This window comes from Vibrio sp. J502 (genome assembly GCF_025397955.1).
In the GTDB taxonomy this organism is placed as follows: domain Bacteria; phylum Pseudomonadota; class Gammaproteobacteria; order Enterobacterales; family Vibrionaceae; genus Vibrio; species Vibrio anguillarum.
In genome coordinates, this window is the sequence record NZ_CP104554.1 from 2,133,844 (window position 1) to 2,191,514 (window position 57,671).

At 44.4% G+C, this 57,671-nt stretch carries 45 protein-coding genes and 2 tRNA genes (2 of these 47 only partly in view); 16 read left to right on the forward strand and 31 right to left on the reverse strand.

The genetic code is table 11. The features are described 5' to 3' along the window. The 3 genes from lysS to brnQ all read right to left on the reverse strand — a co-directional run. Positions 1 to 1,223: the 5' portion of a lysine--tRNA ligase gene (gene lysS, locus N5E84_RS09840; RefSeq protein ID WP_013857598.1), read on the reverse strand. Its footprint begins 310 nt before the window's first position; 1,223 of the gene's 1,533 nt are visible here — the first part of the coding sequence; the start codon lies at positions 1,221 to 1,223; its stop codon lies beyond the left edge, outside the window. 33 nt (positions 1,224 to 1,256) lie between these two features. Further along, positions 1,257 to 2,355, reverse strand: a protein-coding gene (gene prfB, locus N5E84_RS09845; protein ID WP_103261215.1) for a peptide chain release factor 2 whose coding sequence is annotated in 2 segments (ribosomal slippage) — positions 1,257 to 2,279 and positions 2,281 to 2,355 — 1,098 coding nt in all. Because the reading frame shifts where the segments join, the coding sequence is not laid out codon by codon here. 169 nt (positions 2,356 to 2,524) lie between these two features. Further along, on the reverse strand, positions 2,525 to 3,838 hold the full coding sequence (brnQ, locus tag N5E84_RS09850) for a branched-chain amino acid transport system II carrier protein (protein ID WP_019282738.1): 1,314 nt from the start codon (positions 3,836 to 3,838) through the stop codon (positions 2,525 to 2,527). Positions 3,839 to 4,146: 308 nt separating this feature from the next. Here brnQ and N5E84_RS09855 point away from each other — a divergent pair, with 308 nt between their 5' ends. Further along, complete coding sequence (locus tag N5E84_RS09855) at positions 4,147 to 4,869, forward strand: tRNA1(Val) (adenine(37)-N6)-methyltransferase (protein WP_019282739.1); 723 nt, start codon at positions 4,147 to 4,149, stop codon at positions 4,867 to 4,869. A gap of 92 nt (positions 4,870 to 4,961) precedes the next feature. After that, positions 4,962 to 6,197 carry an ATP-dependent RNA helicase SrmB gene (gene srmB / locus N5E84_RS09860; RefSeq protein ID WP_013857603.1) on the forward strand — a complete coding sequence of 412 codons (1,236 nt, stop codon included), beginning with the start codon at positions 4,962 to 4,964 and terminating at the stop codon, positions 6,195 to 6,197. Between the two features lie 101 nt (positions 6,198 to 6,298). Here the strand turns inward: srmB and prfC are convergent, their stop codons facing one another. Next, positions 6,299 to 7,888 carry a peptide chain release factor 3 gene (gene prfC, locus N5E84_RS09865; protein WP_029388332.1) on the reverse strand — a complete coding sequence of 530 codons (1,590 nt, stop codon included), beginning with the start codon at positions 7,886 to 7,888 and terminating at the stop codon, positions 6,299 to 6,301. Between the two features lie 222 nt (positions 7,889 to 8,110). Between prfC and N5E84_RS09870 the strand changes: the two genes are divergently transcribed. Continuing rightward, positions 8,111 to 10,162 carry a putative bifunctional diguanylate cyclase/phosphodiesterase gene (locus N5E84_RS09870; RefSeq protein WP_013857605.1) on the forward strand — a complete coding sequence of 684 codons (2,052 nt, stop codon included), beginning with the start codon at positions 8,111 to 8,113 and terminating at the stop codon, positions 10,160 to 10,162. 62 nt (positions 10,163 to 10,224) lie between these two features. Here the strand turns inward: N5E84_RS09870 and rimI are convergent, their stop codons facing one another. The 4 genes from rimI to N5E84_RS09890 form a co-directional block, all read right to left on the reverse strand. Beyond that, positions 10,225 to 10,671: a ribosomal protein S18-alanine N-acetyltransferase gene (rimI, locus tag N5E84_RS09875; protein ID WP_019282740.1), complete on the reverse strand. Its 447-nt coding sequence runs from the start codon at positions 10,669 to 10,671 to the stop codon at positions 10,225 to 10,227. A 4-nt stretch (positions 10,672 to 10,675) separates the two neighbouring features. Beyond that, complete coding sequence (locus N5E84_RS09880; protein WP_019282741.1) at positions 10,676 to 11,080, reverse strand: DNA polymerase III subunit psi; 405 nt, start codon at positions 11,078 to 11,080, stop codon at positions 10,676 to 10,678. 261 nt (positions 11,081 to 11,341) lie between these two features. Next, on the reverse strand, positions 11,342 to 11,845 hold the full coding sequence (locus N5E84_RS09885; RefSeq protein WP_019282742.1) for a GNAT family N-acetyltransferase: 504 nt from the start codon (positions 11,843 to 11,845) through the stop codon (positions 11,342 to 11,344). After that, complete coding sequence (locus N5E84_RS09890) at positions 11,829 to 12,356, reverse strand: SCP2 domain-containing protein (protein WP_017048811.1); 528 nt, start codon at positions 12,354 to 12,356, stop codon at positions 11,829 to 11,831. Before N5E84_RS09890 ends, N5E84_RS09885 begins: the two co-directional genes overlap by 17 nt. Positions 12,357 to 12,552: 196 nt before the next feature. Here N5E84_RS09890 and N5E84_RS09895 point away from each other — a divergent pair, with 196 nt between their 5' ends. From N5E84_RS09895 to N5E84_RS09905, 3 genes are all read left to right on the forward strand, one after another. After that, entirely contained in the window at positions 12,553 to 14,601 is a 2,049-nt protein-coding gene (locus tag N5E84_RS09895) for a bifunctional diguanylate cyclase/phosphodiesterase (RefSeq protein WP_026028085.1), read from the forward strand. 101 nt (positions 14,602 to 14,702) lie between these two features. Beyond that, positions 14,703 to 15,716, forward strand: a complete 1,014-nt coding sequence (locus tag N5E84_RS09900; protein ID WP_010318915.1) for a peptidase U32 family protein — start codon at positions 14,703 to 14,705, stop codon at positions 15,714 to 15,716. Between the two features lie 16 nt (positions 15,717 to 15,732). Then, positions 15,733 to 16,611 carry a U32 family peptidase gene (locus N5E84_RS09905; protein WP_029388333.1) on the forward strand — a complete coding sequence of 293 codons (879 nt, stop codon included), beginning with the start codon at positions 15,733 to 15,735 and terminating at the stop codon, positions 16,609 to 16,611. A gap of 37 nt (positions 16,612 to 16,648) precedes the next feature. On the opposite strand, the gene N5E84_RS09910 is transcribed toward N5E84_RS09905, so the two are convergent. The 17 genes from N5E84_RS09910 to rlmE form a co-directional block, all read right to left on the reverse strand. Further along, positions 16,649 to 17,989: an MATE family efflux transporter gene (locus tag N5E84_RS09910; RefSeq protein WP_069211893.1), complete on the reverse strand. Its 1,341-nt coding sequence runs from the start codon at positions 17,987 to 17,989 to the stop codon at positions 16,649 to 16,651. 40 nt (positions 17,990 to 18,029) lie between these two features. Beyond that, positions 18,030 to 18,440, reverse strand: coding sequence for a MarR family winged helix-turn-helix transcriptional regulator (locus N5E84_RS09915; protein ID WP_010318918.1), 411 nt, complete (start codon positions 18,438 to 18,440; stop codon positions 18,030 to 18,032). 119 nt (positions 18,441 to 18,559) lie between these two features. Further along, on the reverse strand, positions 18,560 to 19,480 hold the full coding sequence (nlpI, locus tag N5E84_RS09920; protein ID WP_029388335.1) for a lipoprotein NlpI: 921 nt from the start codon (positions 19,478 to 19,480) through the stop codon (positions 18,560 to 18,562). Positions 19,481 to 19,632: 152 nt separating this feature from the next. Then, complete coding sequence (gene pnp / locus N5E84_RS09925) at positions 19,633 to 21,759, reverse strand: polyribonucleotide nucleotidyltransferase (protein ID WP_019282746.1); 2,127 nt, start codon at positions 21,757 to 21,759, stop codon at positions 19,633 to 19,635. A 316-nt stretch (positions 21,760 to 22,075) separates the two neighbouring features. Further along, positions 22,076 to 22,345 (reverse strand): 30S ribosomal protein S15, encoded by a 270-nt coding sequence (gene rpsO / locus N5E84_RS09930; protein WP_010318921.1) that lies wholly within the window; start codon positions 22,343 to 22,345, stop codon positions 22,076 to 22,078. Positions 22,346 to 22,454: 109 nt separating this feature from the next. Further along, positions 22,455 to 23,405 carry a tRNA pseudouridine(55) synthase TruB gene (truB, locus tag N5E84_RS09935; RefSeq protein ID WP_019282747.1) on the reverse strand — a complete coding sequence of 317 codons (951 nt, stop codon included), beginning with the start codon at positions 23,403 to 23,405 and terminating at the stop codon, positions 22,455 to 22,457. Further along, positions 23,406 to 23,822 (reverse strand): 30S ribosome-binding factor RbfA, encoded by a 417-nt coding sequence (gene rbfA, locus N5E84_RS09940; RefSeq protein WP_026028089.1) that lies wholly within the window; start codon positions 23,820 to 23,822, stop codon positions 23,406 to 23,408. A gap of 105 nt (positions 23,823 to 23,927) precedes the next feature. Continuing rightward, complete coding sequence (gene infB / locus N5E84_RS09945; protein WP_017043248.1) at positions 23,928 to 26,642, reverse strand: translation initiation factor IF-2; 2,715 nt, start codon at positions 26,640 to 26,642, stop codon at positions 23,928 to 23,930. A 24-nt stretch (positions 26,643 to 26,666) separates the two neighbouring features. Continuing rightward, positions 26,667 to 28,154, reverse strand: coding sequence for a transcription termination factor NusA (gene nusA / locus N5E84_RS09950; protein WP_013857618.1), 1,488 nt, complete (start codon positions 28,152 to 28,154; stop codon positions 26,667 to 26,669). A gap of 36 nt (positions 28,155 to 28,190) precedes the next feature. Continuing rightward, positions 28,191 to 28,646, reverse strand: a complete 456-nt coding sequence (gene rimP, locus N5E84_RS09955) for a ribosome maturation factor RimP (RefSeq protein ID WP_013857619.1) — start codon at positions 28,644 to 28,646, stop codon at positions 28,191 to 28,193. 210 nt (positions 28,647 to 28,856) lie between these two features. After that, positions 28,857 to 28,933, reverse strand: a tRNA-Met gene (locus N5E84_RS09960). Between the two features lie 54 nt (positions 28,934 to 28,987). Beyond that, positions 28,988 to 29,071 (reverse strand) — tRNA-Leu (locus N5E84_RS09965). Between the two features lie 26 nt (positions 29,072 to 29,097). Then, positions 29,098 to 29,433: a preprotein translocase subunit SecG gene (gene secG / locus N5E84_RS09970; RefSeq protein ID WP_010318534.1), complete on the reverse strand. Its 336-nt coding sequence runs from the start codon at positions 29,431 to 29,433 to the stop codon at positions 29,098 to 29,100. 263 nt (positions 29,434 to 29,696) lie between these two features. Further along, positions 29,697 to 31,037, reverse strand: a complete 1,341-nt coding sequence (glmM, locus tag N5E84_RS09975) for a phosphoglucosamine mutase (protein ID WP_019283237.1) — start codon at positions 31,035 to 31,037, stop codon at positions 29,697 to 29,699. 22 nt (positions 31,038 to 31,059) lie between these two features. Further along, the gene (folP, locus tag N5E84_RS09980) at positions 31,060 to 31,890 is read right to left on the reverse strand and encodes a dihydropteroate synthase (RefSeq protein WP_019283238.1); all 831 of its coding nucleotides are present in this window, start codon (positions 31,888 to 31,890) and stop codon (positions 31,060 to 31,062) included. 58 nt (positions 31,891 to 31,948) lie between these two features. Beyond that, on the reverse strand, positions 31,949 to 33,898 hold the full coding sequence (gene ftsH / locus N5E84_RS09985) for an ATP-dependent zinc metalloprotease FtsH (RefSeq protein WP_017049783.1): 1,950 nt from the start codon (positions 33,896 to 33,898) through the stop codon (positions 31,949 to 31,951). A gap of 98 nt (positions 33,899 to 33,996) precedes the next feature. Then, the gene (gene rlmE, locus N5E84_RS09990; RefSeq protein ID WP_010318530.1) at positions 33,997 to 34,626 is read right to left on the reverse strand and encodes a 23S rRNA (uridine(2552)-2'-O)-methyltransferase RlmE; all 630 of its coding nucleotides are present in this window, start codon (positions 34,624 to 34,626) and stop codon (positions 33,997 to 33,999) included. Between the two features lie 119 nt (positions 34,627 to 34,745). On the opposite strand from rlmE, the gene yhbY reads away from it, so the two are divergent. After that, positions 34,746 to 35,042, forward strand: coding sequence for a ribosome assembly RNA-binding protein YhbY (yhbY, locus tag N5E84_RS09995; protein WP_010318529.1), 297 nt, complete (start codon positions 34,746 to 34,748; stop codon positions 35,040 to 35,042). A gap of 88 nt (positions 35,043 to 35,130) precedes the next feature. Here yhbY and greA read toward each other — a convergent pair whose 3' ends face one another. Continuing rightward, positions 35,131 to 35,604, reverse strand: coding sequence for a transcription elongation factor GreA (gene greA / locus N5E84_RS10000; protein WP_013857625.1), 474 nt, complete (start codon positions 35,602 to 35,604; stop codon positions 35,131 to 35,133). Positions 35,605 to 36,170: 566 nt separating this feature from the next. Between greA and ompU the strand changes: the two genes are divergently transcribed. Together ompU and dacB are read left to right on the forward strand one after the other, a co-directional pair. Then, positions 36,171 to 37,142, forward strand: a complete 972-nt coding sequence (gene ompU / locus N5E84_RS10005; protein WP_069211894.1) for a porin OmpU — start codon at positions 36,171 to 36,173, stop codon at positions 37,140 to 37,142. Positions 37,143 to 37,241: 99 nt separating this feature from the next. Next, entirely contained in the window at positions 37,242 to 38,684 is a 1,443-nt protein-coding gene (gene dacB / locus N5E84_RS10010; RefSeq protein ID WP_019283240.1) for a serine-type D-Ala-D-Ala carboxypeptidase, read from the forward strand. Here the strand turns inward: dacB and N5E84_RS10015 are convergent. Beyond that, entirely contained in the window at positions 38,663 to 39,508 is an 846-nt protein-coding gene (locus N5E84_RS10015; protein WP_029388439.1) for a magnesium transporter, read from the reverse strand. The genes dacB and N5E84_RS10015 overlap by 22 nt on opposite strands. A gap of 481 nt (positions 39,509 to 39,989) precedes the next feature. Further along, positions 39,990 to 41,177, reverse strand: a complete 1,188-nt coding sequence (gene tyrS / locus N5E84_RS10020) for a tyrosine--tRNA ligase (RefSeq protein WP_019283242.1) — start codon at positions 41,175 to 41,177, stop codon at positions 39,990 to 39,992. Positions 41,178 to 41,306: 129 nt separating this feature from the next. Here tyrS and N5E84_RS10025 point away from each other — a divergent pair, with 129 nt between their 5' ends. Next, on the forward strand, positions 41,307 to 42,599 hold the full coding sequence (locus tag N5E84_RS10025; protein WP_017048386.1) for a peptidoglycan DD-metalloendopeptidase family protein: 1,293 nt from the start codon (positions 41,307 to 41,309) through the stop codon (positions 42,597 to 42,599). 51 nt (positions 42,600 to 42,650) lie between these two features. Here N5E84_RS10025 and N5E84_RS10030 read toward each other — a convergent pair whose 3' ends face one another. The 3 genes from N5E84_RS10030 to erpA all read right to left on the reverse strand — a co-directional run bounded on the left by N5E84_RS10030 (position 42,651) and on the right by erpA (position 47,332). Further along, positions 42,651 to 45,749, reverse strand: a complete 3,099-nt coding sequence (locus tag N5E84_RS10030) for an efflux RND transporter permease subunit (protein ID WP_019283243.1) — start codon at positions 45,747 to 45,749, stop codon at positions 42,651 to 42,653. 8 nt (positions 45,750 to 45,757) lie between these two features. Next, entirely contained in the window at positions 45,758 to 46,864 is a 1,107-nt protein-coding gene (locus N5E84_RS10035) for an efflux RND transporter periplasmic adaptor subunit (protein ID WP_017045854.1), read from the reverse strand. A 126-nt stretch (positions 46,865 to 46,990) separates the two neighbouring features. Further along, positions 46,991 to 47,332, reverse strand: a complete 342-nt coding sequence (erpA, locus tag N5E84_RS10040; RefSeq protein ID WP_026027518.1) for an iron-sulfur cluster insertion protein ErpA — start codon at positions 47,330 to 47,332, stop codon at positions 46,991 to 46,993. A 322-nt stretch (positions 47,333 to 47,654) separates the two neighbouring features. Here erpA and hemL point away from each other — a divergent pair, with 322 nt between their 5' ends. From hemL to N5E84_RS10070, 6 genes are all read left to right on the forward strand, one after another. Next, positions 47,655 to 48,950, forward strand: a complete 1,296-nt coding sequence (gene hemL / locus N5E84_RS10045; RefSeq protein WP_029388440.1) for a glutamate-1-semialdehyde 2,1-aminomutase — start codon at positions 47,655 to 47,657, stop codon at positions 48,948 to 48,950. A 277-nt stretch (positions 48,951 to 49,227) separates the two neighbouring features. Beyond that, entirely contained in the window at positions 49,228 to 50,313 is a 1,086-nt protein-coding gene (locus N5E84_RS10050) for an AI-2E family transporter (protein WP_017045856.1), read from the forward strand. Positions 50,314 to 50,396: 83 nt separating this feature from the next. Then, on the forward strand, positions 50,397 to 51,440 hold the full coding sequence (gene rsmC / locus N5E84_RS10055) for a 16S rRNA (guanine(1207)-N(2))-methyltransferase RsmC (RefSeq protein WP_019283245.1): 1,044 nt from the start codon (positions 50,397 to 50,399) through the stop codon (positions 51,438 to 51,440). 199 nt (positions 51,441 to 51,639) lie between these two features. Next, positions 51,640 to 55,032 carry a response regulator gene (locus N5E84_RS10060; RefSeq protein ID WP_029388441.1) on the forward strand — a complete coding sequence of 1,131 codons (3,393 nt, stop codon included), beginning with the start codon at positions 51,640 to 51,642 and terminating at the stop codon, positions 55,030 to 55,032. Positions 55,033 to 55,776: 744 nt separating this feature from the next. Next, on the forward strand, positions 55,777 to 57,447 hold the full coding sequence (locus tag N5E84_RS10065; protein ID WP_069212218.1) for an ABC transporter substrate-binding protein: 1,671 nt from the start codon (positions 55,777 to 55,779) through the stop codon (positions 57,445 to 57,447). Positions 57,448 to 57,613: 166 nt separating this feature from the next. Next, positions 57,614 to 57,671, forward strand: the start of a protein-coding gene (locus N5E84_RS10070; protein ID WP_013857640.1) for an ABC transporter permease. It continues 929 nt past the right edge of the window; only the first 58 of its 987 coding nucleotides appear in the window; the start codon lies at positions 57,614 to 57,616; the stop codon falls past the right edge of the window.

The following is a 57,671-nucleotide window of genomic DNA, read 5'->3' on the forward strand; positions in this document are numbered from 1 at the left end:
CGACGCGCCAATGGTGAAATATCCGCAGGGTATCCAGTGATGAAGGTCGGTTGCATCAACTTAGGTTCGGCCGTTTCACCGAAGATCTCTTCAAGCAGTTGGCCGCAAGTCCAGAAAGGTTCAACGTCTACATGAACCGATTTCGCGATAGATACCATGAGCTCACGGTTTTGCAGATCCTGTTCAGTTAACGCTTGGATTTGAGCGTGCTCTGGGTTGTAGTGTTTGATGGCTTCAAACATACTCATGCGAGCATATTGACCACCAAATTCTACCGTTTCATCACCATAAGGCATTGAAGTCGAACCTAAAACTTCCTGTGCCACAGTGCTTAATAACTCCTCGGTAAAGTCCATCAGATCATTGTAATCTGCGTACGCCATATAGAATTCCATCATAGTAAATTCAGGGTTATGGCGAGGAGAAAGACCTTCGTTACGGAAGTTACGGTTGATTTCAAACACGCGATCAAAGCCACCCACAACTAGACGCTTAAGGTAAAGCTCAGGTGCGATACGCAAGTACATTGGCATGTCGAGCGCATTGTGATGAGTGATGAATGGACGCGCACTAGCACCGCCAGGGATCACATGCATCATTGGCGTTTCTACTTCCATGAACTGTTTTGAGATCATGAAGTTACGAATTGCAGTCATTACTTTAGAGCGAACAATGAACGCATTACGTGAACTTTCATTAACAATCAAATCCACATAACGTTGGCGGTAGCGCATCTCTTGGTCAGTCAAACCGTGGAACTTCTCTGGTAATGGACGAAGTGCCTTTGTCAGCAATTCGTACTCTTCCATATTAACGTAGAGATCGCCTTTGCCAGATTTGTGCAACGCACCTTTCACGCCGATGATGTCACCAATGTCTAGACCTTGGTATTTTTCCTTCAGCTCAGTTTGAACCTCTTTTGAAGCATAAGCTTGAATACGACCAGAGGTTTCTTGAATAACAAGGAAAGGGCCACGTTTCGCCATGATACGCCCCGCAATCGCCACAACATGGTTTAAGGCTTCTAACTCTTCTTTGCTCTTTTCACCGAATTGCTGTTGAAGATCGCCCGCAAGGCTGTCACGACGAAAGTCATTTGGGTGGCCATTCGCTTTACAGCTCTTACGGATGTGATCCAGCTTGCTGCGACGCTCTGCGATGAGTTTGTTCTCTTCTTGCGCTATTTGCTCTTGATTCATTTCGTTTTGAACAGCATCAGTCATTTTACATGTACCTTATATGTCGGTAAAAAAGCATTAAAGGCCTGATTTCAGGCTTGCTTCAATAAATTTGTCTAAATCACCATCTAATACCGCTTGGGTATTACGGTTTTCAACGCCAGTGCGTAAGTCTTTGATTCGGGAGTCATCCAATACATAAGATCGGATTTGGCTTCCCCAGCCAATGTCAGATTTCGCATCTTCATTGGCTTGCTTTTCTGCGTTCTGCTTTTGTAACTCAAGTTCAAACAGTTTTGCACGCAATTGTTTCATCGCTTGGTCTTTGTTTTTATGCTGCGAACGATCGTTTTGGCATTGAACAACGGTATTGGTTGAAATGTGCGTAATACGCACCGCCGATTCGGTGGTGTTAACGTGCTGACCACCCGCTCCCGAAGCGCGATAAACATCGATACGAAGATCGGCTGGGTTGATGTCGATAGCAATATTTTCATCAATCTCAGGATAGATAAACGCAGAGGCAAAAGAGGTATGCCGGCGGCCACTCGAATCAAATGGCGATTTACGAACCAAGCGGTGTACGCCAGTTTCGGTGCGTAACCAACCATAAGCGTAATCACCGATAATGCGCACTGTTGCGCCTTTGAGACCAGCAACATCACCTTCAGACACTTCAATCACTTCAGTCTTAAAGCCTTTCGCTTCTGCCCAACGTAAATACATGCGTAGCAGGATTGATGTCCAGTCTTGAGCCTCGGTGCCGCCCGAACCAGACTGCAGATCAATATAGCAATCTGAAGAATCGTGATCGCCAGAGAACATACGGCGAAACTCAAGCTGTTCAAGCTTAGTTTCCAGTTCATCCAGTTCAGGGCCAATTTCATCGAAGGTTTCTTGGTCTTCGGCTTCAATAGCCAGTTCCAGTAGCCCTTCCACATCATCCACACCTTGATCTAACTGATCAATGGTATCGACAATGGCTTCGAGCGAAGCGCGTTCTTTACCTAGCGCTTGTGCACGCTCAGGTTCGTTCCAGACATTAGGTTGCTCGAGTTCGGCATTCACTTCTTCTAAACGCTCTTTCTTAGCGTCGTAGTCAAAGATACCCCCTCAGGATATTTGTGCGCTCTGACACATCCTGAAGACGGTTTTTAATAGGATTGATTTCAAACATGTTTGCTCAACATTTATGAGTAGAATTTAACCGAAGAATTCTACTTAAAAATGTGATGAAGATACAGGAAAAATTAGTTTGAACTCTTGAAACAAAAGCTGGCACGCACTAAAAAAAGAGGCTGAACAATCATGCTCAGCCTCTTCGATACTAACGGATAAAAACTCGATTATGCCGCGTTTTTAGCCACACTTTGCTGTACGTTAGTAGCGATAAAAAACATGCAAATCATCGCCGCAAGTGTTGGGAGTAACCACCCCATACCGACTTCAAACAGTGGCAGCATATTAAACGCAGACACATCCACGCCAGCCACTTTTGCCGCATCGATCAACGCAAAAAGAAACGCAATCAACAATACCACACGGTATGCCACTGCTGGATTTGGTAGTTTCCCACGTAAAAAGGTCAACATAATCAGGGCAATCGCAACCGGATACAGTGCAAATAAAACAGGGATAGAAAGAGCGATCAATTGTGATAAACCAACGTTTGCCACGATAGCACAAGCAACACCAATAATGATCACCCAAGATTTATAAGAAATTGGAGTCAATGTGCAAAAGTAGTCTGAGCATGCTGAAATCAAACCAATCGCTGTGGTTAGGCAAGCCAGCAAGACTATGGTGGAGAGAACAATCTGTCCATAAGGGCCAAATAGCGCTTGTACATATTGGCTAAGCACCACGCCACCATTTTCTGCGCCAAAAGCAACTACAGAGCTTGTCGCGCCAAGATAAAATAGTGAAATATAAACAAAAGCCAAACCAGCCGCCGCAATGCACGCCGCGCTGATTAAATACTTTGTGGTTGCCGCACGCTCAGTAATGCCTTTGCTGCGCAGTGCATCAACAATTAACATCCCAAACATCAGAGCACCAAACGTATCCATGGTGTTGTAACCTTCAAGGAAACCTTTCGTCAACGGCTGAGTCAAGTATTCACCTTGTGCAGCGACCATCTCACCTTGCGGATTAAGAAAAACAGCCACAGCGAGGACAAGCAAACCAATAAATAACGCTGGTGTTAACACTTTACCGATGACATCGATGAGTTTGCCTTGAGACCAGGCAAAAAACATCGCAACAACAAAAAAGAGAATAGAAAAGAGCGTCAAGTGCGATTGTTGGGCATCAATGAAAAACGGTTTCACTGCCATTTCATACGCCACAAGGCCAGTGCGAGGTGCTGCAAAAGCAGGGCCGATGATGATAAAAATCATCACCGCTATCATTGTCGCTGCCTGTTTGGGTAAATCTTTAGTTAGATGATCCCAAGAGCCACCAGCAACGGCAATAGCAATGATGGTCATTAGAGGTAGACCAACCGCAGTAATTAAGAAGCCAGTCATAGCGGGCAGCAAATGCTCTCCAGCAAGTTGGCCAGCGATTGGCGGAAAGATGATGTTACCAGCACCCAAGAAAAACGCGAAAAGCATAAAGCCGACCGCGATAATATCTGTTAGTTTTAACGTCTGCTTCACAGATAACCCTTAATTATTATTTAATAAATGTTGTGTATGCATTGTTGATGCAGTTTAAACCGCATCTAAATCTAAAAATTAAGGGCGAATAATGACGAAACACTCAAGACTTCGCAAGGGCAAAGCAAAAAACGCTACATTAATTTATAATATTGGTGAAAAACCAGTTTAAAACTCTAAATGTTAAAAAATAGAAAGAATGATGTGTTGATCATTTTCTCATACACTCTCATAACAGATAGAAGAATAATCCGAACAAATAGATAACAATAGTGGTTATCACTTAATTAGAGCCATGTTTTGAAATAATGATGAAAAGTCACACGCCCAAAAATAAGCGTTTCAAATTTAAACAATTTTCCATTGACGGTGGACAAGCGGGAATGCCTGTCAGCACCGATGGGGTTCTATTAGGCGCGTGGGCTTTCACGCACCATCCCAAAACCATTCTCGATATTGGCACAGGTACCGGGTTATTGGCATTAATGTGTGCGCAACGTTTTAGCGATGCACAAATTACGGCCATCGATATCGATGCCTTTGCTTTTGAAGCAGCCCAATACAACAGTGATACCTCTTTATGGGGACAGCGTATCCGCGTTATACAAGATGATATTTTACACACATCCTTCACCACTTCCTTTGATGCAATTATTTGTAACCCACCCTATTTCAACAGTGGTGAACTGTCTCATGATCCCAAGCGAGCTACTGCTAGGCACACCAATCAACTTGCTCATCACGCTTTATTAGTCAGAGCAAAAAGTCTCCTCAACGATGAGGGGCAAGCTTGTTTTATTTTACCCGTGTATGAAGGGGAACAATTTATCGAGCAAGCACTCACGCTCGGTTGGCAGCTTAAACGGCGCTGCACAGTACAACCCATAGCACACAAACCCGCTCATCGGCTATTGATTGAACTAAGTTTAGCCTCGGCTGCTGTGATTGATTCATCTTTGGTCATTCACTCATCAAGTGGTTATAGCAAAGCCTTTATTGCCCTAACTCAAGATTTTTATCTCAAGATGTAGAAATAACATGTGATCCTAATCACCAATCCCCCTATAATGTTCGACCTTAATTTTATAGCCAAATAAGCCTAACGGCTTGTGGAGTACTCACTGTGATCAAAACCTTTGCTGACCTCGATCTTGACCCTTGCATCATTGCGGCCATTGAAGATATGGGCTTTGAACGTCCCACCCAAGTTCAAGCTGAAGCGATCCCACAAGCCCTAGATGGTCGAGATATTCTTGCCTCTGCGCCAACGGGAACCGGTAAAACCGCTGCATTTGTTTTACCCGCGCTACAATATCTTTTAGATTTTCCGCGCAAGCGAGCCGGCCCTGCACGCGTCTTGATTCTGACCCCAACTCGTGAACTGGCGATGCAAGTGGCGGATCAAGCTCGTGAACTGGCGAAGAATACTCGCCTCAATATCGTCACCATCACCGGCGGCGTACAATATCAAGAGCACGCCGACATCTTAGCCAAAACGCAAGATATTGTAGTGGCAACGCCTGGTCGCTTGATGGAATACATTGAAGGCGAGCGTTTTGATTGTCGTGCGATTGAATGGCTTATTTTGGATGAAGCTGACCGCATGCTGGACATGGGCTTTGGCCCAATCGTCGATCGTCTCGCGGCGGAATGTCGCTGGCGTAAACAGACTTTGCTCTTCTCTGCAACGCTGGAAGGTCATGGTGTGGAAGGTTTTACCGCCGATCTCTTAAAAGAACCAGCAACAATCAATGCCGATCCTTCTCGTCGTGAACGCAAAAAAATCACTCAATGGTATCACCGCGCCGATACCATGGTGCACAAAGTTGAGCTATTGAAGAAAATCCTCACTGAGCAAGCCGAACGTTCTATCGTGTTTATCAAAACTCGTGAGCGCTTAGCTGATTTGCGTACCGAGCTAGAAAAAGCGCAAATTCCTTGTGCTTGGATTCAAGGCGAAATGCCACAAGATCGTCGCAATAACGCCATTACGCGATTCCGTGAAGGCGCAGTCAACGTACTACTGGCAACCGACGTGGCCGCACGCGGTATTGACTTACCTGACGTAAGTCACGTGATCAACTTTGATATGCCACGCTCAGCGGATGTGTACTTACACCGCATAGGTCGTACGGCTCGTGCTGGTAAAAAAGGCAATGCGATCTCTTTGGTTGAAGCCCATGATCAAGTGATGATGGACCGCGTCGCGCGTTATGTCGACGAGGAGATAAAAGAGCGCTTCATTAAAGATATGCGCCCGCAGCACAAAAAGCCGGTATTCAAAAAGAAAAAGAAAACCGATGACAAAAAAGTCAAAGTGGTTTCGAAGAAGAAGAAAGCGAACAAAAAGAAAAAATAGTGTTCCAATACCACCTATAAAAAAATGCCGATACTGAAATATCGGCATTTTTTATCTTTAACGTTTGAAGAGAGTATCACTCTCTTCAAACTCACCAAGGTTTAATGTTCGCGTGTCGCACGGAACTCCACTTCAGGAAAACGCTCTTTGGCCAGATTCAAATTGACCATAGTCGGCGCGATGTAAGTCAGGTTATCCCCACCATCCAGTGCGATGTTACTTTGGTTTTTGCGCTTAAACTCTTCGAATTTTTTATCATCTCCGCACTCAATCCAACGTGCTGTTGCAACGTTAACACCTTCGTAAATTGCCTCGACGTTGTATTCAGATTTTAAACGAGACACCACCACATCAAACTGCAGCACACCCACTGCACCCACAATCAAATCGTTATTTTGTAGTGGGCGGAAGACTTGAACCGCTCCCTCTTCCGACAACTGCACTAAACCTTTAAGCAGTTGCTTCTGCTTCAGTGGATCGCGCAAGCGAATACGACGGAACAGCTCAGGAGCAAAGTTAGGAATACCTGAGAATTTCAACGATTCACCTTGAGTAAAGGTATCACCAATCTGAATTGTTCCATGGTTATGCAAACCGATAATATCGCCAGCATAAGCATTTTCAGCACGAGAGCGATCGCCCGCCATAAAGGTAACCGCATCAGAAATACTCACTTGCTTACCAATACGCACGTGGTTCATTTTCATGCCTTGGGTATAAGTACCCGACACAATACGCATAAACGCAATACGATCGCGGTGTTTAGGATCCATGTTCGCTTGGATTTTAAACACAAAGCCTGAGAATTTCTCTTCCGTGGCTTCAACAATACGCTCATTAGCTTGACGTGGCATCGGCGCCGGAGCCCACTCAGTTAAACCATGCAGCATATGGTCCACACCAAAGTTACCTAATGCCGTTCCGAAGAAAACAGGGGTCAACTCACCTTTTAAAAACAGCTCTTGATCAAATTCATGAGAAGCACCCAATACCAATTCAAGCTCATCACGCAGCTGAGCGGCAAGGTCATCACCCACGGCCTTATCCAGATCAGGGTTATTGAGGCCCTTAACAATGCGCTCTTCTTGAATAGTGTGACCTTGGCCGGTCGCGTACAGAATCGTCTCATCACGGTGAATGTGGTACACGCCTTTAAACTCTTTACCACAACCCACAGGCCATGAAATCGGAGCGCAGGCAATCTTCAGCTCATTCTCCACTTCATCAAGCAATTCCATTGGGTCGCGGATTTCACGGTCCAATTTGTTCATGAAGGTTACAATCGGTGTATCACGTAAGCGAGTCACTTCCATCAGCTTACGAGTACGATCTTCAACACCTTTTGCTGCATCAATCACCATTAAGCACGAGTCAACCGCCGTCAATGTGCGGTAAGTATCTTCCGAGAAGTCTTCGTGCCCTGGAGTATCGAGCAAGTTAACCAAACAATGATTGTAAGGAAATTGCATCACAGAGGTCGTGACCGAAATACCACGCTCTTTTTCCATTTCCATCCAATCTGATTTAGCATGCTGGTTAGAGCCGCGCCCTTTTACCGTTCCCGCTTTTTGAATGGCATTCCCGAATAGCAGAACTTTTTCAGTAATGGTGGTTTTACCCGCATCCGGGTGCGAAATAATAGCGAAGGTTCTACGTTTAGAAACTTCACTCAAAAAAGGAGTATTTGACATGAAACAGGTCTTCTCAATATGCTGATATAAGGGAGAGCCGAAGCGCTTACGCTGATCAGCAGTTCGATTCAAATTTGCGCGGTATTCTCCCCTATATTTGATCTAGGAGCAACTTTCGTCGCTATACAAATCAACAAGAGAATGACGACCTTTCTATTTGTAATTAAATTATCAATAAATATGAGCTATAACTAAAAAGGGCGAAGAGAATAAGCGAGTATTATGCTGATAACCAAACAAAGAAATTCTCTGGCATTTAAACAAGCCAAAACAGTGTTCCTAGTCTCGGTGATCCTTGGGATAGGCTTTAGTTTGTATCATACTTTGCTCGACCTACACCATGAGCAAGCTCGCATTGAAGATCACTACCGTTTTAAACTGCTGCAAAATTATTCAAATGCCAGCCAGGCTGCTTATCACCTCAACAACTTATTAGCCAATCAAGTCGTCTCTAGCCTAATGGTTGACAATGCCATTTATCACGTTGAAATTATTGATGATTTTGGCGATACACTGGCAAAAAAAAGCAGAGAAATTCCAGCGCAGACGGCTTTTATTCGGCTCTTATCGAATTATCTGACACCTGAAATACCCATCTTTAAAACTGACTTGCATCAACCCAATTCGAGTGTGGTGGTAGGTAGCTTAAGTTTTTCCGTCAACGGCTCTTCCATTGCCAAAGAATTTATTGCAAAAACCACACGAGTATTGCTGTTTGATCTCTTTCGAAATGTGTTGCTGACTTCGATCCTTTTAGTCTTTTTTTACTACAAGCTGTCAAAACCCATCACCACGTTAATTTCGTGGGTTCGCTCATTGCAAAACAATCAACGTCCAACACAGCCGCCATTACAACAGCAAAAAAATGAGCTCAGTGAGTTAGCCGGTACTTTCTATACTTTATGGAAAGAGCGAGAGCTCGCGGATGCTAAACTTAACCAATTAGCCTACTACGACACGTTAACTGGCCTTGCTAATCGCAGCTTGCTGCTGCAACTGCTCACTGATGCCATTGATAACAGTATTCGCACCCACACTTCTGGTGTGTTGTTTTACCTTGATCTCGACCGTTTCAAAACGATCAATGATTCACTTGGACACACAACGGGGGATCATTTAATCAAAGCTATCGCCATGCGTATGGATGGCTGGCTTAAACACGATTACACCGCCGCACGCATCGGTGGCGATGAGTTTGCGGTGTTGATTCCTCATCTCTCTCGCCAACAAGCTGAGAAGGTAGCTCAGCAGCTTCTGGCTCTGATTTCCAACCCTTACTCGATTGATGACCACCAGCTTTATTGCACTGTGAGTATTGGTATCTCGATTTTTCCGTCAGTGGGCAAAACCAATATCGATGTCCTTAGACAAGCCGATACAGCGCTTTACCGCGCAAAAGCGAATGGACGCAATAAATACATGTTTTATGAGCCAGAAATGCAGGCTCAAGTCGAATCGTTTCTGGAAATTGAAAAAGGCCTCCATGAAGCCCTCAATACCCAACAGTTAGAACTCTATTACCAACCTCAAGTCGATGAGCGGCACAATATTGTCGGTGTGGAAGCCTTGATCCGCTGGAACCACCCAACCAAAGGTGTATTGCCACCGGGTGTGTTTATGACCATAGCAGAAGAAACGGGGCAAATTATTCCGATTGGAAACTGGATATTAGAGCAAGCGTGCTATCAATACGCCGCTTGGAAGCGCCAAGGAGTATTACCGCCCCATTTTCGCCGTTTAGCCATCAACATCAGTCCGTTGCAGTTTTCTCAAGATTCTTTTGTTGAACACATTAACCATGCAATGCAACAAGCAGGTATTACTGGTGAACATCTTGAATTGGAGATTACTGAAGGGCTATTACTGGAAAATGTAGAAAGTGCGATTCAAAAAATGGTGCAACTTAAAAAAAGTAAGCTGAGCATCTCGATTGATGATTTTGGCACTGGTTATTCATCACTGCGTTACCTCAAACTTTTATCGGTGGATGTGCTCAAAATCGATCGTTCTTTTGTCACTCAATTGCATCTAGATGAGAGTGACCAAGCAATTGTGGATACGATTATTATGATTGCGAAACGTTTAAATTTGGAGGTAATAGCCGAAGGTGTGGAAGAGTGCCAAGAACTCGAAACTCTCAAACAATTGGGTTGTGATCAGTTCCAAGGTTACTTATTTGATAAGCCGTTAACCGCTAAGGAAGTCGTCAAGCGTTTTGCAAGCCCATGCTATCAACTCAATGAACATCAAAAAGATAAGGCGCACCAGAAATAGTTCCGAGACGCCTGACCATGAAAAAACCTGAGTTTGCAAACGATCCGCTGATGGAAAATAAGCTACAAAAAATAGTAGCTCATGATGATCGCATCTTCTGATCCTTTCGGAGTGGGATAGTAGTTCACTCGACGATCGAGCTCATTAAAACCCAGCGATTCGTACAAGCTATAAGCACGGATGTTACTTTCGCGAACTTCAAGCCACGCACTTTCAGCTTGCGCTTTTTCACAGTAAGTTAAGAAAAACTCCATCAACAATTTTCCGTAACCCTTACCTTGCTGCTGCGGATCGACAGCGATATTCAACAAGGTCACCTCTCCAACAATATTCTGTGCATAGAAATAACCGACAACTTTGCCATCAACCAACATAGCATGGTGGCATGCACCACGACTCGCCAAGTCGCGTACGAGTGATTCAGCCCAAGGATAACTGTGAGCTTGCTGCTCAATGGACCAAATAGCATCAAGATGAGGAAGTGATAAAGGCACAACATCAATATTCATAGTTTTATGACTCATAAGAACAAATTTGCTGCCACAACGCCCGGCGCAGCTCGGTATTGCCATCTATCTCAACTAGCGGCGGTGACGTTAACACTTTCTGAGCCAACGGGCTTTCTTTCTTTTCACAGCCTGAAAACCACACCCATTCAATGCTGGAGCCTGTTAGTTGGCTAAGAGAGTGAGGCTCAAGATGACACGCCTGACTGATTTCGAGCCCCATACTCTTCAATACTCTTGAAAACAGCAATAGAGCACCTTGTTGCGGGTATTGGGGGGAAACGAGTAATAAACGGCACGTGCTCGGTAGCGTCACCGGATCGGGTTGATAGCCAGCCAGCCGCTGTGGATGGATAAGCTCCCAACGCTGGATGCCCATTTCTTGTAAATATTGATTTTCGTGATGTGACATCTGTTTATGACCTCATTGAACATCGCAATCCTAACAAATCAGCGCCAAGACAGAAACCGTTAATCATCCAATGACCCAAGAGCTATGCCCAAACAACTTGAAGTTGCAGGTAGGTGGCAAGTGAATTCATCCCCATGAGCCTAGATAAACGATGTGATTGAGGTGAGCGAACGTAGCCAATACCACGGTAGCTTCAAATGAGAAGAGCATAAAAGTAAACAGGGAGCACTGGGCTCCCTGTTTTGAATAGAAATACGGTGATTAAAGTTCGTTGAACTCTGGGCAATACTCAATTAAACCCGCTCGCCCGCTCAATTCGCCGTCGACTAATGCAACGATCTGAAACGCGCCAACTGGAACATCCCAACGACAACAAAAATAAAATTTCGCCGCCTCTTTAAAGCCAAAGCGTTGATAATAATCCGGGTCACCCAAAACCACACAAGCTGGATAATCGAACTCAGCCAAACAGATTAACCCCTCTTTTACCAACGAGGCGGCGACACCTTGATTTCGCCACTCTTTTTTCACGGCTAACGGTGCAAGCCCTTGCCAATTTAAGTCTTCACCATTGAGTAATACTGGGCTAAACATCACATGACCAACGACTTCGCCGTCATCATCACAGGCCACTAAAGAGAGCGTCAAATGGCTGTTTTCCCTTAATGTCATAACCAAATTAGCTTCAGCATCTGTCTCAAAGGCTGATTTTAATAAGCGGTCAATCGCTAAGATATCCGCTGGCGCTTCAGTTCGAATAAGCATTCATTACCTCATTTTGTGTCACTGGCGATTGTACGCCCTTATGCACAAAATCTGCTAGCTGATTTATTAACATCTGGAACGGTTTTGGTAAAAGCTCTAGGTCAACACTGTCCATCAGGTTCTTCACCTCTAACCCCAGTTCGGTATCCCCTTCAATGGAGAGTCGACGTTGAAAGAACAGCGTATCAGGATCTTCTTTTCGACCAGCAATCAACACCATATCATTTAGGTTACCGCTAAAGCTGACATCTTCCACTTCCGTCTCATCAGACACAACAAGTTGTTCCGCTTGATAGCTGATATACCAATTCAAATTCAAATCGCGAATTGAAACCTTTAACCATTTCCCATCAAGAAATTCAAAGTCACCTTCTTGCAAAGCCTCATGAAATATAGTTTTCAACCCTTCTAGCAAGGCTTTTTTTTGTACAACTTGCGGTAAGAAGTGGACTGGGGATCGCAAAATTGAAGCGGCGTTTTGAACTAGTTGAGTACGAATCTTGTGAATCACGAGCGTTATCCGTTACTTTGTAATGCAATAGTACCTAATCATAATGGATGTGGGGGTGCAAATTCCTGTGATGCATCAAAAAACGTACATTGTTTGAGAACCTTTTCTAGCTTAGTAATCAAAGTTATAGTTAATGTGTTACTTACGTTGTAACATCCTCATGAATATAAGTGCTCTGGAGAGTGGTAGTAGCTTGATGCCTTCGCAACATTTACAACATTGGTTTGCAAAAATCACGTCGAACAGTCCGTTCTTTTTTGCCATCTTGAACGACCAACATAACTATGTGATGGTCAATGAACGTTATTGTGATATTGCAGGGCTGAGCACAACCGAATTGGTTGGAATGAATGACTCACAAATTCTGGGTGAGCATTTCTACCGCCATCTCAAACCTTATTATGAACGGGCATTTCAAGGAGAAACGCTTGAGACCGAACTGACTCTTCACGAGATCGATTTAGAAACGAGTTTGCATTTCTCTTTATCACCTATCATGGGTGATAAAAAAGTCGAAAATATTGTGTTTCACGCCATCGACACCTCCGAAAAACAGATCCTCATTCGCTCATTAGAAGAGTCGGAAAATAAGTTTTCAACCTTGACTAGCTTGCTTCCCGATGGATTGTTGCTGGTCGATGACGACTGCATTATCTCTGCTAACCCCGCATCGGCTCGTTTACTCGGTTTTGAAAATACCTCAGAGCTTCTTGGTGAAGAGTTATCGCGCTTGTTTGTCGATGAAAAAAGTAAAACCGTATTCAGCTCTCCACTCAGTTTATTACTCGCAGGAGCACCATTGGTCTGCCTCACTGGGCCAAAGTGTGGCTTTGAACGTAAAGTTCAACTGCACGCTGGAGCCACCGTCGTGCTGGGCAACAGCTCACAGCTGATTTTGATTCAAGATGCAGAAGATACACCTAAGCAGTTGTCTTCGACTATGCATGCCGATATCCACATTGACTCGCTGACTAACTTGTATAACCGTTTTGGTTTCACTAAACGTTTAGAACAGTTCATTCAAAATGAAACACCCCTTGTGATGCTCTATTTAGACATTGATAACTTCAAAAACATCAATGACTCTTTAGGACATCATATTGGCGATAAAGTCATTAAAGAGGTCTCAGCACGGCTGAAACGTTTACTACCGCAACAAGCGATTGTGGGCCACCTTGGCGGCGATGAATTTGGACTAATACTGCCTGATCCTGAAAATAGTCGCGCCGCTGAAATGTTGGCTGAACGCATCATTTCTTTGATTAACCAACCGTTTGATCTGCACCATTTCAGTAAACGCTTAGCCTGCTCCATAGGTAGTGTCGCCTACCCTGGTGACGGTAGCGATGCACGCGTATTGTTGCAAAACGCCGATACGGCGATGTATGAAGCCAAAGATCGTGGTAGAAACCGTCTGATTAAGTTCAACGATCAAATGAACAAAGAAGCGCGCATGCGCTTATGGCTTGAAATTGAACTACAAAAAGCGCTGCAACAAAATGGCCTTGAAGTGTGGTATCAACCGAAAGTAAATGCTCGCGACTTCAGCATCAATGGTGCGGAAGCTTTGGTGCGCTGGAAACACCCTGTGGAAGGGTATATCAACCCTGGCGCTTTTATCCCTGTCGCGGAAAAAGCTGGGCTGATTGAACATTTAGGCCGAGTGGTGATGCGTGATGTCTTCTCGACCGTAAAACGCTGGAAGCTGCAAGGTATTTTACCAGGTCGCGTGGCGATCAATTTATCGCCCGAACAGTTTTGTAACCCGAAGTTGATTGATTATATGGAAAAACTGCTTCGCACCACGGAGCTTGATCCAAACTGCATCACATTTGAACTGACCGAAAGTGCCGTCATGAGCGACAGCGAACACACCTTGCAAATGTTGAACGCGATCAAAAAACTGGGCTTTTCTCTGTCCATTGACGACTTTGGTACGGGGTATTCCTCGCTCTCTTACCTCGCTCGCTTCCCGATTGATGAACTTAAAATTGACCGCGCTTTTATAACGGATATCGATACGCTTCCTAAACAAATCACCGTCATTGAAAACATCATCAATTTAGGAAAATCACTCAACTTAACGGTCGTTGCCGAAGGTGTGGAAACTCAACAACAAGCCACACTGCTCTCTAATCTCAACTGTAACTCAATTCAAGGCTTTCATTTTTATCGGCCACAACCGAGGCAGGAAGTAGAAGAGTTATTCGTTCAAAATCGTCGTCATCGTTCTACTCCCAAATAAGTAAATCTCGTTTATTCGCCCCAAACCTGCCTTACATCAAATTTGCTATTCATAATGCTTCATAAAATACCACTACTTTCCCTTAGATATCGTACGGATCAATGGAACTTTTATGTCCTGCAGGTAACCTGCCTGCTCTAAAAACAGCGATCGATTGTGGTGCAGATGCGGTTTATATCGGCTTCAAAGATGATACCAATGCTCGCCACTTTGCTGGCCTTAATTTCGCAGGTAAGAAGTTAGATAAAGCGGTGCAATATGTTCATGATCACCATAAAAAAATTCATGTCGCGTTAAATACCTTCGCCCACCCTAATGGCTTCGAGCGTTGGACTCACGCCGTCGATAATGCCGCCAGTTTAGGCGTGGATGCGTTGATCATCGCCGATATCGCGGTATTGGATTATGCCGCTAACCGATATCCAGATCTGGAACTGCATCTTTCTGTACAAGCCTCCGCCACCAACGTCGCCGCTATCGAGTTTTATAAACAAAATTTCAATATAAAACGGGTGGTGTTACCGCGAGTGCTATCAATCCATCAAGTCAAACAGCTCTCACGTAATATGATGAGTGACGTCGAGCTTGAAGTATTTGCCTTTGGCAGCTTATGTATTATGTCTGAAGGGCGCTGTTATCTCTCTTCCTATATGACGGGAGAATCACCCAATACTGTCGGAGCCTGTTCGCCCGCGAAGTATGTCCGCTGGCAAGAAACGGACTCAGGTTTGGAATCTCGCTTAAACGAAATTTTGATTGATAAATACGCAGCCGGAGAAAATGCAGGCTACCCAACCTTGTGCAAAGGTCGTTTTGAAGCGCAGATCGATGGGCAACCTAAACGCTACCACGCACTGGAAGAACCAACCAGTTTAAATACGTTATCACTATTACCAGAACTGTTTGCAGCCAACGTTGCTTCCGTCAAAATTGAAGGTCGCCAACGTAGCCCTGCATATGTGGAGCAAGTGACTAAAACCTGGCGAGCGGCGATTGATCGCTACCAAGCAAATCCACAAGCCTACCAAGTAGAAACGGCTTGGAATACCGCCTTAGCCAACGTTTCTGAAGGCACGCAAACGACACTCGGCGCGTACCATCGCCAATGGCAATAAGAGAATGGAGAAGAGAATGAAATATGCGTTGGGTCCTTTACTCTATTTCTGGCCCAAACAAGAGGTAGAAAATTTTTATCAACAGGCAATCAATAGCCCTGCGGATGTGATCTATTTGGGTGAATCGGTCTGCTCCAAGCGACGTGAGATAAAACCACAACACTGGTTTGAGATCGCCAAAGCGCTTTCACAAGCGGGTAAACAGGTTGTGATCTCAACCATGGCGCTACTGGAAGCGCCGAGCGAAATCAATGTGATGAAAAAGTATATTGAGAATGGCGATTTTGCGATTGAAGCCAACGACGTTTCGGCGATTCAACTCGCCAGTGAAAAACGCCTTCCTTTTGTGGTTGGGCCCGCTGTGAATGCTTACAACGCGCGCACACTGCAACTGTTCCTAAAACAAGGGATGATCCGTTGGTGCATGCCTGTTGAACTCTCCCGTGATTGGCTAATCAATGTATTGCAACAATGTGATGAGCTTGGTATCAAAAACCAGTTTGAAGTAGAAGTTTTTAGCCACGGATACCTGCCACTGGCTTACTCCGCACGCTGCTTTACCGCACGGGCCGAAAACCGTGCGAAGGATGAATGTGAGACTTGCTGTATCAAGTATCCAACCGGAATTCAGGTTCACAGCCAAGAAGGCCAAGCGGTATTTAACCTCAACGGTATCCAAACCCAGTCGGGCTATTGCTATAACCTTGCTAATGATTTACCAAGTATGGCGGGATTGGTCGATGTCGTTCGTTTAAGCCCACTTGGTTTTGAGACATTCGAACATCTGTCGCAGTTCAAGGCCAATGAAAAAGGAGAGCATCCCTCCCCTTTAACCAATCACCAGTGTAACGGCTATTGGCACCAATTACCGGGCCTAGCGATTCAACAAAGCTGAGCGTAGCCTCCCCCTAGAGACAAGGGGGAGGCTCTTGTTAAGCGAACACGGTTTGCTTGGCGTTATCACAAGGTAGTGCACGCAAATCTCGCCACAACATCAAACCCACTACCAAACTTAACGCAATATTGGAAATGGGGAAGGCAATCCACACACCAGTCACACCATATAACTTAGGTAACAAATACAAGAACGGTAGTTGGATCGCCATATTACCAATGGTGACAAACATCGCCTTACTGCCACGATTGGTCGCTTGATAAAAGGCGGCGGCGATAACTAAAAATCCATCCAAAAAAAGCGCAAACATATGCAGTTTTAAGCCCAGCACCGCGCTTGCCATCAATTGCGGGTCAGTTGAATTAAAGATCGCCACAACCTGAGTGGAAAACAAGTTAAGCAGTACCACAAAACCCAGCCCGCCAAGCACGGCGATGATCATTGCGATTTTAAGTAATTTTCTGATATTGCTATAGTTTCTGGCCCCGTAATTGAAGCTAGCTAACGGCTGCATACCATTCGCGATGCCCTCTGCCGTTAAATAATAAACCGTGACGATATAGCCTAATATCGCGTATGCCCCAACAAGTGCCGCGCTGCCATAGTGAGCAAATAGGCTGTTGTGCACCGCCACCATCATCGAACCGTAGGCATACATAAAAAAGCTTGAAGTACCAATCGCAACAATCTTAGGTAACAACGACCATTGCACCCTCATCACCGAGAGTGACAGCTGCAACTTGGCTCGCGTCGAAAAGAAATAGCCTATGCCTAATACAGTCACACTTAATTGTGCGAGTGCCGTTGCTATGGCGGCACCAGTAAGTTCCCAATGTAAAACGGCAATAAACAGATAATCAAAGAGAATATTGATTATCGCACCACTCACCATCAGCAATGTGGCTAAATTAGGGCTGTCGTCGTTTCGTAACAAGAAAGGCATCGCAATAGAGCCAAGCGTAAAGACACAAGCGATCACTAATACTTGCAAATATTGCAAGCCAAGTTCGTAGACTCGTCCTTCAACGCCTTGCCACGCAATGAAATCATCCGCAAGAAACCATAGAATTGTCGCCACCACGGGAGCTAGCATCACAAGCAACAATAGGCCAGTAGCAAGCACTTGCTTGGCTGCCGCCATGTTCCCTTCACCTTGCTTGATCGAAGCAAGAGCACCAGTTCCAACGCCCACCAACATGCCAAGCCCTAAAATAAAGCCAATAATAGGCCACGCAACGTTAATGCCCGCCAATCCCTCAGCACCAACATAATGACCAATAAAAATACCATCCACCACTTGATACAAGCCATTGACTAACATAGCTGCCACGGTCGGAATGGTATAGCGCCAAAATTGGCGGTAAATTGAATTTTTCATAACAGACACCATAGTTAGCAAAGCTAACTATATAAGTAAATTAAAGTAATACTTTGGATAACAACATATTAAAACACAGTGCTTCTTCTTCCGAGAGATGCTTAGTCACTTGCTCTGCGACAACAGCGTACACTTTCGCTTCATCCGCTAAATGCTCACGCGCAGTATCGGTGAGAGAAACTCGGTAAGAACGCGCATCATCTTGGCATTGTGCCGTCTGAACTAACCCTTTATTTTTAAGCCTTTTAACCATATTTGATACCGATGGTTTACTCACTTCCATCTCATTGGCTAAATCAGTTAAGCGCAGTGGCAAAGAAGAGCTTTGAATCACTTTAAGGTAATCATATTCATTAAAGCTCAATTGTGAAATGGGATCAGCTTTGCTATACCGACGCCAGATTTTTGCACTAAAACGCTCTAATTTTTCTAAGTTAGCTTCTAGTTTCACTGTTTTTCAAATTAAAATGGTTATCAAGGCTAACTATTTTATGGATCTTTAGCTCGTTAAGCAACAAAAAAGCCGCTGAAAAAGTCAGCGGCTTTAAGGAAAAGGATATAATAAGGTACTTATTGCTGAGACTCTGGCTGCTCAGCTTTCGCCTTAGCTAAATAGTCAGCTCTTACTTGCTGGAAAATTTTCCCCAATTCAAGATAAGCGTATCGATGCTCAACATATTCGTAGACGTTAAATGACAACGCAAGCTTGTACAAGGCGATCGCGTGCGCGTAATTTCCCTCTTGTTGGTAACGCTTAGCGAGATAAAAATAGACCTCAGTTAAACGCTGTGCTTGTATCGCATTACCGCTGCCTTCTTCTAAGATCATCTTAAAAGCTTGCTCTTCCGATATCTCTTTAAGCGTTAACGCAACCAAGAGCCATCCCCATTGATCATCTCGAACTTTATAGCGATTGAGGAGATCCACACGTGCCTGCAAAGGCTCGCTTTCACTTTGAATAATATATAGCCACAATGCACGAAAGGGATCGCTAGGGTCATGTTGATAATGTGCGCGAATCTCTTCCAGCGCAAGTTCTGTACGGTCGCCGTAATAAAGTGCGATGGCTCTGTTACGCTCAGCGTAAAAATTCTCAGGTTCAAGTTCTAATGTCGAATCAAACGCCTCATAAGCGGCATCAAACTCTGCGACTTGCGTGTAATACACGCCTAATAAATTAAAGATATCAGGCTGCGCCGGGTTAAGCGCGAGTGACTGCTCAAAATCTAAACGTGCTAAAGTGCGTAGCCCAACACTGTCGTAGTTGTTACCACGCTCATAAAACATTTTAGCCCGCACATCATCAGGTAGATCAGTACGTTGTAGCAGTTGCGTCAAACGCGCTATCTGAACTTGTTGCTGTAATGAAGACTGCAATGGCACTGCCATCGGAGGGTATACCCAGTGACTTTGATTGCCATGTTGAGTTGACGCGCAGCCCGACATTATCAGTATCAAAGCACTCAATACGGCCGTTGGAAACCATTTCACAAATAAAACTCCTGTGTACCCCAAAGCCCAAGATAAGTGGGTGTATCGCATTAATCTAGGCATGAAAAAGGGAGCGAATAACGCTCCCTTTATATCATGCTTTATGTTGAAAAGGCGACTAAAGCGCCGTGCTTCTCAAGCTTAAAGTGGCCTTATTCAGCCGTTGGTGCTGCAACAACTTCTTCAGCTGGTTTCTCTACCGCTTCTTTCATGCTTAGACGAACACGGCCTTGGCGGTCGATTTCAAGTACTTTAACTTGAACTTCTTGGCCTTCTTTCAAGTAATCAGACACTTTCTCGATGCGTTGATCCGCGATTTGAGAAATGTGTACCAGACCATCTTTACCAGGAAGAATGTTAACGAACGCGCCAAAATCAGCCAGACGAGCGACCTTACCAGTATAGATAGCGCCGACTTCAACTTCAGCCGTGATCTCTTCAATGCGACGAATCGCTTCTTTAGCTTGAGCGCTATCGGTTGCCGCAATCTTGATTGTACCGTCATCTTCGATTTCGATGGTTGTGCCCGTCTCTTCAGTTAGAGCACGGATCACAGCACCACCTTTACCGATCACGTCTTTGATTTTCTCAGAGCTGATCTTCATGGTGTAAATGCGCGGTGCAAATTCAGAAATCTCAGCACGAGCACCAGAGATCGCTTGATCCATCACAGAAAGGATATGCTTACGTGCACCTTGTGCTTGGTTTAGCGCAATTTGCATGATCTCTTTGGTGATACCTTCGATCTTAATGTCCATTTGCAGTGCAGTGATACCTTGGTTAGTACCCGCTACTTTAAAGTCCATGTCACCTAGGTGATCTTCATCACCAAGAATGTCAGAAAGAACAACGAAATCATCGCCTTCTTTAACAAGACCCATTGCAATACCTGCAACTGAAGACTTGATTGGTACACCTGCATCCATCAGAGCAAGAGAAGTACCACATACCGAAGCCATTGAAGATGAACCGTTAGATTCTGTGATTTCTGATACTACACGAACTGTGTATGGGAACTCTTCCACTGAAGGCATAACGGCAGCGATACCACGCTTAGCCAGTTTACCGTGGCCGATTTCACGACGCTTAGGAGAGCCTACAAAACCAGTTTCACCCACACAGTATGGAGGGAAGTTGTAGTGTAGTAGGAAGTTATCTTTACGCTCACCTGTTAGCTCATCGATGATTTGAGCATCACGCTGAGTACCAAGAGTAGCGGTTACGATTGCCTGAGTTTCACCACGAGTAAATAGTGCAGAACCGTGAGTACGAGGAAGAATACCAGTACGTACGTCTAGCGCACGAACCATGTCTTTTTCACGACCGTCAATACGTGGGTTGCCAGCAATAATGCTACGACGTACAACCGTCTTCTCTAGATCGTGGAAGATAGTGTGGATTTCTTTCGCATTTGCTTCAGGATCTTCAGCAAGAATTACTTTGTTTACTTCAGTAGCAATTTCATGAATACGGTCGTAACGAGCCATTTTTTCAGTGATTTTGTAAGCTTCAACAAGCTTAGCTTCTGCTAGTTCAGCGATCTTGCTGTTAAGTACTGTGTTCTCTTGAGGAGCAACCCAATCCCAAGCTGGAGTGGCAACTTCAGCAGCAAATTCATTGATCGCTTTAATCACAGCTTGTTGTTGGTCGTGGCCGTAAACAACCGCTGCTAGCATTTCTTCTTCAGTTAGGTTATCCGCTTCTGACTCAACCATCAGTACCGCGTTGTCTGTACCTGCAACCACAAGATCAAGACGAGATACAGCAAGCTCGGTCATGCTTGGGTTAAGCACTAATTGACCATCAATGTGACCCACGCGCGCCGCGCCAATAGGACCATTGAATGGAATACCAGAGATAGCAAGTGCTGCTGAAGTACCAATCATAGTTACGATGTCAGGTTGAACGTCTGGGTTTACAGACATCACTGTCGCGATGACTTGAACTTCATTTTTAAATGCATTAGGGAAAAGAGGACGAATTGGGCGGTCAATCAGACGCGCAGTCAAAGTTTCGCCTTCTGATGGACGACCTTCACGCTTGAAGAAGCCACCTGGAATTTTACCCGCTGCGTAAGTACGCTCTTGGTAGTTAACAGTAAGAGGGAAGAAGTCTTGACCTTCTACTGCTTCTTTTTTACCAACAACAGAAACGAATACCGCGGTATCGTTCATAGTGACCATAACAGCCGATGTAGCTTGGCGTGCGATAACGCCGGTTTCTAGAGTGACGGTATGATTACCGTATTGGAATGATTTCACTACTGGTTTATCAAACATTGTTTATCCTTGCTCTAGAGTTGCCTCTAGATTGAATGAAATAACACTCAAGACATTACGAATCGCGACTAGTAAAAATAGGCTCTATATCACGGGAAACAAAGCGTTGGGCTTGCCGCTCCCACTGGTATCTGAACGCTACTTTTAATAGCCGCGACCTGCTGGCCGACTTCGGTGACTGTAATGCTATGAGTATGAAGCGTTAAAGTACATACAACACACTTTAACGGCGGGTAGTATAGCGACTTAGGAGAGATTGTGCCAAATTTAGATAACAAAAAAGGGGCTAAAAGCCCCTTTTCTGAACAAACTGATCTTAGCGACGTAGCTCAAGACGTTTGATTAGGTCTTGGTAACGACCTAAATCTTTACCTTTTAGGTAGTCTAGAAGCTTACGACGGCTTGAAACCATGCGTAGTAGACCACGACGGCTGTGGTGATCGCCTTTGTGAGTTTTGAAGTGACCTTGTAGGTGGTTGATAGAAGCAGTTAGTAGTGCTACTTGTACTTCTGGTGAACCAGTGTCGCCTTCGCCACGTGCGTATTCAGCAACGATTGCCGCTTTAGTTTCTGCATTCAGAGACATAATGCTCTCCTAATAAGAGTAAGTTTAAAGGTGTAGCAGCCAATCTCTGATTCAGCCGCTACGCGAAGCCGGGATTATAGGGAAATCCCCAACGTTAAGCAATAGCTATTTAAAGCGACTCTTCGTCTCTAAAAACGACCAATCGCTTAGGCGCAACACGACCATCTTGGTCAATTTCACCCACACCGATAAAGAGTTTCTCTTCACCCATGGTCATGCGCACTGTGCCATCAAGTGGCACACCCAACACTTGCACTGGTTGGCCATGTTGTACCATGTCTGCCAACTCAGGAATAAGGTTAACTTCCGGCAAATCTTGCACCGCACTGTCCATTGGCATTAATAACGAGTCCAACACATTTTTCGGTGCGACATCATCACGCAGCGCCTGTTGCAGCAATGCATCAAGTTGCTCTAAAGTCACCATCTTCTCATATGGGTACTTCGCGACCGCAGTACGACGCAGCATGGTCACATGTGCGCCACAACCAAGCATTTCACCTAAGTCATCCACGATAGTGCGGATATACGTGCCTTTCGAACAGTGCACATCCATTTCAACTTCATCACCTTCGAAACGAATCAATTCAATATCATAGACAGTGATTTTTCGAGATTCGCGCGGAATATCAATGCCTTCACGAGCGTATTCATATAGAGGACGGCCTTGATATTTCAGTGCAGAAAACATTGACGGAATTTGGTCGGTTTCACCACGAAAACGCTCGATGCACTCTCGCAGGGTATTTAATTGCACATTGACAGGGCGTGTTTCCACTACCTCTCCGTCTGAATCAGAGGTATCGGTTCGCTCACCCAGTTTTGCAATGACTCGATAACGCTTATCTGAATCAAGTAAAAACTGAGAGAATTTTGTCGCTTCACCAAGGCAAATAGGCAACATTCCTGTTGCCAAAGGATCGAGCGCGCCAGTGTGTCCGGCTTTTTCTGCAAAATAAATACGTTTTACTTTTTGTAAGGCATCATTCGAGGAGATACCCGTTGGCTTATCCAGTAAAATTACCCCGTTGATTGGGCGACCTTTACGACGACGAGCCATCTATTCATTCCCTTCTTCTGCAGACGCTTCATCTTCACGCCCTGCATCTTTCTGTCTGCGCTTATCATTGCTGACCACTTCAGTCACCAAGTTGGACATGCGCATACCTTCAACCAAAGTATTGTCATAAGTGAAGCGAATTTCTGGTGTCAAACGTAAGCGAATACGTTTGCCAAGCATCATGCGGATATGAACTTCATGCTCTTTTAACGCAGCTAAGCAGCTTTCTGGGGTCTGCTCACCAACGCATAGAAACGTCACAAACACTTTTGCATAAGCAAGGTCACGTGACACTTCGACTTCTGAAATAGTCACCATACCTAAGCGTGAGTCACGGACTTCACGTTGTATGATCATGGCGAGTTCTTTTTGCAGCTGTTGGGATACGCGCTGCGTGCGGCTAAATTCTTTTGACATATCTTTTCTCACATATAGAAAGAATGGGGGGATGGTTCAACCCAGCCCCCCATGGTGTATTCAACAACCGATTACTGTCTATTTCAATACAGCAACGTCAGTCAATTAATCCAGTGTACGTTTAATTTCCACTGTTTCGAAGACTTCGATTTGGTCACCAACGCGAACATCATTGTAGTTCTTAACGCCGATACCACATTCGTAGCCATTCTTCACTTCTTGCACGTCATCTTTAAAGCGACGTAGCGATTCAAGCTCACCTTCGTAGATAACCACGTTATCACGTAGAACACGGATAGGGCTATTACGTTTGATAACGCCTTCAGTCACCATACAACCAGCAACTGCACCTAGTTTAGGTGATTTAAATACTTCACGAACCTGAGCAAGACCAATGATCTCTTGCTTAAACTCTGGTGCTAGCATGCCGCTCATGGCCGCTTTTACTTCATCAATCAATTGGTAAATGATTGAGTAGTAACGTAGGTCTAAGTTTTCAGATTCGATAGTACGACGAGCTGATGCATCAGCTCGAACGTTAAAGCCAAGTACGATAGCGTTAGAAGCTGCTGCAAGTACTGCGTCAGTTTCTGTGATACCACCCACACCAGAACCCACAATGTTCACTTTCACTTCATCAGTTGAAAGGTTACGCAGTGAATCAGCAATGGCTTCAACCGAACCTTGAACGTCTGCTTTTAGTACCACGTTCAGTTCAGCCACTTCACCCGCTGTCATGTTAGAGAACATGTTTTCGAGCTTAGATTTCTGCTGACGTGCAAGCTTCACATCACGGAATTTACCTTGACGATAATTTGCTACTTCACGTGCTTTACGCTCATCACGTACCACTGTTGCTTCATCACCGGCAGCTGGAACACCAGACAAACCTAGAATTTCAACAGGAATTGATGGGCCCGCTTCCGTAACTTCGTTACCAGTTTCGTCGCGCATCGCACGAACACGGCCATATTCTTGACCACACAGTACGATGTCGCCTTTGCGTAGTGTTCCTGATTGAACAAGAACGGTTGCTACAGGGCCACGGCCTTTATCAAGACGAGATTCAACCACCACACCAGACGCCATACCATCTTTAACAGCATGAAGCTCAAGAACTTCAGCTTGAAGTAGGATAGCTTCTAGTAGGCCATCAATATTAGTTCCCTGTTTCGCAGAGATGTGAACAAACATGTTCTCACCGCCCCACTCTTCAGGAATGATGTTGTGTTGAGCAAGCTCATTTTTCACGCCATCTGGGTTCGCACCATCTTTATCGATTTTGTTCACTGCAACGATAAGTGGCACATTCGCCGCTTTCGCATGTTGAATCGCTTCAACCGTTTGTGGCATCACGCCATCATCTGCTGCAACAACCAATACAACGATATCTGTCGCTTGAGCACCACGAGCACGCATTGAAGTAAACGCAGCGTGTCCAGGAGTATCAAGGAAGGTGATCATACCGTTTGGTGTTTCAACGTGGTAAGCACCAATGTGCTGAGTAATACCACCGGCCTCGCCTGATGCAACGTGTGTGCGACGGATGTAATCAAGTGTTGATGTCTTACCGTGGTCAACGTGGCCCATGATAGTCACAACTGGCGCACGAGGCACTGCTTCAAACTTGTTATCACGGTCAGAAAGGATCGCTTCTTCCAGTTCATTCTCTTTGCGGATGAGAACTTTATGACCCATTTCTTCAGCGACTAATTGCGCGGTTTCTTGGTCGATCACTTGGTTGATGGTTGCCATAGCGCCCATCTTCATCATCACTTTGATAACTTCAGTTGCTTTCACTGACATTTTGTTTGCCAGTTCAGAAAGAACAATCGTTTCACCGATCACAACATCTTGCTTAGCGACAACCGCTGTTTTATCAAAACCATGTTGCATCGATGCAGGTTTAGCCATACGACCTTTACGAGCTTTGCCTCGGCGCGTACCGCGCTCTTGCTTATCATCCTGAGATGAGATTTTGCTCTTATTAGCTTTCGTAGATTTACGGCTAGCACCTTCTTCACGGCGATCTGCTTCATCTTCGGCTTCACGTGCATACGTTGAAGTCGTAACATGGTAATCTGTATTTTCTTCCATACTACCCTTTTTCTCTTCTTCAGCAGACCAACGCTCTTTATTCTTCTCAGCCAATTCACGTGCTATTTCTAGCTGGCGCTGACTTTCCTCTTCAGCTTTACGTAATGCTTCGGCTTCTTGACGACGTTTAAGCTCTTCGGCTTCTTTTCGCGCTGCTTCTTGCTTCATTTTATTTTCAGCAGAAAGTTCTGGTTTCACTGCAGAACGTTTTGCTTTCTCATCCGCGTTAGCTGTTGCATTCGTTTGTGCTTCAACCTTCGCTTTCTCTTGTGCCTCACGCTTCGCTTTTTCTTCGGCTTCACGCTTTGCTTTTTCTTCGGCTTCGCGCTCTGCTTTTGCTTGTGCTTCACGCGCTGCTAATTCTTGTGCTTCACGTTGTGCGGCTTCTTCCGCTTCACGTGTTGCTTCATCGTCTACTGCACTGCGCTTAACGTAGGTACGTTTTTTACGCACTTCAACTTGAACATTCTTACTTTTGCCGCCGCCGGCATTGACGCTCAATGTGCTGCGTGTTTTTCGCTGCAACGTCAAACGAGTCGGCTCTGAGTCACCAGTGGTATCACCGTGCTCTTTTCTAAGATGTGACAGTAGCTTATGCTTTTCATCATCAGAAACGTTATCAGAACTCGTTTTGTTCATGCCTGCATCAGCAAGTTGTTCTAACAAGCGGTCAACTGGCGTACCAATTTCTTCACTCAGTGCTTTAACTGTAAGTTGTGTCATGCCGCTCTCTCCCCTTGCTGAGAATTATTCTTCTTCGCTAAACCAACAAATATTGCGCGCTGCCATGATCAATTGACCTGCACGCTCTTCTGTTAGACCTTCAATATTTTCGAGGTCATCAATACCTTGGTCAGCAAGATCTTCTAATGTGACTATGCCTTTCGCTGCGAGTTTAAAGGCCATTTCACGCTCTAAACCTTCTAGTGCGAGCAGATCTTCTGCTGGCTCTAGCCCTTCAAAAGACTCTTCTTGTGCTAGCGCAATCGTGGTCAACGCATTCTTCGCGCGAGTACGCAATGCTTCGATGATATCTTCATCTAGGCCGTCAACTTCAAGTAGCTCAGCAACTGGCACATAAGCCACTTCTTCAAGCGTTGAGAAGCCTTCTTCAACCAATAACTCAGCGAAGTCTTGCTCGATATCGAGGTACTTCATGAAGTTTTCAATAGAAGCCATCGATTCTTCTTGATGTTTTTTCTGTAGATCAGCAACCGTCATAACATTCAATTCCCAACCAGTCAGTTGAGAAGCGAGACGTACGTTTTGACCATTACGACCGATTGCTTGCGCTAGGTTATCCGCTTCAACAGCAATATCAATTGAGTGCGTATCTTCATCCATGATGATCGATGCAACATCTGCTGGTGCCATTGCATTGATAACAAATTGAGCTGGGTTATCATCCCAAAGAACGATATCAATGCGCTCACCGCCGAGCTCACTCGATACGGCTTGAACACGTGCTCCACGCATACCGACACACGCGCCCACAGGGTCAATGCGTTTGTCATTGGTTTTGACTGCAATTTTCGCACGCGAACCCGGATCACGAGCCGCGGCTTTCAATTCAATCAGCTCTTCACCAATTTCTGGCACTTCTACACGGAATAGCTCAGCGAGCATTTCTGGTTTTGAACGAGTAATGAAGAGTTGGAATCCGCGCGCTTCAGGGCGTACAGCATATAGCAGACCACGAACTCGGTCACCTGGACGAAAGTTTTCACGCGGTAGCTGGTCATCACGTAAAATAACCGCTTCAGCGTTATTACCTAAATCCAGAATAACCGAATCACGGTTTACTTTCTTAACAACGCCAGTAACCAACTCACCTTCGTTATCAATAAACTGTTCGACGATTTGCGCACGTTCAGCTTCACGCACTTTTTGTACGATAACTTGTTTTGCTGTTTGTGTTGTAATACGGTCAAAGGTCACTGATTCAATTTGATCTTCAATATATTGACCAAGTTCAGCTGTTTCGTCGTCGTATTTAGCTGCATCGTATGAAATTTCTTTTGTTGGATGTTCAACATTTTCAACGATTAACCAACGGCGAAAAGTTTCAAACTCACCCGTTTTACGGTCGATAGCAACACGTACATCGACTTCAATTTCATGTTTCTTCTTTGTTGATGTGGCAAGCGCAGTTTCAAGCGCCTCAAAAATACGCTCACGAGGTACGGCCTTCTCGTTCGAAACCGCCTCAACTACCGCTAAAATTTCTTTACTCATTTAATCTAGCCTCTTAAGCTCTTTTCTCTAGGAGAACTAAAATTTAGGGATCAGGTTAGCTTTAGAAATATTGCTTAGCGCAAATAGTTCTTCTTTCCCATCAACGCTAATTGCAACGGTTTCGCCATCAATAGAATGGATAATTCCTTTCCATTTGCGACGGTTGCCGACACCCATTTTCAAAACGATGCTGACTTCGTGACCAATAAACTGTTCATAATGCGCTGCTTTAAAAAGTGGTCTCTCTAAACCTGGTGAAGAAACTTCTAGGTTGTAAGCCACAGAAATTGGATCTTCAACATCGAGCACAGCACTCACTTGATGGCTCACTTCTGCGCAATCATCAACGTTAATACCGTTTTCATGATCAATATAGATGCGTAATGTTGAGTGCTCTCCGGCACGAATAAATTCTAATCCAACTAACTCATAACCTGATGCCGCTACTGGAGCGTCAAGCATTTCAGTAAGTTGTCTTTCTAAACCAGTCATTTAAACCACTCCAGAAACAAAAAAAGGGCACAGAGCCCAATTTAAATTCCAAGCAACTATCTGAAAATCTCATACTTGAGAAACTCAGATAACAAAAAACCCCGATTAGTCGGGGTTTTTTGTTGCTGGACCCTGATGATTGAGAATCTAAATTCTCAATTGCAGTGAGGTTGACACTGCACAAACTTGCATCCAAAACCCAAAAAGAATTGGTTGCGGGGGCCGGATTTGAACCGACGACCTTCGGGTTATGAGCCCGACGAGCTACCAAGCTGCTCCACCCCGCGTCCGACTTGCGAGCATTATACGCTCTATCAAGTGATTTACAAGTTTGTAAATAATGGTGCCGAGAGAGGGACTCGAACCCTCACACCTAAGGCGCTAGCACCTCATGCTAGTGTGTCTACCAATTTCACCATCTCGGCAATTATTTGTACTTATCTAAGATAAGTTATTGCGGGATTTCGTCACCAGATTTTACTGGAACGTCACTCGCTGTATCCGTAGTTTGCTCAATCACTTGACCTTTAGTTGGGTCAATCCATTGTGATTCAGTTTTATGCGTAGACAAATTGCCCAATGCCAAACTAAGAATGAAGAATACGGTTGCAAAAATTGCAGTCATTCGGGTTAGGAAATTTCCTGAGCCACTAGCACCAAACACAGTGTTTGACGCGCCAGCACCGAAAGAGGCTCCCATATCTGCGCCTTTACCTTGTTGAATTAACACTAGGCCAATGATACCAAGCGCTGCCAACAGGTAAATCACAAGTAGAACTGTAAACATTACTTCCACCTATGTTCCAAATAGTTGAGCCAGCGCCGTTCTTATCAACTGACTTGAACAAGGCTAGCGACCTCCTCAACGAAGGCGGACGCAATACTAACGAATGCATCCCATGCTGACAAGGAGTATTTTATAAAAAAATGGAGTTTATGCTTCAAGCGGTTAAAAAAAGGGCAACAAAACCCTATGTGTATAGCTAACCATAAGATTTCAAGCCGAATTACGGTCATGAAATCCTAGGTTAACTCATATTATTTTTCTGGTTAGCAATTATCTTTAACCGCTTGAGCTATCTTTAATGCTGAATTTTTTACTAGCTCAGCATCTTCCCCTTCCACCATCACGCGCAATAAAGGTTCAGTACCTGATTTACGCAAGAGCACTCGACCTTGGTTACCAAGTTCCGCTTCTACGGCAGCTACAGCCGATTTTACCGCTTCGGCTTCTAATGGGTTGGAATCACCACTAAAACGTACGTTTTCTAAAACCTGCGGGTAAAGCGTCATGCCTTTAGCCAGTTCATTGAGCGACATTTCACTACCCACAACGGAAGCAAGAACTTGCAACGCCGCAACAATCGCATCACCCGTAGTCACTTTGTCTAGCAGTATGATGTGCCCTGAATTTTCTGCGCCAATTTTCCAACCTTTTGCCAGCAATTTTTCCATCACATAACGGTCACCAACCGCCGCTCGCACAAAAGGGATACCTAACTGCTTTAAGCCGTTTTCCATACCAAGGTTTGTCATTAGCGTTCCAACAACACCACCTTTTAATTCTCCACGTCTCAGGGCATCACGGGCGATGATATAGGCAATTTGATCTCCATCCACTTTATTGCCAAGCTCATCAACCATAATTAAGCGATCGCCATCACCATCAAATGCCAGTCCTAAATCTGCTTTTTCTGCCACAACGCGCTGTTGCAACGCGCGGACATCCGTTGCTCCAACTTCGTCATTAATATTCAGACCATCTGGCTCAACCCCCATTGCTATCACTTCAGCGCCAAGTTCCTTAAAGACATTAGGCGCGATGTGATAGGTGGCACCATGAGCACAGTCAACGACGATTTTCAGCTTTGATAAATTCCATTGCGATGGAAAGGTACTTTTACAAAACTCGATATACCGCCCTGCAGCGTCGACCATACGTGAAGCCTTACCAAGTTCGGCAGACTCGACACACTCAATCGGTTTATCCAATTCAGCTTCGATCTCCAATTCAATTTCATCAGGTAATTTAGTCCCTTCGGATGAGAAGAATTTGATGCCGTTATCGTAATAAGGGTTATGCGACGCTGAGATCACGATCCCCGCTTCGGCACGAAAGGTTTGAGTCAGGTAAGCAACAGCTGGCGTCGGCATAGGTCCGGTAAAAATCGCCTTTAATCCTGCAGCGGCTAAGCCCGCTTCTAGAGCCGACTCAAGCATATAACCTGAAATACGCGTATCTTTACCAATAATGACTTTTTTCGTGCCTTGTTTTGCCAATACACGTCCAGCCGCCCAGCCAAGTTTTAATACGAAATCGGGAGTGATAGGATACTGTCCAACTTTACCGCGGACACCATCTGTACCAAAGTAACGTCTTTTGTCAGACATGATTTTTCCTTAATTATTATTGTTAACTATTTTGAATAATGGTTTGTACTATTTTCATTGCTTCAATGGTTTCGTTCACATCATGGACACGAATAATCTGTGCACCTTTCATTGCCGCTACAGCCGCGCAGGTAACGCTCGCCACCATACATTCAGCTGGTTTTTTATTGAGTAGTTTAAAAATCATTGACTTACGGGACATCCCAGCCAATATCGGCAAACCTAGTTGATGAAATACGTCTAGATGTGCAAGCAGATAATAATTATGCTCAATGGTTTTGCCAAATCCAAAACCGGGGTCGAGGATAATATTTGCACGCGCGATCCCTGCGCGCTCGCACGCTGCGACTCGATCTTCTAGAAAGAGCTTAACATCCGCTAACACATCTTGATAATGTGGGCTGGTTTGCATCGTTCGTGGCTGGCCTTGCATATGCATGATACAGACAGGCACTTGTGCTTTAGCCGCAACCTCTAATGCCCCCGGCTCTTGCAGTGCACGAACATCATTAATCAAGTCAGCACCAGCCTCAACCGCCTGACGCATCACTTCAGCTTTACTGGTGTCAATTGAAATCCAGACGTCATACTTTGCACGAATAGCTTTAATAATAGGAATAACACGAGATAATTCGTCATCGAGAGTCACTTCTGGAGCCCCCGGCCGAGTTGACTCCCCTCCAATATCAATAATGCTGACACCTGCGGCAATCATTGTATCGGCATGCTCTAGTGCCAAATCTAGCGCGTTAAATTTTCCACCATCGGAAAATGAATCCGGAGTCATGTTCAAGATACCCATGACATGAGGACGATCGAGGATAAGTGTCTTTGTTGGGGTTTGAATCTTCATTTTGCTCTAAAACACAAAAACCCCGAGAAAGCTCGGGGTTTAATTTGAATATTAACGATTACTCAGCATCTTTCTTTTCTGAGGACTCAGTGGCTACTTCGTCTTCTGCTGCTGGCTCTACTTTTGGCTCTTGAGCTTTTTCCGCTTCCGCTTTTTCTGCTTGAGCTTTGGCTTGATCAGCCCAACCTGCAGGTTCGCGAATCTCAGTTTTACGCTCCATTAAGTCATCAATTTGGCCTGCATCAATCGTTTCGTATTTCATCAACGCATCTTTCATTGCATGCATAATATCCATATTCTCTTCAAGGATTTTACGCGCACGATCATAGTTGCGGTCAATAATTTTACGAACCTCGTCATCAATCAACTTAGCAGTATCTTCAGACACATGCTTAGTTTGAGTCACGCTACGCCCTAAGAAGACTTCACCTTCATCTTCTGCATACAACAATGGGCCAAGTTTTTCCGAAAAGCCCCATTGCGTAACCATTTTACGAGCAATGGCTGTCGCACGTTCGATATCGTTTGATGCACCAGTTGAAACGTTTTCTGGGCCGTAAATTAACTCTTCCGCTAAACGACCGCCATACAAGCTTGAAATCATAGACTCAAGATGCAGCTTCGACATGCTAACTCGGTCTTGTTCAGGCAAGTACATCGTCACACCTAAAGCTCGACCACGTGGAATAATCGATACTTTATAAACAGGGTCATGTTCAGGTACCAAACGACCAACAATGGCGTGTCCTGCTTCATGATAAGCTGTTGATGCTTTAGTTTCTTCAGACATCACCATCGAACGACGTTCAGCACCCATCATGATTTTGTCTTTTGCTAACTCAAACTCAACCATTGAAACATTGCGTTTGTTACCGCGAGCAGAGAATAACGCCGCCTCGTTCACTAAGTTCGCCAAATCGGCACCAGAGAAACCCGGTGTTCCGCGAGCAATCAATGAAGGTTCAACATCACCAGCTAAAGGTACTTTGCGCATATGAACTTTCAAGATCTGTTCACGACCGCGAACATCAGGTAAACCGACCACCACTTGGCGGTCAAAACGCCCCGGACGCAGCAATGCTGGGTCTAAAACGTCTGGACGGTTAGTTGCCGCAATGACGATAACGCCTTCATTGCCTTCAAAACCATCCATTTCAACCAACATTTGGTTTAAAGTCTGCTCACGCTCATCGTGACCGCCGCCGACACCAGCACCACGTTGACGACCTACCGCATCAATCTCATCAATAAAGATGATACAAGGTGAAGCCTTTTTCGCTTGCTCGAACATGTCACGTACACGAGATGCACCGACACCAACAAACATTTCAACGAAATCAGAACCAGATATAGTGAAGAACGGTACTTTCGCCTCACCAGCAATTGCTTTTGCCAGTAATGTTTTACCTGTACCAGGAGGACCAACCATCAAAACACCCGTTGGAATTTTCCCACCCAGTTTTTGGAAGCGACTCGGATCACGCAAGTAATCCACAAGCTCTTTCACATCTTCTTTCGCTTCGTCACAACCAGCCACATCACCGAACGTGGTTTTGATTTGCTCTTCACTCATCATTCGAGCTTTGCTCTTACCAAATGACATGGCACCTTTGCCACCGCCACCTTGCATTTGACGCATGAAGAATATCCAAACACCGATCAGTAGGATCATGGGGAACCAAGAGATAAAAATGGTCCCGAGCAAACTTTGCTCTTCTGGTGGTGTACCTTGTACTTTAACGTTTTGATTAATCAAATCATCAAGCAGTTTTTGATCGTACACGGGCATGTAAGTTACATAGCGAGTACCACCGCCTCTACGAGTAAAGGAAATTTCACTATTGTTAAATTGAGCTTCTTGAATCTGGCCTTGGCCAACTTCCTGTACGAACGTGGTGTAATCCACTGCTTTGCCGTTACTATCACCAGGGCCAAAGCTCTGGAATACCGACATTAAAACGACAGCTATAACTAGCCACAGAATTAAATTTTTTGCCATATCACTCAAGGTGTAAGCCTCGCGATAACTAATTGTAATTAAAGGTAGGGTACTACAGTTTGTAACCTGTAGCCATATGTTAACTTATGCCTTGTACAGCAAAAACGTTAACCTTTGTAACCAGTGGCTACAACAAAGACTTCTCTTGAGCGAGCTCGCGAAGAGTCTGGTTTTCTTATTTTCACGACTTTAAACAGGTTTCGAACTTCTTTGACATAATCATCAAAGCCTTCTCCCTGAAAAACCTTGACCACAAAACTACCATTTGGAGTAAGAACTTGTCGACACATATCTAGAGCTAGTTCAACCAAATACATTGCCCTTGGCTGATCAACCGAATTATTTCCGGCGATGTTAGGTGCCATGTCTGACATCACCACATCAACCATATCAGGCTGTATACGATCTAATAGTGCTTCTAGTACGGCCTCTTCACGAAAATCGCCTTGTAAGAAAGCAACGCCAACAATAGGATCCATCGGCAAAATATCACACGCGATCACTCGGCCTTTATCACCGACGATACCCGCTGAATATTGAGACCACCCGCCGGGAGCCGCCCCTAAATCCACAACAGTCATTCCTGGCCTAAGCAGTTTATCTTTATTTTGAATCTCTTCTATTTTGAAAATAGCACGCGAACGATAACCTCTCTTTTTGGCTTCATTCACGTATTTATCATCAAAATGTTCTTTCAACCAGCGACTAGAGCTGGCCGAATGCTTCTGTTTACTCATTCGATTCCTAACTGAAATGTTTCCATCCAAGAAAGTATGGTAGAAAATATAGTCTTCAGGGATAGATGGCGTTAAAATAGCTTTTTTCAACCCTTATATTAAATAAAATTGGCCGCATAATGAACCTAAGCACCAAACAAAAGCAGCACCTTAAAGGCCTAGCACACAGTTTGAAACCTGTTGTACTGATGGGCGCGAATGGACTCACTGAGGCTGTTCTAGCGGAAATCGAGATTGCCCTCAACCACCACGAACTGATCAAAGTGAAAGTAGCATCCGAAGATCGCGAAACTAAACAGTTGATTATCGATGCTATCGTGCGTGAGACTGGCGCAGAAAAAGTACAAACCATTGGTAAGATTCTCGTACTATTTCGTCAAACCGAGCAACGTAAAATCGAGATCCCTCGTAAGTAATCAGTCGCGTTATCGACGCTCTGACTCTGATGGATACAGACAAAAAAAGGTCGCACACTGCGACCTTTTTGATTGTTGTTGAAATGAATTAGAGGTATTCAACTTTATCGATTTCGAAATCTTTATCACCACCAGGAGTGGCGATAATCACCTCATCACCTTCCATTTTACCGATCAAACCGCGGGCAATCGGTGAGCTGACAGAAATGCGCCCAGATTTAATCTCAGCTTCATCTTCACCCACAATCTGGTAGCGTTTCACTTCATCAGTATCACTGTCAATCAATGTCACTGTTGAACCAAAAATCACTTTGCCTGTATTTTCCATTTTAGTGATATCGATCACCTGAGCAACAGATAGCTTATATTCAATATCACGAATTTGAGCCTCACAAATACCTTGCTCTTCTCGAGCAGCGTGATATTCCGCATTTTCTTTTAGGTCGCCAAGTTCACGTGCGGTTGCAATAGCTTGGGTAATTTGTGGACGTAATTTTAGCAGCCTATCTAACTCTTCGCGCAGCAATTGTTCACCACGAACTGTCATTGGAACTTTTTCCATTTTATACCTCTAATGCCAAAATTCGTATTTGGGCAAAACAAAACCACCCAACACAACAAAGGTTAGGTAGTACATGGATTAACATAGTTGCTAATCAGTGTAATCAAACTTCGTGACTAAATCATCTTAAATCACACGTGACCCCTGTCAGGTTTCTGTGAATGAGTTTGGGGGAAAGTGATAAAAAACAGACACAAAGCTCATTTTCACGAATGTTTTCGCACAAAAAACCGACCCGCTTCACTAAAAAAAAATAAAAAACAAACTATTCAGACCAGTTGATAAAAACCAATAAACCAAATAAAAAACAAAGACTTGATATTTATTTACACAAAATAAAACGGTGTTCATAAACCTGTTTTATATCATTTTACTAACTAATTTCGGAACTTAAGAGTAAAAAGTAGAACACGAAATGCTAGTAACGTTTGGTTGTACGTTAGTGAAGGTTTACAAAACCCACCTATGCAACTCAACCTATGCAACTCAATGTTCAAAAGCACTCGAAGGACGATATAGACGTCGCAAATAAAAATATTTATGGACAGTAAATTAGGACTAATAAGATGAACAAAACTCTGATTGCTTTAGCAGTATCAGCTGCTGCAGTAGTAACTGGTGTAAATGCTGGTGAGCTATACAACCAAGACGGTACATCTCTAGAAATGGGCGGCCGCGCAGAAGCTCGTCTTTCTCTTAAAGATGGCAAAGCGGACGATGCATCACGCGTACGTCTAAACTTCCTAGGTAAAGTAGCGATCAACGACAGCCTATACGGTGTTGGTTTCTACGAAGGTGAGTTCACTACTAACGACCAAGGCGAAAATAAGTCAAATAATAACCTAGACAACCGTTACACTTATGCAGGTATCGGCGGTAACTTTGGTGAAGTGACTTACGGTAAAAACGACGGCGCGCTAGGTGTTATCACTGACTTTACTAATATCATGTCTTACCACGGTAACAATGCAGCAGACAAAATTGCTGTAGCAGACCGCGTAGACAACATGGTGGCTTATAAAGGTCAATTCGATAACCTAGGCGTTAAAGCAAGCTATAAATTTGCAGATCGTACAGAGAATGCGCCTGACGGTGGTTATGCAGATAACAACGCAGACGGCTACTCTCTATCGGCTATCTATGCAATCGGCGACACTGGCGTTAAGCTAGGTGCGGGCTATGCTGACCAAGATACTCAAAACGAGTACATGCTTGCTGCATCTTACGCCATCTCTGATTTCTACTTCGCAGGTGTATTCACTGACGGCGAAAAAGACACTAACGTTGATTACACTGGTTATGAACTAGCTGCAGCCTATACAATGGGCCAAGCGGTATTCACAACAACCTACAACAACGCCGAAACAAGTGATGTAACTTCTATTGATTACGTTGCAGTTGATGCAACTTACTTCTTCAAACCTAACTTCCGTTCGTACATCTCTTACAACTTCAACCTACTTGATTCAGACAAAGTAGGTAAAGCTAAAGCTAAATCTGAAGACGAACTAGCACTAGGTCTACGTTACGACTTCTAATTCTTGGCTTAATGTCATAGATTTAAAACGCCTGCTTGCTAGCAGGCGTTTTTGTATCTCGCTATACTGTATGCACACTCCGCCCTGAAATGCCGTGTTATGCTCTTATTAAACCGCAGTACTTTTTTATTCATCCTCTCGTTCTTCTTTCCTTTATCGACTTTGGCGTATACGCCTTTGCAAACACTGCCACAAGGTACTCGGGTGGGTTTATTCGTTCACTCTTTAGCCACTGCACAGGTTTTTCAAGATACTAATAACATACAAGCGCTTTTCCCTCCTGCCAGCACTTTAAAAATGCTCACTGCGCTTGCCGCCACGCTAGAGCTTGGCGAACAATTTCGCTTCACAACTCAGCTAACTCAACATGGCGATGACATTGTTATTCACTTCTCTGGCGACCCTACGTTAACCAGCCAAGATATGAAGCAGCTACTCAGCGAGCTAAAAAAACAGGGCATCTCACAAATAAAAGGCAACCTTTGGTTAGATAATTCAGCCTTTTCAGGTTACGACCGCGCGGTTGGATCACCTTGGGATATTCTGGGGGTATGCTATAGCGCCCCATCAAGTGCAATCACTCTGGATGGTAATTGTGTGCAAGCCTCTATTTATACGCAGCCGAACGGGAAAACTCGGGTTTATGTGCCTGAGCAGTATCCCATTCACGTGACCAGCTACGCAAGAAGTGTCACTAAGACTGAACAAGAGAGCGCTCGCTGTGATTTAGAACTGCGCACTTCAGAGCAGAACCATTACCAGCTCGACGGCTGTTTGGCAGAGCGAACACAACCTCTGCCACTAAAGTTTGCCGTGCAAGACCCAAACTTATACGCCACACGTATGCTTTATAAGCAACTCAAACAAGTGGGCATTGAATTGCTAGGCGAGGTTAAGCTGGGTGTAAAGCAAGATGAACTGAGCATAGAAAAGGATTCATTGATAGCAACACATCAATCTATGCCACTGTACCCGTTGTTAGAAATGATGCTTAAAGAGTCTGACAATTTGATTGCTGACAGTTTAACCAAAACACTTGGCCAGCATTTTTTTATTCAACCCGGCAGTTTTAGTAATGGCACCGAGGCGATCAAGCAGATCCTTTTTTCTCGAACAGGCATCAACTTGGCACAAGCTCAGTTGGCTGATGGTTCGGGTTTATCACGTAACAACCGCCTGTCAGTACAAAATATGGTGGATGTGCTGAATTACATTTGGATTAATAATCAAACCCTTAAGCTTATTGACATCATGCCTAAAGCAGGTGAATCCGGTACCTTACAGTACCGACGTAGTATGCGTGGCCAAGCTATACAAGGGCAGCTAATTGCCAAAAGTGGTTCGCTTTATGGAACGCATAACATGGCGGGCTTCGGTTTAGATAAACAAGGAAAACCGAGTACATTATTTGTTCAATTCATCACTGATTATTATCCGCAAGATCAAGGCGATAACACTAGTGTTACCGCCCCGATTGCTCAATTTGAGACGCTCTTCTTTGAAGATGTCGTTAAGTTCAGTCAGCTCAGTCCTAATGAATAGTTCACCACGTTAAAGTAGATCCACATACCCGAAATATCGACGATAGAAGCCAGTACAGGGCTAACTAATACCGCAGGGTCTAATTTAAAAACGCGCGTAGCAATGGGTAATAAGCCGCCAATCGTCGTGGAAATGGTGACTTGGATAAAGAGCGCAACCGCAATTGCAAACGCAATGTTTTCTAGTGGAAAGCCTCCGGTTGAGTTGGCATCACTAAACAACATAATGCGAGCCACCATCACCGCAGAGATAGCCAACGCAAGGCAAACCGCAACACGGCACTCCTTCCACAATACACGCAACCATTGACGTTTGCGTAATTCACCAACCGCCAACGCGCGCACGACTAACGTCGCAGCTTGCGAGCCAGTATTCCCACCTGCAGCGGCAATAACAGGCATATACACAGCCAAGAGCACAAGCTGGCTCAATGTATCTTCGTACTGGGTAATAATCAGCCCGGATACGATACCAAGTAGTGCCAATACAATAATCCAGCCAATACGCTGCTTCACATGTTCAATCACGCTAGTGGTTAAATAGCTTTGCGCCGTTTCAACTTCTGAGTAAATAAACCCCAATTGGTTAGCGTAATGGCGAGCGCGAATGTCATAGCCCCCTTTATCTAATTCACTGAGTAGTTGCTGAACATAACCAATAGTACAGTGACGTAAAATCGCCACTGCCTCTTCGATAGGCATCACTGCCAATAAATGTACCTGTTTTTGCTGTTCGTACTGCAAAAATGCATTACGAGCCGCACCAATCTCTTCCAAAGAAAAATTAGGTGAATTTTCAATATAAATGTTGCTCATTACCGTCATGGCGAATCTCCCGATTGGCAAAGGTAACGACCATCGAAATGATACCCAAATGCAATATATTCGTGAGCAATGACGTCATTGTTCATCAATGTAATTCACAGATAAGTTTTCATCTCAAACTAGAGAGCAGGAGAAAAATCGAGAGGTGTAAATCAGAAAAGATAAGCCCTACCACTGAAGGTAGGAGCGAAGATCGCCAATACCGAAAGCGGTTATTTTTCTCCCTTCATACTAGGGGGATGGTCGGTATTGTTCATAAAAATCTCCGAAAGTACTGCTCAATTAGCAGTGCGCAAATTGTACCAAAGCCTTTGGCGAAATACACTCTGATCTTTGCATCCAATGCGTTCCAATTTCACGCATACCCAACCACACCATTCAGATTGAAGATTTAATGACTAATTAATATGCCAAGATCAGGCCCAGCAAAAAAGCGCCCTTAGGCGCTTTGATGAATAGACAGTTCACTTTACTGTGATTTTTACTTTACAATAACTCGTGCGAACTTACGCTTGCCGACTTGGTAAACATAAGTCCCCGCGGCTGGTACATTTTTGCTGTCGTCGATTTTTTCGCCATCTTGTTTGGCTCCGCCTTGCTTGATCATTCGCATCGCATCAGACGTTGAAGCCACTAAACCCGCCTCTTTGAGCAGGTTAGTGATAGCAATACCCGCTGCAAATTCAAATTCTGGCATCTCTTCTGGCATCGCACCTTTTTGGAAGCGGTTGATAAACTCTTGCTCAGCCGCATCCGCCTCTTCTTTAGAGTGAAAACGTGCAATGATCTCTTTCGCCAGTAAGATTTTGAGATCGCGTGGGTTCGTGCCATTTTCAACATCAGCTTTGAACTGTGCGACTTCTTCCAATGGACGGAAAGAAAGCAGCTCGTAGTAGCTCCACATTAATGTGTCAGAGATCGACATGATTTTGCCAAACATTTCACTTGGCGATTCACTGACACCAATGTAGTTATGCGCTGATTTGGACATTTTTTTCTCGCCATCCAAACCAACAAGCAGTGGCATCATCAAGACAACTTGTGGTTTTTGACCATGTGCTTTTTGCAGTTCACGGCCCATCAATAGGTTGAATTTTTGGTCAGTACCGCCAAGCTCAACATCTGTCTCCATTGCGACTGAATCATAACCCTGTAGGAGTGGATACATGAATTCATGAATGGCAATAGGCTGACCATTAGCGTAGCGCTTTTTGAAATCATCGCGCTCTAGCATGCGTGCCACTGTTTGGTTCGATGCAAGACGGATCATGCCTTCCGCACCCAATAGAGACAACCATTCAGAGTTAAACTGAATTTTCGTTTTAGCCGGGTCAAGAATCTTAAACACTTGTGTCTTATAGGTTTCAGCATTACGCAAAACATCGTCACGAGTGAGCGGTGGGCGCGTGGTATTTTTACCGCTTGGGTCACCAACCATACCCGTGAAATCACCAATCAAAAAGGTGACTTCATGGCCCAAATCTTGAAATGCACGTAATTTATTGAGGATCACCGTATGTCCAAGATGGATATCTGGAGCCGTTGGATCAGCACCTAATTTAATGCGTAGTGGACGGTTTTCTTTCAGTTTCGCGATCAATTCATCTTCTGGGATTAGTTCTTCAACGCCGCGTTTAATTTCAGCTAAAGCCGCTTCAATACTCGCCATTCTTGTTCACTCCTACAGATTTGGCAAAATTTAATAGTTGAACATCTTACTTGAATAGCGATGCTTTTTGAAACCAGTTAGACTAACGAACCAGCTAATTTCTTTATAATTTACTAAACGAACCTAAATATGCTTTCAATTTTCGCTCGTCTCCCTTGGGTGCATCGAATCCTCATCGCCTTTTTAAGCGCACTCATGGTTTTCGCGCTGCTATTTCTGCCAAACCCTGAAGATCTCGCTCAGGATCCAAATCGTCTAGAAATTGGTCGCCATTATCCATTAACCATTAACGCAGAAGCACTCTCTCCGGGAATATCTATCTCGCCTTCCACCATGCTGCGTTGGGAAACTTATCAAGTTAAATCGGGTGAAAGTGCCGCCGTATTATTTCAGCGAATTGGGCTTTCGGCTCGCTTACTCTATCAACTCACGGCAACAAATCGTGATATTGACAGCCAGCTTTCACGACTTAAGCCAGGAGATGAGCTGCAATTTGGCTTTGATGAAAATAATGAACTTGTTCAACTCAATCGCATTATTAGCGCCTTTGAAACCTTTCGTATCACTAAATCGGGCGATGGCTTTACTTCTGAGTTTGATAAAAAAGAGCTGATGTTCCAGTACAACTATGCCGAAGCGATCATTACTTCAAATTTTTGGAATGCGGGGATAAGCGCGGGTTTAACAGCAAACCAAATCATGGAGTTAGCGGGTATATTTGGTTGGGATGTGGATTTTGCGTTAGATATTCGTGAAGGTGACCAATTTAAGCTGCTATTCCAAGAAAAGGTGGTGGAAGGTGAGGTAATTGGCCGCGGAAATATCATTGCCGCCGCCTTTACCAACCAAGGTACGACGTTCACAGCAATATTGGACGATGCAACAGGCAATTACTATGACGAAAATGGCCGGGCCATGAAAAAGGCCTTTTTACGCTCACCGATCGATTTTCGTCGCGTGACATCAAATTTCAATCCTGTGCGTCGCCACCCCGTCACAGGAAAAGTCACCGCACACAGAGGAACCGATTATGCCGCGCCAGTTGGTACCCCAATTTGGGCCGCCGGCGATGGTGTGGTTGAGAAATCAAGTTACAACCAATTTAATGGTAATTATGTGTTTATTCGTCACAGCAACACCTACATTACCAAATACCTACACTTACAACGACGTATGGTCAAAACGGGTCAACGAGTCAAGCAAGGACAAACGATTGGTACTTTAGGAGGGACTGGAAGAGTCACCGGCCCTCATCTCCACTATGAATTTTTGGTCAACGGTGTACACAAAAACCCAAGAACGGTCTCTTTACCACAATCTAAATCCTTGACGGGCCAAGCAAAAACCACCTTTATCGCCAATGCTCAAATTAGGCTTGGGAAGCTAGAACGCTATAGCCAATTACTCTATGCCAATAAATAATAAAAAAAGGCCCACCAATAATGTGGGCCTCATTATGTAAGATTGAGCAGATTACTCTTCGAGAGTAGGTGGTGGTTCCTTACGCCCCAACATCAACAAGCAAGGCGTCAGTACTAACGTTAATACAGTGGCAAAAGCAAGGCCTCCCGCAACGGCCGTGGCGAGTTGTGACCACCATTGCGTGCTGGGAGCACCAAACTCAATTTTCTGGTTAATCAAGTCGATATTCATCTCCAGTACCATTGGCAATAACCCTAAAATAGTCGTCACTGTGGTCAATAAGACGGGTCTTAAACGCTGAACACCAGTGCGTAAAATGGCCTCTTGTTTGGACAAGCCTCTGCGTATCAGTTGGTTATAAGTATCTATCAATACGATATTGTTATTCACCACGATGCCGGCCAAGGCGATGACCCCAATACCTGACATAATAATGCCGAAAGGTTTTTGGAAAATCAGCAGACCCGCAAATACTCCGACCGTTGAAAACAGTACTGCACTTAAAATGAGGAATGCTTGGTAAAAACTATTAAATTGCGTAACCAGAATTAACCCCATAACCACCAGCGCAATCAAAAAGGCATTTTTTAGAAATTCTGAGGAGTGTTCCTGCTCTTCATTTTGTCCTCGTAATTTAAACTCCACCCCATTAGGTAAATTCAGTTCCGACAATGCTTGAGTAACTTTCGGCAATTCAAGGGCCAGATTATACCCTTCCTTTAGATCCGCCATAATATCGATAACCCGTCGACCATCAATCCGTTTGATCGTATCTTGTTTGTGATCCGGTTTTATCTGCGCAAAATTGGTTATCGGCACCAGACCTGCGGGTGTGTTGACCCGTAACTGATCAAATCGACCAATATCCCGCTTATCCTCTGGATAACGCACCAAAATATCGACCTCTTCGTTTGCATCATCAGGCAAGTAGTCACCAATTTTTAGTCCATTAGTCACAAATTGCACTGTGTTACCCACCGATGTCGCATCGGCTGAAAATCGAGAAGCATCATCACGTCGAATATCAATTCGCCAGTCAATTCCTTCTTTATTTGAGGTGTCACTGATATTAGTCAACGCGGGATTGTTATCAGCCCACTTTCTGACCATTTTAGCGGCCTCATTAAGATTTTCAGGAGTACGCGCCGACATTTCAATCACCAGATCATGCTCAACCGGTGGCCCTGCATCTGGAAATTTATACTCGATTTCCACCCCTGAAAACTGATCTGTGGTGCTTTTAAGCTCTTCAATAATCGCTTTGACGGTGCGGCGATATTGCCAATCAACAGGGGTAATTTGAATCTGGTCAATTTCATCCTCTCCCCCCGTTCGAGTATAGACGCTCTCAAATTCCTCATGACCAAGCATCACCTGCTCAATTTCTCGCATTAAGGTGTCTTTTTCTTGGATGGAAAGATCGCCATAAGAACGAACTTTAACGGTGAAATAAGGTGGATCCACCTCAAGGAAGAATTCGGCACCGAGCCCTGCTTTGGCATAAGCAAAACCAATCACAATCGCGAGCACTATCGCACTGAACAGTATTTTAAGTGGGTGACGAATCGCAATGGCCAACGTGTGATAATAGAGCTTGGTGATGCCCGTCGCTTGGGCAAAATCACCTTCATGTAAAGCAATCATCCGTGCTTGACTGGCAGCCGAAGCATGTTGCGGTCGGCCAATTAAGCCTCCTAGCACAGGTACGAAAAGCAGTGCCATAATCAGTGAAGCAGCCAGTGTAGCGATAAGCGTGAGAGGCAAGTATTTCATAAACTCACCCGTGATATCCGGCCAAAAAAGCAGAGGGGCAAAAGCGGCTAAAGTGGTAGCGGTTGATGCGGTAATCGGCCATGCCATCCGTTTTGCGGCATCTCGATACGCTTCTTTACGCGGCACACCTTCTTGCATGCGCCGATCAGCAAACTCAGTTACCACTATGGCTCCATCAACCAGCATGCCAACCGCCATAATTAATGCAAATAACACGACAATATTGACGGTTAGCCCAAACACCGACAAGACTAGTAATCCGGTCAAAAATGAGCCTGGTATTGAGATACCAACCAGCAGCGCCGTCCTCATTCCCAAAATAGCGATAATCACGATCACGACTAAAATAATGGCCGACAGAATATTGTTTTGTAGATCGTTGAGCATGATTTCAACGTCTTTCGACTCATCCCACGTGTATTTCACCAACAAATTACTTGGCCAATCTTCCCGTTTTTGCGCCTCTCCCATTACCGTTTTTACCAGCTCAACGGTTTCGATGATATTTTCACCAGCACGCTTTTTAACGTCCAACACCACCGCCGATTTGCCATCTAAACGAGCAAAGCTTTCGGGGTCCCGAAATGCTCGTCTGACGGTCGCGATATCGCCAAAGGTGATTACTTGCTTACCATCAACCTTCACCGGAAGCTCTAACACATCTTTCAAGGATTCAAAAACTGAAGGAACCTTTACGGAAAAACGTCCGTAGCCCGTATCGACGAAACCCGCCGCAACGACTTTATTATTCAGCGCAATTAAGTTATAAATATCGCCTTGATCGAGTCCGTAACTTTCCATCAATAGGGGATCGACAATGATCTCAACAATATCTTCGCGATCGCCAGCGATATCAACTTCTAATACTTGTCGGTAGCTTTCTAATTTGTCTCTCAACTGCCTTGCAATTTGTACGATAGCTCGCTCTGGTAAAGTGCCATAAAGTACCACTGATAATACCGGTTGCTCTGATGCCAATGTTACTTCGTTCACGGTCGGCTCATCGCTGTCTGCTGGTAGCTTCGGCTCGGCCAAATTGACCGCATCTCTCACATCCGCCATCGCTTTATCAAGGTTAACGCCAACGTTAAATTCCAAAACTACAGAAGCATGCCCTTCGGAAGCATTCGACGTCATCTCTTTTACGCCTTCAATAGAGCGCATTTCTTGCTCTAGGGGCCGCACGATAAGGCGCTCAGCATCACTCGGTGATATGCCTTGATGACTTACGGAGACATAAATAATAGGAATAGTAATGTCAGGGCTCGATTCTTTAGGGATCGAAAAATAGGTCGCTACGCCAGCGATCAAGATAAAAATCAGCAGCGATAACATAGTGCGCGAGCGAGATAGCGCCGCATCAATAATAGAAAACATGGCGCCCTCTACTGCGCTGAGTGGTTAGGTTTCTTGACCGCAATCACTTGATCACCATCTCGAACAAAACCTTGCCCAACGGTGATAATATCCACCGTCTCCCCTAGCCCAGTTAGCCACACACCATCTTGCTCCGCTTTTACCAATTGAATGGGGATGAAGCGAACACGATCTTGCTGCAGAGTTTTAACACCTAAATTTCCTTGATCATCAAGCGCAAGCATGGCCGGCGTGATTTTCACCGCCAGTTGTGTTTCCAAACTCATCTCCACTTCAGCGCTCACACCCGCGGGGATCGTTTGATTGGGATTGTCTAATTCCACTTCGATAGCAAACGTGTTGGTGGTAGGCGATGAGACGCGAGAAATATAACGAACCTTGCCATCGACAGTAGAACCATCGATAAAACGTACACGAGCAATTTGGTCTTGTTTGATTTTTTGGATGTGTCGTTCGCTGACATCCGCTTCTATCACTAATTTACTGAGATCAATAAAGGTGACCATCGGGTCACCTACTCCGACAAAATCGCCTTTTTCTATCAAGATGTCTTCAACAATGCCATCGAAGGGAGCCACAACTGACGTATTACGCAAAGCCAATTGAGCACGACTTTGCACAGCGCTGGCTTCCGCCAAAGCGGCTTGCGCCGAAGCAAAGGCCACTTCGCCTTGTAAGCCTCGATTCTTTAACGACTCAGCGGCACTGAATTCTTTTTGTTTGAGTTTGAACAAGGCTTGCGCACTCTCTAATTGAGCCGCTAGATCAGCTTGATCGATTAAGACGATCTGTTGTCCTTTATTGACAGGCTGTCCTTTTGCTATCGATATCTGAGTAATTTTCCCTGCGATTTCAGCACCAATTTTAGCTTGACGATTAGGTGCGGTCCGACCGTAAAGATCGATATGCTTATCGGTCAATTCAGCCTCAAAAGATTGGTAAATAACTTTCGCAAAAGGAATGGTGTCATTGGCAGTTTGCCGGGGCTCTTCCGCTTTCAATGCCCCAAAACCTAACCAAAAACAGAGAAGTAAAATAAAAATCGTCGAGAGTAGCCAAGGTCGTTGCGAAAAAAAGCGGCCAATAGATGAACGGCTGATTTTGGTATCAGGCATAAATAATCCTTTATTATGTTCTTGCCTTCTTAAGGTTAAGGCAAAGCCCTACATAACATCCAAATACGTAGGGCTATTAAGCTTAATTAGCTACAGTAGATTAATTGTGCATCGAACCTTTTTTAGTTAAACACTAAATGATGCACCACAACCGCATGTTGTTGTTGCATTAGGATTATTGACAAAAAAACGAGAGCCTTCTAGGCCTTCTGTGTAATCGACAATGCCACCTATCAAATATTGTAAGCTCATCGGGTCAACCACTAATGTCACGCCACTATTAACGATTGTGGTATCGCCATCGTTCACATTTTCATCAAAGGTAAACCCATATTGAAAACCGCTACAACCACCACCAGTAATATAAACGCGCAGTTTTAGCGCTGGATTCTCTTCTTCAGCAATCAACATTTTTACGCGTTGTGCTGCAGTATCAGAAAATGACAATGGTACATTTACTTCACTCACGATGGCCTCTCTCACTCGTGTTAATACCTGTCAGACTTATTATGCTTAACTTATGCCTGTAAAGGTGATTCTTTTTTAATAATGCAATGATTATCTAATACCTGACCTATTCGTTCAAGTATTCACCGTCACTTAAGCTAAAACTCCAACTATCGAGGCATTATGCACTGAAAAAACACTCACTGTCGCGTGAGTTGTACACTATACGGCGCTTATTTGGCTGTGAATGGGCTCAGAAAATGAGTGAAAAAAAGTGTCTTTGGTGAGTTTGGGTATACAATGCGACACCAACTGGTCCGAACAAGCAGAAGAGGATAAATCCATGACCAAATCAGCAGAGCTTTATCAAAAGGCACAACGTGCAATCCCCGGTGGAGTTAACTCTCCTGTACGTGCTTTTAACGGAGTTGGTGGCTCGCCGATTTTTATCGACCGCGCAGACGGCCCGTTGATTTTTGATGCTGATGGCAAAGCTTATATTGATTATGTCGGCTCTTGGGGGCCAATGATACTAGGCCACAATCACGCGGTCATTCGTGAAGCCGTGATAGGCGCAGCGCAGCGCGGTCTCAGTTTTGGTGCGCCGACCGAGATGGAAATCGATATGGCAGAATTAGTTTCTGAGCTGGTTCCATCGATGGAACAGTTGCGTATGGTCAGTTCCGGTACCGAAGCGACGATGAGCGCCATTCGTTTAGCTCGTGGATTCACTGGGCGCGATAAAATTTTAAAATTTGAAGGCTGCTATCACGGTCATGCGGACAGTTTGCTAGTAAAAGCAGGCTCTGGCGCCTTAACATTAGGCCAACCAAGCTCTCCTGGTGTGCCTGCTGATTTTGCTAAACATACACTGACCGCCACTTTTAATAATTTAGAATCTGTACGTGAATTGTTCGCGGCCAATAAAGACCAAATAGCCTGCATTATCGTCGAACCAGTCGCGGGCAACATGAACTGCATTCCACCAGTAGAAGGGTTCCATGAAGGCTTACGTGAGATTTGTGACCAAGAAGGCGCTCTGCTGATCTTTGATGAAGTAATGACAGGTTTTCGTGTTGCACTAGGTGGTGCACAGGCTTACTACAACATCAAACCAGACTTAACAACGCTAGGGAAAGTGATTGGCGGTGGTATGCCTGTTGGCGCTTTTGGTGGACGCCGTGATGTGATGCAATACATCGCTCCAACGGGCCCGGTGTACCAAGCTGGTACGCTATCAGGTAACCCTGTGGCTATGGCTGCGGGTTATGCCTGCTTGACGCTTCTAAAAGAAGAAGGCAATGAAAAACGTCTCGCGGCCAAAACAAAGCAATTGGCTGATGGATTCAAAGAACTCGCAGACAAACACGGTATTCCTTTGCTGGTCAACCAAGTTGGTGGCATGTTCGGCTTCTTTTTTACCGATCAAGAACGCGTCACCTGTTATGAAGAAGTCGCAAAATGTGATGTTGAACGTTTCAAGCGCTTCTTCCATTTGATGCTCGATCATGGTGTCTATTTAGCGCCTTCAGCTTTTGAAGCAAGTTTTACCTCTTTGGCGCATGGTTCCAAAGAAATTGAAGCGACATTAGAAGCGGCCGATCGCTGCTTTGCGATGATGGCAGCTCAAGCGGAATAAGCACCATTAGGCTGACTCATCATAATTATAAAGGGCTGTAAATCAGCCCTTTATTCATTTCAGACTCAATAAGCAAGCTACTATTGCCAGTAATAAATCACTAAAACGACCAACGCCATCATGCTGATGGCAAACCACGGTAGCTTCAACTTTTTTTTATGCTGGTTTTGACACCCTTTTTCATTATCACAACATCCCATCTCATCAGTTCCTCATTGATAACACGCTGATTTGCAGTCATTATAACCCTATTACTTTACAAGGTTGGATTAACAACGTGTCAGAAAAAGTGAAAATCACCTCTAGCCACTGGGTGCTCATTGCGGCACTTGTCGCTGCGGCTATTGCTTGTTATCTGTTGATTGCACCTTATATCAACTCGATTGTGATGGCTTTCATCATCTCGTTATTGATGTTTCCCATTCATGAGTGGCTCGAACGAAAAATCCCCAAATACAAAAATACCGCCTCGTTTCTCTCGTGTATTATTTTGACGTTTATTATTGTGATTCCACTGCTGTTTGTCTTTGCTGCTATTGTGCAGCAAGGGTCGGTATTTTCTCAGAACATGTACCAATGGGTCACCCATGGTGGCATTCAAACCGCCTTTGCTCATCCTTGGATTGTCAAAGGACTCGCCATTGCGAATCAATATTTGCCCTTTGATGAAATTCAGCCACAACAAATCGCACAAAAAGTGGGGCAATTTGCCAGTTCATTTGGCACCAACTTGGTCAGTATTAGCGCAAAAGTGCTGGGTGATGCGACCAGTTTTTTGATGGATTTCTTCTTAATGCTGTTCGTGTTGTTTTTCCTACTCCGTGATCACGATAAGCTCATCAGCGCTCTTAGGCACATCTTGCCATTGTCGCGTAGTCAAGAAGACAGGTTGCTCTGCGAAATTGAGCAAGTCTCCAAATCGGCTGTCATGGGGTCATTTTTAACCGCAATAGCGCAAGGCTTTGCGGGTGGGTTTGGTATGTGGCTCGCCGGTTTCCCTGGGTTATTTTGGGGCACCATGATGGGGTTTGCTTCGTTTATTCCAGTTGTCGGTACTGCTCTGATATGGATTCCAGCCACTATTTATCTCTTTCTAACCGGAGATAGCACATGGGGCATATTCTTGGCCCTCTGGAGCGTTATAGTTGTTGGCTCAATTGATAATTTATTGCGGCCCTTTTTAATGCAAGGGAGCGCGGGCATGAACACATTAATGATCTTCTTTTCTCTGCTCGGTGGTATTCAGCTGTTTGGCCTGATTGGGTTAATTTACGGCCCACTCATTTTTGCCATCACTATGGTGCTGTTTAATATTTATGAGGAAGAGTTTAAAGGTTTTCTCAATCAACAAGATAATAGCTAACTTTTGACTTACTGACGATCAAGCTAGAAGCAAGGGGCAGACTGTGCGAGAATCTGCCCCTCTTTTTTAGCGCAGAGCCCACTATGTCCAGTTACACCGCACCAAGTCAAATTGCCCAACGTCAGCTTGCTTATTTCGAAGGAAAACATCTTTTAGTGGCTGGAGAAGCGGAGGATTTATTTCCTGTAGAGTTAGCTAATCATTGTCGCTCTGTTTCGGTGTTCACCACTCATTATGGTTACTACCGCCAACTCGAATCCTATCCGCAAATTACATGTCATTTTGGCGCTCAATTTGAGCAAAAAACCGATGCTGACATGATTCTGCTTTACTGGCCCAAAGCGAAGCAGGAAGCTGAATATCTGCTTGCAATGCTGTTGGCCAAACTGGGCAAAGAGACTGAGATTGTGGTCGTGGGTGAAAACCGCTCGGGCATAAAAAGCATTGAAAAAATGTTTGCAGCTTATGGGGTGGTTAAAAAGTATGATTCAGCTCGACGCTGTTCGTTCTATTGGGGGCAATGCACCCAGCAGCCACCAAGCTTCCAGATTGCAGACTGGTTCAAAACTTATCAGGTGCAGTATCAGCAACACTCACTGATTGTAAAAAGTTTACCTGGCGTATTTAGTCATGGCGAGTTTGACCTCGGCAGCCAACTGTTACTCGATACACTACCTAAACTGAGAGGAAAAGTTCTCGACTTTGGTTGTGGTGCTGGTGTGTTGGGTACTGTAATGGCCACATTAAACCCAGATATCGAGATTGAACTGTGCGATATCAGCGCGCTTGCGATTGAATCAACCAAAGCAACCTTGATAGCGAATAACATATCAGGGAATGTATTTGCCTCTGATGTCTACTCAGATACCGCTAAAGATTATCAATTTATCGTCTCAAACCCCCCTTTCCACTCCGGATTAGAGACCAGCTATAGTGCGACAGAAGCCTTACTGGCTAACGCACCAAGCCATCAAACCGTGAAAGGCGAACTTTTTATTGTGGCCAACAGTTTTCTTAAATATACCCCGCTGATTGAACAGGCTTATGGTCATTGCGAGGTGTTAAATAAGACTAACAAATTCATCATTTACCACGCAAAAAAAACATTACAAAAGTCGCAACAATAAGTGTAATCCACTCTCAATTGGTCACTAAACTGGATGATTTTTACGAATTTTGCGTTAGTGACCACGCTTTCCACAGGACTTACTTGTCAAAGTAAAAAAACTCGTTAATTTCGTCACTTTAGGTTTTCTTTGTTTTTTTCATTCACTTTAACGACTACCTCATGCCGTTAAAGCCTCACGGAAAGTAATGCCTTTTTCTATGTTTAGGTTCTCTCGTAAGCAAAAATTTAAGCGCCTGCAAAATACTCTTATGCTGGCTTTTCTCGTTTTGAGCATCACGCCTTTAACTGTGACTGCCATTTTTTTTCTGCAATCACACACTAAAGATCTTCAAGAACAAAGCACGTCTCACTTATTGTCAGTCAGAGACACTAAGCAACAGCAAGTTCTCGATTACCTCACGGCCAAAGAATCAGAAGTGATGGGGTTTGTCCGTTCAGAGTTAGCTTATGCTAGTGGAGGGCGCTTTTACGGCTTAGTCAATGCGTTCCAAAGACTTGGTCTGGATATTGATCAAGCTCGTGAGCATGCCCAGCAGCGTTATATTCCTGGCTCTGGTGATCAGATAAAAACGTCAATATTGCCACAATCGAGCAGCTATGTAGGCAGTGAACGGTATCGCCTACTGCACAAACGCTATCATTGGGCGTATTTAGAACTGCTTAAACGTTCTGATTTTGACGATATTTTACTGGTGGATCTCGATGGTGATGTCGTTTATTCCGTTTATAAGCACGACAACTATGGGACGAATTTACTGACCGGAAAATACAAAGATAGCAATCTGGGTAAAACATTCCGCCAGTTAGAGCAGCAAGTTGGCGAACAACGAAAAATCAATGAGGAATATACACCAGTCATTATTTCTGATTTTTCACAACAAGAAGGGCAATCAGTTGCTTGGCTTGGCGCGCCCATTATTCAACAGGGCTACCTGCACAGCTACGCCATGTTCCGCCTACCAAATAATGGCATCACAAAGCTCGTTGCTGACACCAATGCGACATCGCAAATAAGAACTTTACTCGTCGGGCAAGATCATCATTCTCGAATACTCTCTTACACGCAGCAAGAAATCGAGACTAGTCAAAAAGTGATCAATCTTGCGCTTTCTGGATTGAGTGCCGTTGGTACTTACACTAATACATTGAATGAGAAAACCATTGCCGCCTATGCACCTGTTGCAAACAAAAACATCAATTGGGCCTTGGTCGTAGAGATACTAGAAAAAGAGGCTTATGCGCGAGTTCATCAGCTTGAGAAGTTGTTTATTTTCGCCATGCTAACCGCGATTATTTTAGTCGTCATCGCTTCACATTATCTCTCTAATTTTATTACCTCTCCCCTACTGAAGCTCACTTGGGCGGCAGAAAAAGTCTCAGCTGGGGATTTAGATGAAAACGTTATCAATACCGATCGTAAAGATGAGATTGGTCGGCTCGCAGTGAGTTTTGAACGTATGCAGCGTTCGATTCGAGAAAAAATGCAGCTGATTAAAGCGCAAAATAAAGAGCTCGAAAGCAACATTCAATTAATCCGCAAACAGAACGATGAGTTGCATCTCGCTAACAAACTAAAAGATGAATTCCTAGCCACAACCTCACATGAATTAAGAACACCGTTGCACGGTATGGTCGGTATTGCAGAAGCGCTGATCTCTGGGTCAAGTGGCACGATCACCGCCGATCACCGTTATCAATTGGGCATAATCATCAGCAGTGGACAACGGCTGACAAACTTGGTCGATGACTTACTCGATTATCATAAGATGCGCTATGGCAGCTTGGATATCAAACAGTGTGCTGTTGATCTATCCGGTGCAACACGCTTAGTGTTAGAGCTGTCTAACCATCTACTCAACAAAAAGCCCATTCGCGTAATAAACCAAATCCCTGATGAATGCATTTGGGTCTCTGCCGATCCACAACGATTAGAGCAAGTGCTTTATAACCTTGTAGGAAACGCCATTAAATATACGACTGAAGGGAAAATTGTCATTTCAGCCAATGTGGTTGATGACAAGATTCGTGTCCAAGTTGTCGATACGGGGCAAGGCATTCCTGCTGAACAACTTGAACACATCTTCGAACCACTGATTCAAGCAGGGCAAGATGCCAGTCGTTATCGACAAGGCGCAGGCTTAGGTCTTTCGATCAGCCGTCAATTGATCGAATTAATGCAAGGAACGCTTTATGTCAGTAGCCAACCTATGGTCGGTACGACATTCAGTTTTACCTTACCATTAGCATCAAAAGCGGAAATTGAATCGACAAGCTATATGGAAGCTGGCCATTTCCAATCTCCGACCATTTCAGACATTGAACTGCCTGAAATGCATTCACTACCTGAAAATAAAGAAGGCCCAGTGCTACTGATAGCAGATGATGAACCCGTCAATCTGCGTGTCCTAGACAGCTTCCTACGTTTAGAAGGCTATCAAGTCCGCACCGCTAAAGATGGCAATGAAGTCATTAGCGCGGTCGAAAAAGAAAAACCGGAACTTCTACTGCTCGACATTATGATGCCAGGATTAAGCGGCTACCAAGTCTGTGAAAAGTTAAGAGAAACATACGATCATGCCGAGCTACCTATCATTATGTTGACGGCATTAAATCAAACTGACGATAGAGTTCGTGGTTTTGCAGCGGGAGCGAACGATTACTTATCGAAGCCGTTTAATAAGCAAGAGCTCGCTGCACGTATTACGGCGCATTTAACGGCCAGTAAAGCTGAACAAAGACGTATTGAGAACAACCAACTGCAACAAGAGCTGAAGCATAGAGCAATGGTAGAGGCCAGTTTATTGGAAACCCAAGGCCGTCTACTAGAGCAGCTCGAATCCGCTCCTGAGGCCATTATTTGCATTCGAGACGATCATAAAATCCGCTTTGCGAACGAAGCGGCTGCTCGGTTATTTAAGCGCAGCCAAGAACAACTAAAGCGCTCAAATGCGGAAGAACTCATCGCCCCCAAATACTTAGTCGTCGAGCAAGAGCATTACTGCGGTAATATCGATATCTATGTCGAAGATACACGTCAGCATATGTCTGCTGATGTGTTACGACTACCGGATGGCTCTGGGTTGCAGGCTATGTACATCTTTAACGTGGGTGGAAACATCAATGCAGCGCGCATCAATAACCTTGAAACCGCTATTGAAGCGCTATCCAGTTACGCATTTGAAGGCGATAAAGAAAAACTGCAACAGCTCAAAGAACTCGGTGGCGAGTTCACACGTATCGCCGACAAAGTATCGGGAGAGAGTCAATCTAAGCAAGATTTAATGCGCGAAGTACTGGTTGAAGCAATGACCAGTGCTTTAGATTACTGGGAACGGGTCAGTAACCAAAGCAAGTTTACCTTTGCAGAGCAGAGTGGGCTATGGCGAGTATATCTCGATAGAAGCACATTACAGACTCGGACACTAGACAAGTACTTACGTATCGAGACACTGCCTAAAACACCTCGCTGGCGTACCGTTCTTAATTCGTTAGATTACATTCTTGATCATTGTCAGGAGCACGGCCCTGAACGCTCTCACATCGAAGCGCAGCGCGATAAATTGCAAAAGCTACTGACCTCATCACTCTAAGTACATCAACACCATTAAGCCTGCACTCTGCAGGCTTTTTTATCACTATATTTCCATGACCATCAACGGAACAACCACCCCATTGATGCATCCAGAGTTATGACTAGTTAAATTTAATCAATGTTAACCTCAAGCATCCATTACTCTGGTACGCCTTATTCACTGCATATTACAAACCTTACTTCTCAATAGAAAAAAAGAGGCAAAATGATGATGAAAATTGGAAGTAAAAACTGATTTCTAGGCAATTTCACCAGCAGATTTTCAATTGAAGATGAATAAAGATCCAGATTGCGAACCGAATCACAACAATTCGGCAGAATTAATTTAAGTAAAAAAATTAACGATAAAACTATAAGTGAGCAAGATCTCATGATACAAAAAAAACAAAAAAACATTAAAAATAAAGGGATAAAAAGATAGCGAGCGCTTACAACTATAAGTTAATCGAATTGAGTATGAGAGGCAGATCACTGACCTAAATGAGAGTAAAAATCAAACCAAAGATGGTAAATTGACGTTTATAACGATCACTTTCTACAAATTGACGTTTTTAACGGGAATTCAAATTGATAATTTTCTCTCCAAGGTGTCTTCTTACTCCTGCCAAAGGTCTACAGGCCACTCATGTTGACCAACTCCTCCGGTTTGTTAACACGCAATGAGGTAGGCCTTGGAGAGTGTTTATCAATTGATGACATTCATATCCATTAGTGAAATGAAAGCAAATAGTAAGGAACAGCTATGCTTGCCAATATTAAAAAAACAGCGCTAGCCGCTGCAGTAATCGCCGCCGCAGCGAGCCTTTCAGCTCCAGCAGCCGCACGCAGTGAGCTAACGATCGTACCTGATTTCTACCCTACAATGGTACGTAACTTTAACCCGTATCTAGCAACAAACCTACGTACGACCACTGATTTCATCTATGAACCACTGGTCATCTTCAACGAAATGCATGGTAATACACCCGTTATGCGTTTGGCTGAAGGCTTTAAAATGTCTGATGACCTAATGAGTGTTACTTTTGATATCCGTAAAGGTGTTAAATGGTCAGATGGTCAAGCATTTACAGCGGATGATGTCGTGTTCTCTTATGGCTTATTGAAAAATAAACCTGAACTCGACCAACGCGGTATCAACAAGTGGGTAACGAGCGTAGAAAAACTGAACGACTACCAAATCCGTTTCCGTTTAAGTGAAGCTAACTCAAACGTACCTTATGAAATCTCGTTAGTTCCTATCGTTGCTGAGCATGTATGGAAAGATGTGAAAGATCCAGCGACTTTCACCAACGAGAACCCTGTAGGTACTGGTCCGTTTACTGAAATCGACACCTTCACTCCACAGCTATACATCCAATGCCGTAACCCGAATTACTGGGATGCTGCAAACCTTGAGGTTGACTGTTTGCGTGTACCTCAAATTGCAAACAATGACCAATTGCTAGGTAAAATTGTTAACTCTGAACTCGATTGGACCTCTTCATTCGTTCCAGATATTGACCGTACTTATGCCGCTGCAAGCCCTAGCCACCACTACTGGTATCCGCCATCAGGCACACAAGCATTTATGGTTAACTTCAAAAACCCAGATGCAGTAAAAAATGAAGCGCTAAGCAACGTTGATTTCCGTCGCGCATCCTCTATGGCTCTTGACCGTCAAACTATTATCGATATCGCTTTCTATGGCGGCGGTACCGTTAATGACTTCGCTTCAGGCTTAGGTTATGCATTCCAAGCTTGGTCTGATGAAAACATCCACAATAAGTACAAAGGCTACAACACGTACAACGTTGAAGGCGCGAAAAAACTGCTTGCTAAAGCGGGCTTCAAAGACGTGAACAAAGACGGTTTTGTTGATACTCCATCAGGTAAATCTTTTGAGCTACTTGTTCAATCACCAAATGGCTGGACTGACTTCAACAACACGGTACAACTTGCCGTTGAACAGCTTGCCGAAGTAGGCATCAAAGCACGTGCTCGTACTCCAGAGTTTGCGGTTTATAACCAAGCAATGCTTGAAGGTACTTATGACGTCGCTTACACCAACTACTTCCACGGTGCGGATCCACATCTATACTGGAACAGTGCATACAACTCTGCACTACAGAAAGGTGAAGGTATGCCTCGTTTTGCTATGCACTTCTACAAAAACGACAAGCTAGATACTTTGCTAGACAGCTTCTACAAAACAGCGGATAAAAATGAGCAGCTAGAAATCGCTCACGGAATTCAGAAAATCATTGCTGAAAACCAAGTGACCATCCCTGTAATGTCAGGTGCTTACATGTACCAATACAACACAGCACGCTTTAGCGGCTGGTGGAACGAAGAAAATCCTAAGGGTCGTCCAAACATTTGGGCTGGTATCCCTGAGCGTCTATTACACGTACTGGACCTAAAACCAGTTAAGTAAGTAGAAGTTCATTCCTTGCGGCGTACTTCGTGCGCCGCTAAATAAAATCCCCTAAATACCTAGCAAATGTATAACGCTCGTCGTTAGGGGATTTTTCGCTCTAAATTTCGCTAGGAGCGACCTGAAACCAGGTACAGGATAAAACTGGGTGAGTAAGGTGTGAGTTATGGGTTATTTTTTAAGACGTTTGTCATTTTATTTTATCGCGTTGCTGGTTGCAGCAA

Excerpts from the sequence above, each read along its gene's own strand:
- N5E84_RS09885 (WP_019282742.1), bottom strand. The coding sequence starts at position 11,845 with ATGCTTATTCGAACTGAAGCGCCAGCGGATATCTTAGCGATTGACCGC.
- N5E84_RS09900 (WP_010318915.1), top strand. The coding sequence starts at position 14,703 with ATGGAACTTTTATGTCCTGCAGGTAACCTGCCTGCTCTAAAAACAGCG.
- rbfA (WP_026028089.1), bottom strand. The coding sequence starts at position 23,822 with ATGTCAAAAGAATTTAGCCGCACGCAGCGCGTATCCCAACAGCTGCAA.
- ompU (WP_069211894.1), top strand. The coding sequence starts at position 36,171 with ATGAACAAAACTCTGATTGCTTTAGCAGTATCAGCTGCTGCAGTAGTA.
- N5E84_RS10065 (WP_069212218.1), top strand. The coding sequence starts at position 55,777 with ATGCTTGCCAATATTAAAAAAACAGCGCTAGCCGCTGCAGTAATCGCC.
- rsmC (WP_019283245.1), top strand. The coding sequence starts at position 50,397 with ATGTCCAGTTACACCGCACCAAGTCAAATTGCCCAACGTCAGCTTGCT.
- nusA (WP_013857618.1), bottom strand. The coding sequence starts at position 28,154 with ATGAGTAAAGAAATTTTAGCGGTAGTTGAGGCGGTTTCGAACGAGAAG.
- prfC (WP_029388332.1), bottom strand. The coding sequence starts at position 7,888 with ATGTCAAATACTCCTTTTTTGAGTGAAGTTTCTAAACGTAGAACCTTC.
- N5E84_RS10035 (WP_017045854.1), bottom strand. The coding sequence starts at position 46,864 with ATGCCTGATACCAAAATCAGCCGTTCATCTATTGGCCGCTTTTTTTCG.
- rimI (WP_019282740.1), bottom strand. The coding sequence starts at position 10,671 with ATGAATATTGATGTTGTGCCTTTATCACTTCCTCATCTTGATGCTATT.
- rimP (WP_013857619.1), bottom strand. The coding sequence starts at position 28,646 with ATGACTGGTTTAGAAAGACAACTTACTGAAATGCTTGACGCTCCAGTA.
- secG (WP_010318534.1), bottom strand. The coding sequence starts at position 29,433 with ATGTTTACAGTTCTACTTGTGATTTACCTGTTGGCAGCGCTTGGTATC.
- hemL (WP_029388440.1), top strand. The coding sequence starts at position 47,655 with ATGACCAAATCAGCAGAGCTTTATCAAAAGGCACAACGTGCAATCCCC.
- N5E84_RS10060 (WP_029388441.1), top strand. The coding sequence starts at position 51,640 with ATGTTTAGGTTCTCTCGTAAGCAAAAATTTAAGCGCCTGCAAAATACT.
- N5E84_RS09855 (WP_019282739.1), top strand. The coding sequence starts at position 4,147 with ATGATGAAAAGTCACACGCCCAAAAATAAGCGTTTCAAATTTAAACAA.
- dacB (WP_019283240.1), top strand. The coding sequence starts at position 37,242 with ATGCTCTTATTAAACCGCAGTACTTTTTTATTCATCCTCTCGTTCTTC.
- N5E84_RS09880 (WP_019282741.1), bottom strand. The coding sequence starts at position 11,080 with ATGTCACATCACGAAAATCAATATTTACAAGAAATGGGCATCCAGCGT.
- N5E84_RS09910 (WP_069211893.1), bottom strand. The coding sequence starts at position 17,989 with ATGAAAAATTCAATTTACCGCCAATTTTGGCGCTATACCATTCCGACC.
- truB (WP_019282747.1), bottom strand. The coding sequence starts at position 23,405 with ATGGCTCGTCGTCGTAAAGGTCGCCCAATCAACGGGGTAATTTTACTG.
- glmM (WP_019283237.1), bottom strand. The coding sequence starts at position 31,037 with ATGTCTGACAAAAGACGTTACTTTGGTACAGATGGTGTCCGCGGTAAA.
- N5E84_RS10015 (WP_029388439.1), bottom strand. The coding sequence starts at position 39,508 with ATGACGGTAATGAGCAACATTTATATTGAAAATTCACCTAATTTTTCT.
- infB (WP_017043248.1), bottom strand. The coding sequence starts at position 26,642 with ATGACACAACTTACAGTTAAAGCACTGAGTGAAGAAATTGGTACGCCA.
- rlmE (WP_010318530.1), bottom strand. The coding sequence starts at position 34,626 with ATGAGTAAACAGAAGCATTCGGCCAGCTCTAGTCGCTGGTTGAAAGAA.
- yhbY (WP_010318529.1), top strand. The coding sequence starts at position 34,746 with ATGAACCTAAGCACCAAACAAAAGCAGCACCTTAAAGGCCTAGCACAC.
- N5E84_RS09905 (WP_029388333.1), top strand. The coding sequence starts at position 15,733 with ATGAAATATGCGTTGGGTCCTTTACTCTATTTCTGGCCCAAACAAGAG.
- N5E84_RS09895 (WP_026028085.1), top strand. The coding sequence starts at position 12,553 with ATGCCTTCGCAACATTTACAACATTGGTTTGCAAAAATCACGTCGAAC.
- greA (WP_013857625.1), bottom strand. The coding sequence starts at position 35,604 with ATGGAAAAAGTTCCAATGACAGTTCGTGGTGAACAATTGCTGCGCGAA.
- pnp (WP_019282746.1), bottom strand. The coding sequence starts at position 21,759 with ATGTTTGATAAACCAGTAGTGAAATCATTCCAATACGGTAATCATACC.
- tyrS (WP_019283242.1), bottom strand. The coding sequence starts at position 41,177 with ATGGCGAGTATTGAAGCGGCTTTAGCTGAAATTAAACGCGGCGTTGAA.
- folP (WP_019283238.1), bottom strand. The coding sequence starts at position 31,890 with ATGAAGATTCAAACCCCAACAAAGACACTTATCCTCGATCGTCCTCAT.
- N5E84_RS10025 (WP_017048386.1), top strand. The coding sequence starts at position 41,307 with ATGCTTTCAATTTTCGCTCGTCTCCCTTGGGTGCATCGAATCCTCATC.
- N5E84_RS09870 (WP_013857605.1), top strand. The coding sequence starts at position 8,111 with ATGCTGATAACCAAACAAAGAAATTCTCTGGCATTTAAACAAGCCAAA.
- N5E84_RS10030 (WP_019283243.1), bottom strand. The coding sequence starts at position 45,749 with ATGTTTTCTATTATTGATGCGGCGCTATCTCGCTCGCGCACTATGTTA.
- rpsO (WP_010318921.1), bottom strand. The coding sequence starts at position 22,345 with ATGTCTCTGAATGCAGAAACTAAAGCGGCAATCGTTGCTGAATACGCA.